Origin of the sequence: Streptomyces sp. NPDC017940, from assembly GCF_044328435.1 — a bacterium.
In the GTDB taxonomy this organism is placed as follows: Bacteria; Actinomycetota; Actinomycetes; order Streptomycetales; family Streptomycetaceae; genus Streptomyces.
The window spans coordinates 171,919-229,589 of record NZ_JBIRHJ010000002.1; the positions used below are offsets into that span (position 1 = coordinate 171,919).

Annotated in this window: 48 protein-coding genes and 2 pseudogenes (2 of these 50 only partly in view); 26 read left to right on the plus strand and 24 right to left on the minus strand. The window is 72.8% G+C overall.

Features of this window, described 5'->3' with window-relative positions; translation table 11 throughout:
* The 16 genes from ACH4DX_RS06875 to ACH4DX_RS06950 form a co-directional block, all read right to left on the minus strand.
* Positions 1-362, minus strand: partial view of a PucR family transcriptional regulator gene (locus tag ACH4DX_RS06875; RefSeq protein ID WP_398114115.1) — the start only. Its footprint begins 886 nt before the window's first position; the window shows 362 of its 1,248 coding nt (coding positions 1-362); its start codon is at positions 360-362; its stop codon lies beyond the left edge, outside the window.
* A 136-nt stretch (positions 363-498) separates the two neighbouring features.
* A complete protein-coding gene (locus ACH4DX_RS06880; RefSeq protein ID WP_398154297.1) occupies positions 499-3,684 on the minus strand; it encodes an AAA family ATPase in 3,186 nt (1,061 codons plus the stop codon).
* A gap of 96 nt (positions 3,685-3,780) precedes the next feature.
* Positions 3,781-4,395, minus strand: coding sequence for an FMN reductase (locus tag ACH4DX_RS06885; protein WP_398114119.1), 615 nt, complete (start codon positions 4,393-4,395; stop codon positions 3,781-3,783).
* Positions 4,392-5,477 (minus strand): LLM class flavin-dependent oxidoreductase, encoded by a 1,086-nt coding sequence (locus ACH4DX_RS06890; RefSeq protein WP_398154298.1) that lies wholly within the window; start codon positions 5,475-5,477, stop codon positions 4,392-4,394. The genes ACH4DX_RS06885 and ACH4DX_RS06890 overlap by 4 nt, the downstream gene beginning before the upstream one ends.
* 119 nt (positions 5,478-5,596) lie before the next feature.
* Positions 5,597-6,433, minus strand: coding sequence for an alpha/beta fold hydrolase (locus ACH4DX_RS06895; protein ID WP_398154299.1), 837 nt, complete (start codon positions 6,431-6,433; stop codon positions 5,597-5,599).
* A 132-nt stretch (positions 6,434-6,565) separates the two neighbouring features.
* Positions 6,566-9,334, minus strand: a complete 2,769-nt coding sequence (locus tag ACH4DX_RS06900; protein WP_398154300.1) for a helix-turn-helix transcriptional regulator — start codon at positions 9,332-9,334, stop codon at positions 6,566-6,568.
* Positions 9,331-10,218 (minus strand): carbohydrate ABC transporter permease, encoded by an 888-nt coding sequence (locus tag ACH4DX_RS06905; RefSeq protein ID WP_398154301.1) that lies wholly within the window; start codon positions 10,216-10,218, stop codon positions 9,331-9,333. Before ACH4DX_RS06905 ends, ACH4DX_RS06900 begins: the two co-directional genes overlap by 4 nt.
* A complete protein-coding gene (locus ACH4DX_RS06910; protein ID WP_398154302.1) occupies positions 10,215-11,180 on the minus strand; it encodes a carbohydrate ABC transporter permease in 966 nt (321 codons plus the stop codon). Before ACH4DX_RS06910 ends, ACH4DX_RS06905 begins: the two co-directional genes overlap by 4 nt.
* Positions 11,180-12,511, minus strand: coding sequence for an extracellular solute-binding protein (locus ACH4DX_RS06915; protein ID WP_398154303.1), 1,332 nt, complete (start codon positions 12,509-12,511; stop codon positions 11,180-11,182). The genes ACH4DX_RS06910 and ACH4DX_RS06915 overlap by 1 nt, the downstream gene beginning before the upstream one ends.
* A 110-nt stretch (positions 12,512-12,621) precedes the next feature.
* Positions 12,622-13,368 carry a GPR1/FUN34/YaaH family transporter gene (locus tag ACH4DX_RS06920; protein WP_398154304.1) on the minus strand — a complete coding sequence of 249 codons (747 nt, stop codon included), beginning with the start codon at positions 13,366-13,368 and terminating at the stop codon, positions 12,622-12,624.
* Positions 13,369-13,482: 114 nt separating this feature from the next.
* Entirely contained in the window at positions 13,483-15,405 is a 1,923-nt protein-coding gene (locus ACH4DX_RS06925; RefSeq protein ID WP_398154305.1) for an amidohydrolase, read from the minus strand.
* Positions 15,402-16,355 (minus strand): alpha/beta hydrolase, encoded by a 954-nt coding sequence (locus tag ACH4DX_RS06930; RefSeq protein WP_398154306.1) that lies wholly within the window; start codon positions 16,353-16,355, stop codon positions 15,402-15,404. Before ACH4DX_RS06930 ends, ACH4DX_RS06925 begins: the two co-directional genes overlap by 4 nt.
* Positions 16,356-16,393: 38 nt before the next feature.
* Positions 16,394-16,972, minus strand: a complete 579-nt coding sequence (locus tag ACH4DX_RS06935) for a Dps family protein (RefSeq protein ID WP_398114139.1) — start codon at positions 16,970-16,972, stop codon at positions 16,394-16,396.
* Between the two features lie 277 nt (positions 16,973-17,249).
* A complete protein-coding gene (locus ACH4DX_RS06940; protein WP_398114140.1) occupies positions 17,250-17,756 on the minus strand; it encodes a DoxX family protein in 507 nt (168 codons plus the stop codon).
* Positions 17,757-17,762: 6 nt separating this feature from the next.
* Positions 17,763-18,425: a hydrolase gene (locus ACH4DX_RS06945; RefSeq protein WP_398154742.1), complete on the minus strand. Its 663-nt coding sequence runs from the start codon at positions 18,423-18,425 to the stop codon at positions 17,763-17,765.
* A 132-nt stretch (positions 18,426-18,557) separates the two neighbouring features.
* Positions 18,558-19,448, minus strand: a complete 891-nt coding sequence (locus tag ACH4DX_RS06950; RefSeq protein WP_398154307.1) for a sigma-70 family RNA polymerase sigma factor — start codon at positions 19,446-19,448, stop codon at positions 18,558-18,560.
* Between the two features lie 83 nt (positions 19,449-19,531).
* Here ACH4DX_RS06950 and ACH4DX_RS06955 point away from each other — a divergent pair, with 83 nt between their 5' ends.
* The 10 genes from ACH4DX_RS06955 to ACH4DX_RS07000 all read left to right on the plus strand — a co-directional run bounded on the left by ACH4DX_RS06955 (position 19,532) and on the right by ACH4DX_RS07000 (position 28,119).
* Positions 19,532-19,681: a hypothetical protein gene (locus ACH4DX_RS06955; protein WP_398154308.1), complete on the plus strand. Its 150-nt coding sequence runs from the start codon at positions 19,532-19,534 to the stop codon at positions 19,679-19,681.
* Positions 19,678-20,031: a DoxX family protein gene (locus ACH4DX_RS06960; RefSeq protein WP_398154309.1), complete on the plus strand. Its 354-nt coding sequence runs from the start codon at positions 19,678-19,680 to the stop codon at positions 20,029-20,031. The genes ACH4DX_RS06955 and ACH4DX_RS06960 overlap by 4 nt, the downstream gene beginning before the upstream one ends.
* Before the next feature lie 131 nt (positions 20,032-20,162).
* Positions 20,163-20,501 carry a hypothetical protein gene (locus ACH4DX_RS06965; protein WP_398154310.1) on the plus strand — a complete coding sequence of 113 codons (339 nt, stop codon included), beginning with the start codon at positions 20,163-20,165 and terminating at the stop codon, positions 20,499-20,501.
* A gap of 614 nt (positions 20,502-21,115) precedes the next feature.
* Positions 21,116-21,904: a DUF2637 domain-containing protein gene (locus ACH4DX_RS06970; RefSeq protein ID WP_398154311.1), complete on the plus strand. Its 789-nt coding sequence runs from the start codon at positions 21,116-21,118 to the stop codon at positions 21,902-21,904.
* A gap of 942 nt (positions 21,905-22,846) precedes the next feature.
* Positions 22,847-24,295 (plus strand): ATP-binding protein, encoded by a 1,449-nt coding sequence (locus ACH4DX_RS06975; protein ID WP_398154312.1) that lies wholly within the window; start codon positions 22,847-22,849, stop codon positions 24,293-24,295.
* Positions 24,292-24,708, plus strand: a complete 417-nt coding sequence (locus ACH4DX_RS06980) for a roadblock/LC7 domain-containing protein (protein WP_398114152.1) — start codon at positions 24,292-24,294, stop codon at positions 24,706-24,708. The genes ACH4DX_RS06975 and ACH4DX_RS06980 overlap by 4 nt, the downstream gene beginning before the upstream one ends.
* The gene (locus tag ACH4DX_RS06985; protein WP_398114154.1) at positions 24,705-25,061 is read left to right on the plus strand and encodes a DUF742 domain-containing protein; all 357 of its coding nucleotides are present in this window, start codon (positions 24,705-24,707) and stop codon (positions 25,059-25,061) included. The genes ACH4DX_RS06980 and ACH4DX_RS06985 overlap by 4 nt, the downstream gene beginning before the upstream one ends.
* Positions 25,039-25,650, plus strand: a complete 612-nt coding sequence (locus ACH4DX_RS06990) for a GTP-binding protein (protein WP_398114156.1) — start codon at positions 25,039-25,041, stop codon at positions 25,648-25,650. The genes ACH4DX_RS06985 and ACH4DX_RS06990 overlap by 23 nt, the downstream gene beginning before the upstream one ends.
* On the plus strand, positions 25,647-26,876 hold the full coding sequence (locus tag ACH4DX_RS06995; RefSeq protein WP_398114158.1) for a cytochrome P450: 1,230 nt from the start codon (positions 25,647-25,649) through the stop codon (positions 26,874-26,876). The genes ACH4DX_RS06990 and ACH4DX_RS06995 overlap by 4 nt, the downstream gene beginning before the upstream one ends.
* 13 nt (positions 26,877-26,889) lie before the next feature.
* On the plus strand, positions 26,890-28,119 hold the full coding sequence (locus ACH4DX_RS07000; protein ID WP_398154313.1) for a cytochrome P450: 1,230 nt from the start codon (positions 26,890-26,892) through the stop codon (positions 28,117-28,119).
* 22 nt (positions 28,120-28,141) lie between these two features.
* Here ACH4DX_RS07000 and ACH4DX_RS07005 read toward each other — a convergent pair whose 3' ends face one another.
* Complete coding sequence (locus tag ACH4DX_RS07005) at positions 28,142-28,687, minus strand: LuxR C-terminal-related transcriptional regulator (protein WP_398154743.1); 546 nt, start codon at positions 28,685-28,687, stop codon at positions 28,142-28,144.
* A 317-nt stretch (positions 28,688-29,004) separates the two neighbouring features.
* Here ACH4DX_RS07005 and ACH4DX_RS07010 point away from each other — a divergent pair.
* Positions 29,005-29,589: pseudogene (locus tag ACH4DX_RS07010) on the plus strand (PEP/pyruvate-binding domain-containing protein); the annotation flags it as partial.
* On the plus strand, positions 29,586-30,956 hold the full coding sequence (locus ACH4DX_RS07015; RefSeq protein ID WP_398154314.1) for an MFS transporter: 1,371 nt from the start codon (positions 29,586-29,588) through the stop codon (positions 30,954-30,956). The pseudogene ACH4DX_RS07010 and the gene ACH4DX_RS07015, both read left to right, overlap by 4 nt.
* Here the strand turns inward: ACH4DX_RS07015 and ACH4DX_RS07020 are convergent.
* A complete protein-coding gene (locus ACH4DX_RS07020) occupies positions 30,844-31,476 on the minus strand; it encodes a hypothetical protein (RefSeq protein ID WP_398154315.1) in 633 nt (210 codons plus the stop codon). The two genes, ACH4DX_RS07015 and ACH4DX_RS07020, sit on opposite strands and share 113 nt — an antisense overlap.
* Positions 31,477-31,579: 103 nt before the next feature.
* The gene (locus ACH4DX_RS07025) at positions 31,580-32,332 is read right to left on the minus strand and encodes a dienelactone hydrolase family protein (RefSeq protein ID WP_398154316.1); all 753 of its coding nucleotides are present in this window, start codon (positions 32,330-32,332) and stop codon (positions 31,580-31,582) included.
* Positions 32,333-32,705: 373 nt separating this feature from the next.
* Here ACH4DX_RS07025 and ACH4DX_RS07030 point away from each other — a divergent pair, with 373 nt between their 5' ends.
* The 3 genes from ACH4DX_RS07030 to ACH4DX_RS07040 all read left to right on the plus strand — a co-directional run bounded on the left by ACH4DX_RS07030 (position 32,706) and on the right by ACH4DX_RS07040 (position 35,610).
* Positions 32,706-33,797 carry a serine hydrolase domain-containing protein gene (locus ACH4DX_RS07030; protein WP_398154744.1) on the plus strand — a complete coding sequence of 364 codons (1,092 nt, stop codon included), beginning with the start codon at positions 32,706-32,708 and terminating at the stop codon, positions 33,795-33,797.
* A gap of 173 nt (positions 33,798-33,970) precedes the next feature.
* Complete coding sequence (locus ACH4DX_RS07035; RefSeq protein ID WP_398154317.1) at positions 33,971-34,588, plus strand: TOPRIM nucleotidyl transferase/hydrolase domain-containing protein; 618 nt, start codon at positions 33,971-33,973, stop codon at positions 34,586-34,588.
* Positions 34,589-34,677: 89 nt separating this feature from the next.
* Entirely contained in the window at positions 34,678-35,610 is a 933-nt protein-coding gene (locus tag ACH4DX_RS07040) for a GNAT family N-acetyltransferase (protein ID WP_398154318.1), read from the plus strand.
* 125 nt (positions 35,611-35,735) lie between these two features.
* Here the strand turns inward: ACH4DX_RS07040 and ACH4DX_RS07045 are convergent, their stop codons facing one another.
* Positions 35,736-36,887 carry a hypothetical protein gene (locus ACH4DX_RS07045; protein ID WP_398154319.1) on the minus strand — a complete coding sequence of 384 codons (1,152 nt, stop codon included), beginning with the start codon at positions 36,885-36,887 and terminating at the stop codon, positions 35,736-35,738.
* 195 nt (positions 36,888-37,082) lie between these two features.
* Positions 37,083-38,372, minus strand: a complete 1,290-nt coding sequence (locus tag ACH4DX_RS07050) for a PP2C family protein-serine/threonine phosphatase (RefSeq protein ID WP_398154320.1) — start codon at positions 38,370-38,372, stop codon at positions 37,083-37,085.
* A gap of 250 nt (positions 38,373-38,622) precedes the next feature.
* Here ACH4DX_RS07050 and ACH4DX_RS07055 point away from each other — a divergent pair, with 250 nt between their 5' ends.
* Positions 38,623-39,063, plus strand: coding sequence for an ATP-binding protein (locus tag ACH4DX_RS07055; RefSeq protein WP_398114173.1), 441 nt, complete (start codon positions 38,623-38,625; stop codon positions 39,061-39,063).
* A 186-nt stretch (positions 39,064-39,249) separates the two neighbouring features.
* Here the strand turns inward: ACH4DX_RS07055 and ACH4DX_RS07060 are convergent, their stop codons facing one another.
* The 3 genes and pseudogenes from ACH4DX_RS07060 to ACH4DX_RS07070 form a co-directional block, all read right to left on the minus strand.
* Entirely contained in the window at positions 39,250-39,597 is a 348-nt protein-coding gene (locus ACH4DX_RS07060) for an ANTAR domain-containing protein (RefSeq protein ID WP_398114175.1), read from the minus strand.
* 170 nt (positions 39,598-39,767) lie between these two features.
* Positions 39,768-40,904 (minus strand): FAD-dependent monooxygenase, encoded by a 1,137-nt coding sequence (locus ACH4DX_RS07065; protein WP_398154321.1) that lies wholly within the window; start codon positions 40,902-40,904, stop codon positions 39,768-39,770.
* A gap of 146 nt (positions 40,905-41,050) precedes the next feature.
* A pseudogene (locus ACH4DX_RS07070) lies at positions 41,051-41,143 on the minus strand (cupin domain-containing protein); the annotation flags it as partial.
* 707 nt (positions 41,144-41,850) lie between these two features.
* On the opposite strand from ACH4DX_RS07070, the gene ACH4DX_RS07075 reads away from it, so the two are divergent.
* The 10 genes from ACH4DX_RS07075 to ACH4DX_RS07120 all read left to right on the plus strand — a co-directional run.
* Positions 41,851-43,329, plus strand: coding sequence for a sugar transferase (locus tag ACH4DX_RS07075; protein ID WP_398154322.1), 1,479 nt, complete (start codon positions 41,851-41,853; stop codon positions 43,327-43,329).
* A gap of 73 nt (positions 43,330-43,402) precedes the next feature.
* Entirely contained in the window at positions 43,403-44,719 is a 1,317-nt protein-coding gene (locus ACH4DX_RS07080; protein ID WP_398154323.1) for a nucleotide sugar dehydrogenase, read from the plus strand.
* Positions 44,709-45,974, plus strand: a complete 1,266-nt coding sequence (locus ACH4DX_RS07085) for a glycosyltransferase family 4 protein (protein WP_398154324.1) — start codon at positions 44,709-44,711, stop codon at positions 45,972-45,974. Before ACH4DX_RS07080 ends, ACH4DX_RS07085 begins: the two co-directional genes overlap by 11 nt.
* The gene (locus ACH4DX_RS07090; RefSeq protein ID WP_398154325.1) at positions 45,971-47,392 is read left to right on the plus strand and encodes a Wzz/FepE/Etk N-terminal domain-containing protein; all 1,422 of its coding nucleotides are present in this window, start codon (positions 45,971-45,973) and stop codon (positions 47,390-47,392) included. Before ACH4DX_RS07085 ends, ACH4DX_RS07090 begins: the two co-directional genes overlap by 4 nt.
* Complete coding sequence (locus ACH4DX_RS07095; RefSeq protein WP_398154326.1) at positions 47,389-48,918, plus strand: Wzz/FepE/Etk N-terminal domain-containing protein; 1,530 nt, start codon at positions 47,389-47,391, stop codon at positions 48,916-48,918. Before ACH4DX_RS07090 ends, ACH4DX_RS07095 begins: the two co-directional genes overlap by 4 nt.
* 3 nt (positions 48,919-48,921) lie before the next feature.
* On the plus strand, positions 48,922-50,856 hold the full coding sequence (gene asnB / locus ACH4DX_RS07100; protein ID WP_398154327.1) for an asparagine synthase (glutamine-hydrolyzing): 1,935 nt from the start codon (positions 48,922-48,924) through the stop codon (positions 50,854-50,856).
* Positions 50,857-50,872: 16 nt separating this feature from the next.
* On the plus strand, positions 50,873-53,080 hold the full coding sequence (locus ACH4DX_RS07105; RefSeq protein WP_398154328.1) for a bi-domain-containing oxidoreductase: 2,208 nt from the start codon (positions 50,873-50,875) through the stop codon (positions 53,078-53,080).
* A 47-nt stretch (positions 53,081-53,127) separates the two neighbouring features.
* Positions 53,128-55,053 carry an alginate lyase family protein gene (locus tag ACH4DX_RS07110; protein ID WP_398154745.1) on the plus strand — a complete coding sequence of 642 codons (1,926 nt, stop codon included), beginning with the start codon at positions 53,128-53,130 and terminating at the stop codon, positions 55,051-55,053.
* A 19-nt stretch (positions 55,054-55,072) separates the two neighbouring features.
* Complete coding sequence (locus ACH4DX_RS07115; RefSeq protein WP_398154746.1) at positions 55,073-56,608, plus strand: right-handed parallel beta-helix repeat-containing protein; 1,536 nt, start codon at positions 55,073-55,075, stop codon at positions 56,606-56,608.
* Between the two features lies 1 nt (position 56,609).
* Positions 56,610-57,671: the 5' portion of an O-antigen ligase domain-containing protein gene (locus ACH4DX_RS07120; protein ID WP_398154329.1), read on the plus strand. Its footprint extends 249 nt past the window's final position; the window shows 1,062 of its 1,311 coding nt (coding positions 1-1,062); its start codon is at positions 56,610-56,612; the stop codon falls past the right edge of the window.

Below are 57,671 nucleotides of genomic sequence, written 5' to 3' on the forward strand. Positions count from 1 at the left end.
TCCGCGAGCGCCTTCTCGGGCACGACCACCATGAGCAGGCCGAGGAGGTGCCCGCGCTCGCGCAGCGGCACGACGTAGCGTGGCAGCAGTCCGAGATCGTCGCGGCCGTCGATGAATCCGGCCGCCGACCACCGGGTCACTCCCTGGGCGAGGACGTGACGGATGGCCGCGTTGTCGGCGCGGCCCTGCAACAGGGTGCCGATGCGCACCGGGTCCTCGTCGCCGAAGTGGCGGCTCGTGCAGACCATGCGGACCAGCGGGTCGTCGACGGCGACGGACCGGCCGAGGCGCTCCGCGAGCTCGTCGACGAGTGCCTGGAGCTCGTAACTGCCGGGGCGGGCTCGCTGCGGCCTTGCGGTCATGCGCTGTTCCTCTCTCGACCAACTGTCCCCGCGGACTTCTCCACCCCACGGTTCTTGATCATTCTGAGGAAGCGACGGCGTCCGCACATCGCACGAATCGTCCATTTCGGCGATGCGCGCAGGGGATACGAATCGACTACTCTCCGCTGTCGCGCTGCTTGACAAGCCGGGTCAGCTCCGCGCGTGCGGTGAGGTCCAGCTTGGTGAAGGCCCGGCGCAGGTGCGAACTCACCGTGTGCGGCGATACGGAGAGGTGCTCGGCCACCTGTTGGTTGGTCAGCCCCTGTGCCACGAGCCGCGCCACGCGTATCTCCGCGGCCGTCAGCTCGGGCCACGCACGCGCGAGTCCGGCCTGGGCAGGACGGCGGCGGACACCCGCGGCTCGAAGCCGCCGCCGGACGCGTGCGGCGTCCCGCTCGGCGCCCGCTCCCGCCCACAGCGCGAGGGCCGTCTCGAAGTACGGCACCGCGTCGGACCTGCGGGTGGCCGCCAGTTTGCGTCCGGCGTCCTCGAGCGTCGACGCCCGGGCGAGCACCCTGGGGCAGTCCTCGTACAGGTGGACGGCGCGTACGAGAGGGGCGAGGTCGTTGTCGAGGAGCCCTCTGGCGTGCGCGGCGGTCGCGGCGAGGAACGTGAGGTCGGGGTTGAGCACGGCTCGTCGCTCGGCCACGGCGACCGCTTGTGCGGCCCGTTCGTGCGCGCCGGCGCGCAGCGCGAGGCGGACGAGGACCGGGACGTCGGCGGGGTCGAGCGCGACCGCGAGGTCGGGCCGGTCCACGCCGGGCGGGGCCTTCGCCTCGTCGAGTTCGGCCATGGCGCGCTCGGGGCGGCCTTCGAAGTCGGCCATCAGGGCCAGCATCCAGGAGCCGGTGCGGCGGACGGCGGGCGCGCCGTCATCCCGCATGCGCCTGGCCTGGGCCGCGTGGGCCCGTGCGGCACGCCGGTCGTTGGTGTGGAGGGCGACGCGCATCATCGCGTACCGCAGCGTGATGTCGGCGAAGTTGCCGGGACCGGGATCGTCGGCGGCCGCGGACGCGGCTTCGGCGTCGGCCGCGGCGTCCGTCAGCCGTCCGGCGTCGAGCAGCATCCGGGAACGCAGCATGAGCCACAGGCGGGTGGCCGCTGTCCGGCCCTGGCCCCCGGTGGTCCGGATGCCGTCCGCCGCCGCGGCGAGCGCTTCCGCGGAGCGCCCGGCGGCGTTCGCCAGGGACGCGTGCCACAGGGCCTCCGGGTACCACGGCGAGGAGCCGACGCCCAGGGCTGCGGACAGCGCGGCCGCCCGCTCGGCGTGCCGGAACGCCGCGGCCCAGTCCATGCGCTGCAAGCTCGCGGCCGAGCGGACCGTCCGCAACGTGGCCTCCGCGGTACGGTCCCCCGCCGCCGCGGCGGTCTCCCGCGCCTCCTTGGCGACCTCCTGGGCCGCCCGGTGCTCGCCCGCCAGCGACAGGCCGAGGCAGAGCAGCGTGAGCAGTCGCCCCCGCAGGGAGACGGGGACGCCGGGCAGGGCCGCCCCGGCGCGCGCCTGCCGGACCGCCTCGGAGAAGTCGTACGGCAGGGCGAGGCGTGCCAGGGCGAGACGTACGCGCGCCTCGTCCTCGGGTCCGAGGCCGCCGCTCGCCAGGGTGGCGGTCCCCAGCTCGCGCGCCCGGGCGGCCCGGCCCGTCTGCCCGAGCAGCGGGATCGTCTCGGCGACGACCAGCGGCCGCTCCGGAGCGGCCGCGGGGGTGAGGTCCAGGGCCTCGATGCTGCGTTCCGCGGCGGGTCCGGGGGCGGTGGCCGCGAGTTCCGCCGCGGCGGTGCGCAGCCGGTCCGCCTCCGCCACGTGACCTGCCCCGACGCCCCCGACTTCCGCCGGGCCACCGCGCCCGACTGCCCTGGCGTCCGGCGGGCTGCCCCACCCCACTCCCCCGGCATCCGCCGGGCCGCCCCGGCCCAGACCCCCGGCATGCGCCGTGTCACGCGTCCCGGCGCTACCGGCCACCGCCGCGCCAAACCGCCGCACACCCTCGGCCTCCGCCACGTCACCCGCCCCAGCGCCCTCGGCATCCGCCGCGTCACCCACCACGGCGCTACCGCCTTCCGCCAGGCCACCGCGCCCCACAACCCCGGCGCCCGCCGGGCCGCCGCACCCCACACCCCCGGCGTCCGGCCCCCCGGCCAACCCCCCACAACGCCCAGCGGACCACGCCGCGCTCCCCAACTGCGGCTCAGCGGCCCGGCTGTGCGGCGCTTCACTGAAGGCCTGACGCACAGCCTCGCGCAGGGACAGCGGGAGGTCGGCTGCCACCGAGTCGCGGATCAGGTCGTGGCGGAAGGTGAGACGATCGCCCTGTTCGGCGAGCAGATCGGCGTCGAGGGCTTCCTGTACCGCCGTGAGGAGCGCCGCCGAGGACCTGCCGAGCAGTTCGGCGAGCAGCGCGACGGTGACCGGGGCGCCCGCGGCAGCCGCCGTCCGCACCAGTTCGCGGGCCTCGTCCGACAGGTGGTCGACGCGGCGCACGACAGCGGGGAGCACCCGTGGGGCCGGGGGCCCGCCCGGCAGTCGGGCCGTGCCGTTCTCCACCGTCACCGCCTCCTCCCGCCGCAGCGCGCCGAGCAGTTCGACCAGGAGCTGCGGCACCCCCTCGGCGCGGCGGGCGACGGCGAGGACGTCCGGGTCGGGAGGTGCGCCGAGCACGTCCTCGGTGATGCTTGCGGTCGCCCGGTCCCCCAGGGCTCGCAGCACCAGCTCGTGGGCGCCCGCCTGCCGGATCCTGTCCAGGGTCGTGCGCACTCCGGACGGCACGCTGCCGCAGCGCACGGCGACGAGCCACAGGATGGCGTGCGAGGAGAGCCCGGCCGCGAGGGTATGGAAGGTGAGGAGGGTCAGGTCGTCGCACCACTGGAGGTCGTCGAGGACGACGAGCAGCGGGCCGTTCCGAGCCGTCTCCCGCAAGCGGTCCCCCAGTTCCTGGAGCAGCCAGAACCGCTGGCCGGGTGTGGTGGCGAGGTCACGGAGACGGTCGGCGTCCGACAGCGGTTCCGCGCTGGAGAGCACGGCGTCGAGGAGCGGGCCGAGCGGCACGAACTGCTCGTCGGGGTCCGCCGCCCCCGCGAACACCCTGATCCCGCGCCGCCCCGCGACCGCCGCGGCTTCCTGGAGGATCCGGGACCTGCCGATGCCTGCGGGGCCCTCGACCCGGACGATCCCGCCCTCACCCCGGTCGAGCGCGTCGAGCCGCGCCTCGATGAACGCCAGCTCGTCCCCCCTGCCGCGCAGGGGCGTCCGCGCACGGTCGGACTCCTCGGGTACGGTCCGCCTCGTCACTCGGTGCACGCTCATTCCGCCGGCCTCGGCCGCACGGGACGGGCTCGGTCCGCGTGCGGTACGGCGGAACAGTATGAACCATCCCGCCCCCACCCGTGCCGGGGCCCCGCCTCAGTCGAAGCGCAGGTCGGCGACTTGCCGTTCGAGGACGGCGACGTCGTCGTCGGGCTCCGCGCCGGCCGGGCGCGCGGCCATGAGCGTGGCGAGCTGGGCGCCCGCCCTGCGGACGCGGCCGGGCAGTCCGTCGGTGTACGCGTCGCCACCCGAACCCCAGTCCTCGGATGCCGCGTACACGGCGGTGGGGACGACGACGGCGCGGAGATGGGCGAAGAGCGGGCGCAGGGCGTGGTCGAGGACCAGGGAGTGGCGGGCGGTGCCGCCCGTCGCGGCGATCAGGACCGGCTTCCCGGTGAGGGCGTCCGGGTCGATCACGTCGAAGAAGGACTTGAAGAGGCCGCTGTAGGAGGCCGCGAACACGGGAGTGACGACGATCAGGCCGTCGGCCGCCGTCACCGCGTCGATCGCGGCGCCGAGGCGCGGCGGCGGGAAGCCGGTCACGAGATGGCCGGCGATGTCGACGGCCAGTTCGCGCAGCTCCACGACCTCGGTCGACGCCGGGTGCCCGAGGGCGGTGAGTTCGTCGCGGGCCGAGTCGGCGAGCCGGTCCGCGAGCAGACGGGTGGAGGAGGGGGTGCTCAGCCCCGCGGAAACCACGGTCAGCCTCACGCGGCGGACACCTCCCGGGCACTCCGCAGCGACGCGTGCGTCGGGGCGTCCGGCACGCCCGCCGGGCGCCCCTTCGCGAACTCCCTGCGCAGCACGGGAACGACCTCTTCGCCGAGGATGTCGAGCTGTTCGAGGACGGTCTTCAGGGGCAGGCCCGCGTGGTCCATCAGGAAGAGCTGGCGCTGGTAGTCGCCGACGGTCTCGCGGAACGACAGGGTCCGGTCGATGACCTGCTGGGGCGAGCCCACCGTCAGCGGGGTCTGCTCGGTGAAGTCCTCCAGCGAGGGTCCGTGGCCGTACACGGGCGCGTTGTCGAAGTAGGGCCGGAACTCCCGCACGGCGTCCTGGGAGTTCTTGCGCATGAAGACCTGCCCGCCCAGGCCGACGACGGCGTCCTCCGGACGTCCGTGGCCGTGGTGCGCGAACCGGCGCCGGTAGAGCCGCACCATGCGCCGGGTGTGGTCGGCGGGCCAGAAGATGTTGTTGTGGAAGAAGCCGTCGCCGTAGAAGGCGGCCTGCTCGGCGATCTCGGGGGACCTGATGGACCCGTGCCAGACGAAGGGCGGTACGCCGTCCAGGGGCCGCGGGGTGGAGGTGAAGGCCTGGAGCGGCGTACGGAACGTTCCCTCCCAGTCCACGACGTCCTCGCGCCACAGCCGGCGCAGCAGCGTGTAGTTCTCCTTGGCGAGGTCGATGCCCTGGCGGATGTCCTTGCCGAACCACGGATACACCGGGCCGGTGTTGCCGCGCCCCAGCATGAGATCGACCCGGCCGTCGGCCAGGTGCTGGAGCATCGCGTAGTCCTCGGCGATCTTCACCGGGTCGTTGGTGGTGATCAACGTGGTGGCGGTGGAGAGGATCAGCTTCTCCGTGCGGGCGGCGATGTGGCCGAGCATGGTCGTCGGTGACGACGGTACGAACGGCGGGTTGTGGTGCTCCCCGGTCGCGAAGACGTCCAGGCCCACCTCCTCCGCCTTGAGCGCGATGGCGACCATCGCCTTGATGCGCTCGCCCTCGGTGGGAGTGCGGCCGTCGGTGGGGTCGCGGGTCACGTCCCCGACGGTGAAGATGCCGAACTGCATGGGGTGTCTGCTCTCTCGATGTCGTCCGGGTCGTACGGGTCGTCCGGTTCCCGCACCGGGGAACCGGGGGCCGGGGTGACGCCGGGCCTCCGGCGTCACCCGGCGTCAGCGGTGCGGCGTCACTTCGCCAGGAAGGCGAGGAGGGCGGTGTTGACCTCCTCGGCGTGCGTCCACAGCAGACCGTGCGGGGCGCCCTCGATCTCGACGTAGTCGGCCGACGGGAGCGCCTTGCGGAAGGGGCGCGCGGTGCCCTCGACCGGCAGGACGCGGTCGGCGGTGCCGTGCAGGATCAGGGCCGGCACGTCGACGGCGGGGATGTCGGCGCGGAAGTCGGTGTACCAGGTCGCGGGCGCGGCGGACGCGGCGAAGGAGCCGCCACGGGCCGCGGTGTTCCAGGAGTTGCGGACGGCTTCCTCGCTGATGCGGGTGCCGAGGTTCTCGTCGAGGTTGTAGAAGTCCTTGAAGAAGGCCGTGTAGTAGGCGTAGCGGTCGGCCTCGACGGCGGCGACGACGCCGTCGAAGAACTCCTTCGGGGCGACGCCGTCCGGGTTGTCGTCGCTCTTGAGCAGGCAGGGCTCGAGCGAGGCGAGGAAGGCGACCTTGGCGACCCGGCCGGAGCCGTACGTGGACACGTACCGGGCGACCTCGCCGGTGCCCATGGAGAAGCCGACCAGGACGGCGTCGTTCAGGTCGAGGGTCTCCAGCACGGTGTTCAGGTCGGCCGCGAAGGTGTCGTAGTCGTAGCCGGTCGTCGGCTGCGAGGACCGCCCGAAGCCGCGGCGGTCGTACGTGATGACGCGGTGGCCCGCGGCGAGCAGCGCGGCGCTCTGGCGCTCCCAGGAGTGGCCGTCGAGCGGGAAGCCGTGGATGAGGACGACCGGCTGCCCGGCGCCCTGGTCCTCGTAGTACAGCTCGACGGGGCTGGTGTTCTCCTGGCCCACGGTGATGTAGGGCATGGGGGGGTTCCTCGATTCGGGTCGGCGAATCCGCGCGTCGCAGTGGCGCGGTGTGCCCTCACGCTAGGGCCGGTGCGGCGATCACTGTTGCCGTCCGGCGCACCGTGTCTTGCACGGGGGCGCAGGAGTCGTTCAGGCGTCGGCGGCGGTCGCGGTGTCGCCCTGCGCCAGCACGATCCTCGCCAGGTGGACCCTGGAGTGCACGGAGAGCTTGCGGAAGATCGACGAGAGATGGGTGTTGACGGTGTGCGGGGACACGAGGAGGGCGGCCGCGGCCGACCGGTTGGTGTGACCCGCGGCGACCAGGCCCGCCACCTTGCGCTCCGAGGCCGTCAGCGCGTCCCAGCCACGGCCGGGGCGTGGCCGGGGGCCGCCGCCGCGCCGTGCGGAGCGGGACGTGGCCCGTTCGAGATCGGCCCGGACCCGGTCGGCCTCGAAGTCCGCCCCCGCCGATGCGTAGAGGTCGTACGCCTCGGTCAGGGCGAACACCGCGGCCGTGCTGCCCGCGGTCAGCAGCGCGCGCCCGAGGTCGGCGCAGGCCTCGGCGAGGGGCAGCGGCCGGGGGCCGGCGCGCAGGACGCGGACCGCTCGTTCCAGGAGTCCGTGGTCGGCGTGCACGAGGGCGGCCGCGTGGACGGCCGTGCCCTGTGCGGTCGGCACGGCGGGGTTGCGGGCGGCGTGCTCCGTCGCCTGGGCCGCGAGGTCCTCGGCCAGGGCCCGGTCCCCGGCGCGCAGCGCGATCCGCACGGCCTGGACGGCCTGGGGGCGCAGCAGCCGCCAGCGGAAGAAGGAGTGGTCCCGCTGGGCGGACCGGATCCGTTCGGCCGCCGCCGGGTGGTCGCCGCCCGCGTCGGCGACGGCGGCCTCGAAGTACTGGTGCGTGGCGTGGTTGCCCGTGTTCGGCCGGTCGGCCACGGTCGCCCGCACGATGTCAAGGTGTTCCCGCGCGGCTTCGCGGTCGCCGCGCAGCAGCGCGAGCAGGCCGCGGTTGACCCGTATGTTGACGAGGTTCCCTGGCACGCGCAGGTCGGCTTCGAGGCGTTCGGCGGTGACGAAGTCGGCGTCCGCGTCGTCGAGCCGTGCGAGCCCCATGTTCAGGGTTCCCTGCGCCCAGATCAGCATGGCGGGGCGCAGGGGGCCTTCGCCCGCCCTGCGGAGCATCGACCGTACGGTGTCGAAGTCGTCGCTGTGGATCCGTGCGACGGCCTCCTCGGCGAGGAAGGCCGTGTCGAACACGCTGAGCGCCGTGTGGTGCTCGACGGCGGCGGCGCAGTCGCCCGCGTTGAGGGCGATCTCGCCGAGACCCCAGAGGGCGAGGACGCGTGCTTGCCGGTCACCGGACCGCTCCGCCTCGGCGAGGGCCCGTTCGCCCATCTCGCGAGCGGCCCCGAGGTCGCGTCCGCGGGACCGGGCGAGGGCGAGGCGTGCGGTCAGCCGGGCGCGGATCGCCGGGTCGGTGACGGCCGCGAGCGCCGCCGTCGCCCGGTGGGTCAGCTCATGGACGTCGTCGAGGTGCCACAGCGTGTCTCCGAGTACGGACTGGAGTCGGGCGAAGACCTCCAGGGGCGGTTGCCTGGCCAGCAGCGCGTCGCCGGTCCGTCGCGCCTCGGTGTACCGGCCCGCGCGGGTCAGCGCCACGACGGCCCGCTCGCCCACGTCGAACACCGCGGGCGTGTGCGGCGGTACGAGTTCCAGGGCGCGTACCGCCAGGTCGGCGGCGAGGTCGGGCAGCGAGGCCAGCACGTCGGTGGCGGCCGCGCCGAGCAGCCTGATCGCCTCCTGGTCGCCGGGTTCGGCGCTCTTCATGAGGTGCGGGACCGCCTCGGTGGAGCTGCGGCCCGCCGCGACGAGCCGGCTCGCGGCCTCCCGGTGCAGCGCCCGGCGTACGGAAGGGGCGAGGTCGGCGTACACCGCCTGGCGGAGCAGGTCGTGGCGGAACAGCAGGCGTTCGCCCTCGTCGTGGAGGAGCGCGGCACCGACCGCCTCGTCCAGCTCGGCGCCGAGACCGGAGGCCGGCCTGCCGCACAGGGCCGCGGCGTCGGCGAGCGTGAACGCGCGGCCGAGGACCGAGCCGATCCGCAGGAGGTGCAGGGTGTCCGGCCGCAGGGCGGCAAGCCGCTCCCGTACGCCGAGTACCAGCCGCTGCGGCGGTTCGGTCCCGGCCGTGCCCGACGCCGCGATGCCCGTGAGCAGCTCGGACGCGAGGAAGGGGTTGCCGCCCGCGCCGTCGAGGTGCTGCGCGACCTGCTCCGGTACGTCCCCGCCGAGGACGTCCCGTGCCAGTTCGGCCAGGGCCGTGCCGGACAGCGGCCGCAGGGTAAGGGTCGTCGTCGCGGGTCCCCGCCCGTGCAGTTGCGGGTCGTTCCTGCTCGTGAGCAGCCAGAGGACCGGGGAGCTGAGCAGCCGGGCCGGCATGACGCTCAGGGCGAAGCGGCTCAGCGGGTCGGCCCATTGGACGTCGTCGACCGCGATCAGTACGGGCGCGCGGGTCGACCGTTCCTCGATCAGCTGGGCCAGCCGTTCGACTAGCCAGACGCGCTGGTCGTGGTGGCCGGCGAGGTCGGCGAAGTCCGTCCGTGACAGCAGCGGCGGGTCGCCGTGCAGGAGGCCCGAGGCCAGTGAGGCGAGCGGTGCCAGTTCGTGCAGTTCGTCGGCGTGTCCGTGGCTGACGGCGTAGCCGTGGGCGCGTGCGATCGCGACGGTCTCCCGCAGCAGTGCGGTCTTCCCGATCCCCGGCTCGCCGAGGAGCAGCGCGACCGCTCCGCCCGCACCGTCGCGCACCGACCCGACCAGGGCGCGCAGCCGCTCCAGCTCGGCTTCACGGCCCCGCAGCCCGGGCCGGGTGAGGGCCGCGCTCCCGGGCGTCGCCACGCCCTGGCCCCCGGGCCTGCCGGGGGTCATCCCTTGACCGATCCGGCGAGGAGCCCTCGCGCGAAGTGCCGCCGGAGCAGGAAGAAGACGAGCAGCGGGACGAACGCCGCCACGAAGGCCGCCGCGGTGAGCCGCTGCCACTCGTTGCCGTACGTGCCGGCCAGGTTCGCCAGTGCGACCGGCATCGGCGCGGTCCCGGGTGTTCCGCCCGACAGCGTCAGGGCCACGAGGAGGTCGTTCCACACCCAGATGAACTGGATGACGGCGAAGGTGACGAGGGCCGGGCGGGACAGGGGCAGCACGATCCGCAGCAGCAGCGTCCCGTGCGACGCCCCGTCGACGCGGGCGGCCTCGATCAGTTCCCTGGGCAGCCCGGCCAGGGAGTTGTGCAGGAGGAACACCGCGAACGGCAGCGCGAAGGCCGTGTGGGCGAACCAGAGGTGGCCGAACCGGGCGGGACCTTCGAGGTTCCAGGCGGGCAGGAACAGCCAGCCCTGGGAGAGGAGCTTCAGGAGCGGGACGAGCGCCATCTGGAGCGGTACGGCCTGGAGCGCGAAGATGCCGACGACGAGCGCGTCGCGCCCCCTGAAGTCGATGAACGCCAGGGCGTACGCGGCGAGGAGCGCCAGCACGAGCGGGAACAGCACCGAGGGCAGGGTGATGACGACGGAGTTGACGAAGTGCTCGGCGAGTCGGCCCGGCCCGTTCCCGCCGCCGGACAGCACCTCGCGGTAGTTGTCGAGCGTGAAGCGCGGCGAACCGGTCACGGTCCACCAGCCGGTCGTCTTGATCTCGTGCTCGGGACGGAACGAGGAGAGCAGGAGGCCGAGGGTCGGTGTCGTCCACAGGACCGCGATCACCACGGCGACCGCCGAGAAGGCGCGGGATGCCAGCCGCTCCCGCACTCCGTTCACCGTGCCCTCCGCCGCGCCCGGACCTGGTGGGCGACGAAGGGGGTGACGAGGACGAAGAGCAGTACGGCGAGGGCGGCGCCGCGGCCCGTGTCACCGTAGCGGAAGCCCTGGTCGTACATCTCGTGGGCGATGACGCCGGTCTGGAACTGCCCGCCGGTCATGGTCTTGACGATGTCGAAGGCCTTCAAGGTGCCGATCGCCTGGGCGAGGACCACGACGAGCAGGGTGGGTCTGATCGACGGCATGGTGATCCACCAGAAGACCTGCCGGGGGGACGCGCCGTCGAGCCGGGCCGCCTCGGTCGCCTCGACGGGAACGGCCTTGATCGCGCCGGTCAGCAGGACGGCCGCGAAGCCCGCCTGGGTCCACACCATCACCACGATGAGGAACAGGACGTTCCAGGGAGAGTCCACGAGCCATTGCCGCGGTTCGCCGCCGAACGCGACGACGAGCTGGTTCAGGAGCCCGGTCTGCGGGACCCGCGCGGGCCGGTAGGCGTACACGAATTTCCACACGACACCCGCGCCGACGAAGGAGACCGCCATCGGCGTCAGGACGAGGACCAGCGCGAACGCCCGGAACCGCGACCGTACGACAGCCGCCGCGTAGAGCAGACCGACCGTGGTCGCGAGCAGCGGCACGAGCACCACCCACGCCAGGGTGTTGCGCAGCGCGACCGTCGCCCGGGGGTCGGTGAACATCCACACGTAGTTGTCGAGCCCGGCCCACGCCCCTCCCCCGCTGTCGGTGAACGAGAGCGCCAGGGTGCGCAGAGCGGGGAGGAGGAGACCGACCGTGAGCAGCAGCAGCGCGGGGGCCAGCAGGAGCGTGGCCGCGACCCCGCGCCGCTGCGGCCCGCGGTGCAGCGCCAGCAGGATCAGACAGACCACCGCCGTGAAGGCGGCGACGCCCTGGAGCAGGAACAGCAGCTTGGGCTGCTGGGTGAGGAGGTCGAACGGCATCAGCGGCTCGGCCAGGACCGTTCGACGGAGTCGGCGACCTGCCGGGTGGACGCGCCGCCGACCCAGTCGACGACTCCCTGCCAGAACGTCCCGGCGCCGACCGACGCGGGCATCAGGTCCGAACCGTCGAACCTGAACCGTGTCCTTCGGTCCTGGAGGAGCTGGATGGCGAGGCGGTCCACCGGGGTCGCGGCGTTCGCCGGGTCCACACCCCGGTTCGCCGAGACGAAGGGGCCCTTTCGCATCCGCGCGTTCGCGAAGTCGGCAGAGGCCAGATACTCCTGGAAGGCCCGCACCTCGGGCCGGTCGGCGAACGCCGCGGTGAACACCCCGCCGCCCAGGACGGGAGGCCTGGCGGAGTCGGCTCCGGGCAGCAGGAAGGCGTGGACGTCCTTGTCCGGTCCGATGGCGGTGCCCTCCGGCCACAGACCGGCGTAGAAGGAGGCCTGGCGGTGCATCGCGCAGTCTCCGGAGAGGACCGGTGTGCCGGCTTCCTGGAAGGAGATCGACGCGATCGAGCGGGCGGGGCCGAAACCGCCGTTGGCGTAGCGGTCGTCCTTGAGGACGGACCCGACGGTGTCCATGGCTCTGATCACACGCGGGTCATTGAACGGGATCTTGTGGGCGACCCACTGGTCGTAGACGTCCGTGCCCTGCTGGCGCAGCAGGACGTCCTCGATCCAGTCCGTCACGGGCCAGCCGGTCGCCTCGGCGGACTCGACGCCGGCGCACCACGGTGTGACGCCCGATGCCGCGACCTTCTCCGTCACGGCCATCAGCTCGGACCAGGTGCGGGGGACGCGCAGCCCCCGATCGCGGAAGAACTTCGGGGAGTACCAGACGAACGACTTCACGTTCGCGACCAGCGGGGTGCCGTAGAGGGTGCCGTCCACGGTCGCGTAGCTGTTCCAGTCCGCCGACCAGCCCTGCTTCGCGAGGTTCACGACCCCGGCGCTCGCGGGCTTGAGCTTCCCCGCCCGCGCGAAGCGCTCCAGGAGCCCTGGCTGCGGGAAGAACGCCACGTCGGGCGCGTTCCCGCCGTCGACCCGGAGCTGGATGCGGGCCTCGAACTCCCCGTCCCCCTCGTACTGGACGTCGGTTCCCGTGCAGTGCGCGAAGTCGGCCCAGGTCTGTTCGAACAGGTCGGCTTCCTGGTCGCGGTTCTCCGCGTAGACGGTGACCTCGGTGCCGGGATGGCTGCCGTACCTGGCGTACGGCTCGCAGTCCACGGCGGTCTGCGACTGCGAACCACCGCTCCGCGGAACACCGCAGGCGGCGGCGAAGGCGGCGAGGGTGATGACGGCGAGCGCGAGCCTCGCGCCGGACCTCATGGGTGGATCTCCTCCGATCGCCCGCCGAAGGGTTCTCGGGGGCGATCAGAAGCTACCAGCGCTCGAACAATATCGACTAATCGTTCGATCCTAAACGATCGGGTCGACGCTCAGAGCGTGCGGCGCACGCCCGCCTGGCGCTCCAGGTCGCGGAGCTGGACGGCCAGGTCGCCTGCCACGGCGTGGTGGGCGGGACCGCTGCGGCCGATGGGCAGGACCTGCTTGCCGCGCATGTCCTCCAGCATCAGGGCGAACGCCGCGTACATCGCGACGAGCGCCACCACGAGGCCGAGCGCGCCGGAGGTGCGCGTCAGCCATGCGGTGTCGGTGACGCCCGCGAGGCCGGTGGCGGCCCAGCGGGGCAGGGAGACCGCGAGGACGAGCCAGAGCGCGCGCTTGGGCCGGGTCACGGCGGTCATCAGGGCCCCGAAGCAGAGGAGCACCAGGTTGAACACGCCGAGGACCTGGAGGCCGTCGGCAGCGCCGCTCAGCATGATGAGCGAGTAGGGCAGCCAGCTGCCGGCGAACACCGCCATCAGCGTCGCCGCGATCACGTCACGGGCACCGAAGGAGAGGACGCTCACCAGGAGTTGGAGGACGAAGGCGGGCAGCACGGTGAAGGCGACGGCGGCGCGGGCCGACTCGTCGAGGAGCCCGAGCTGGAGGCAGCCCGTCATCACGGAGGCGATGGCTATCGTGAAGAACCCGAGGGGCATGGGTGAGGCGATGGGGTGCAGGTTGATCCGCGTCATCGACCGGAGGTCCGGTTCGTAGCGGCGGCCCTGGGGGGCTTCCGGTGTGGTGGCCCGGGCGTCGCCGCCGTCGTCGGCGGCGGCGGCGGGAGAGGCTTCGGTCATCGGGGGGGATCTCTCTTTCAGTGCTCGAAGCGCGGCCGGCTTCAGTGCTTGAAGCGCGGCCGCGCTTCAGTGGCCGGAGCGCGGCCGGCTTCAGTGCGTGGAGCGCGGCCGGCTTCAGTGCTCGAAGCAGGGGTCGACGAAGGACGGCGTCGTGTCGGGAGCGGAGCCGCGCGCGACGCGCCACCGGCGGTGCCGCTCGGACTCGGCGACGGCCTCGGCCACGAGCGACGCCTGGTGGGCGCCTCCCTGCCCCGCCGGGTGGTCGCCGCCGTACCGGCCCGCCCGGTAGCCGCCGAAGTGGGCCACGGGGCTCCACTCGGGGCTCACCGGCGGGAGCGTCTCGTCGAGTCCCTCGTACTCCGCGGCCGCGTGGACGATGCGGCCGCCGACGACGGTGAGTACGGACTCGATGTCGGGGATGACGTCCTCGGGCACGGTGAGGAAGTCGTCGGAGAGGATCGCGAGGTCGCCGTAGCAGCCCTCCCGCAGGATTCCCTTGACGTCCTGCTCGCCGGTGAGCCGGGCTCCCCCGCGGGTGTAGAGGTCGAGGGCGGTCTCGCGGTCGATCAGGTTCCCCGCCGGGCGCAGCGCCGTGCCGCCGACGGTCCTGCCGGTCACCAGCCAGTGCAGCGCGACCCACGGGTTGTACGAGGAGACGCGGGTGGCGTCGGTTCCTGCCGCGACGGTCAGGCCCCGGTCGAGCATGGCGCGGACGGGCGGGCTGTGCGCCGCGGCCGCGGCGCCGTAGCGGTCGCGGAACGCGGTGCCCTGGAAGGACATGCGGTTCTGGACGGACAGGGCGCCGCCGAGGGCCGCGATCCGGTCCAGGCTGTCGCCGGAGACGGTCTCGGCATGGTCGAAGAGCCAGCGGTTGCCGCCGGGGAAGAGCCCTTCCGCCGCGAGCTTCTCGAAGACGGCCAGGTCGCGGCGGATCGTCTCGTCGTACGTGGCGTGCAGCCGAAAGCCCCAGCCGTTCTCCAGCAGGAGGCGGACCGCCTTCTCGAACTCGGCTTCGTACCCCTTGGCCAGTTCGGGACGGGGTTCGGAGAAGTTCTCGAAGTCGGCGGCCGCCCAGGTGAGGTTCTCGCCCGCGCCGTTCAGCCGGAGCCACTCGTCCCCGTCCCCCGGCGCGACCGTCTCGGTCCAGCGCTTGAGGTCGGCGAGCTCCTGGCCCGCCGTCTGCGGGAACAGGTGGTAGGCGATCCGCAGCGACAGCTCCCCCGCCCGCGCGAGGTCGACGACCGTGGCGTAGTTGTCGGGGAAGTTCTGGAACCCGCCGGCCGCGTCGACCGCGGACGTCAGCCCGAAGCGGTTCAGCTCGCGCAGGAAGTGGCGCGTCGACGTCCGCTTGTCGGCCTCGTCGAGGGCAGGTGCCTTGGCCAGGGTCGAGTACAGGACGAGGGCGCTCGGCGCCGCGAGGAGCACGCCGTTGGGTTCGCCGTCGCGGCCCCGTACGATCTGGCCGCCGCGAGGGTCGGGGGTCTCCCGGGTGAATCCGGCGGCGCGCACCGCGGCCTGGTTCATCATCGCCGACTGGTACAGGTGCAGGACGAACACCGGGGTGTCGGGGGCGGCGGCGTTCAGCTCCGCGACGGTCGGCATCCTGCGCTCGGCGAACTGTTCGGCGGTCCAGCCGCCCACGACGCGGATCCACTGCCCCTTGGGGGTGCGCCCGGCCTGCTCGCGCAGCATGGCGAGGGCGTGGCGGAGGCTGCGTACGCCGTCCCAGCGCAGTTCGAGGACGTAGTTCAGGCCGCCCCTGATGACGTGCAGGTGAGAGTCGTTGAGTCCGGGGATCACCCGGCGGCCGAGGGCGTCGACGACCTTCGTTCCCGGCCCGACGAGGTGGGCGAGGTCGTGGTCGTCACCGAGGGCCGCGACCCGGCCGCCGCGCACCGCGACGGCGCGGGCCCCGGGACGTTCGGGGTCGCCCGTGAACACCTTGGCGTTGCGGACGAGGAGGTCGGCCTGCGCGGCGTCCCGGCGCGGTGCGGGGACGAGGCCCGCGACCGGCATGCTGGTCGAGGGCCCGGTCATGCGAGGGCCTCGCGCAGGGTGTCGGTGGCGAGACCGATGGCCAGTTCGGCGGCCCGCGTCCCGCGCAACGGGTTCAGCATGACGAAGTCGTGGATGGTTCCCTGGACCCGGAGGGCGGTGACGGGCACCCCGGCGGCGCGGAGCTTGGCCGCGTACGCCTCGCCCTCGTCGCGCAGGACGTCGGCCTCGGCGGTGATGATCAGGGCGGGCGGCAGGCCGGTGAGCTGCTCGGTGGTGGCACGCAGCGGCGACGCGGTGATCTGCGCGCGCTCGGACTCCTCGGTCGTGTACTGGTCCCAGAACCACCGCATGGCGTCGCGGCGCAGGAAGTAGCCCTCGGCGAAGCGGTGGTAGGACTCGGTGTCGAAGCTCGCGTCGGTGACCGGGTAGAACAGGACCTGATGGGCGAGGCGGACGTCGCCGCGCTCCTTGGCCATGAGGGTGAGGGCGGCACTCATGTTGCCGCCGACCGAGTCACCCGCGACGGCGATCCGTGTGCCGTCGAGGTCCTTGTGGTGCCCCTCGCGGGCGACCCACTGGGCGACGCTGTAGTTCTGCTCGATCGCGACGGGGTAGCGGGCCTCGGGCGAGAGGTCGTACTCGGGGAAGACGACGGCCGCCCGGGTGCCGACGGCCAGGTCGCGGACGAGCCGGTCGTGGGTGTGGGCGTTGCCGAAGACCCAGCCCGCGCCGTGGAGGTAGAGGACGACGGGGAGCGGTCCCGTGGCACCGCGGGGACGGACTATCCGGGCACGGACGTCGCCGGTCCGACCGCCGCGGACGGTGATCCATTCCTCGTCGACGTCGGGGAGCGGTACGCCTTCGCCGCTCTGGACGGCGTCCACGGCCCCGCGGCCCTCGGCCACGGGGATCTGGTAGAGGAACGGCGGCTGCGCGGTCGCTTCCGCGAAGGCCTGCGCGGCGGGTTCGAGGGTCGGCGGGTTCTGCACGGGGGGCTCTCCATGGGGGAAGGTGTCGTACGTGTCCATCAGCCGCGCACCAGCGGGGTGTCCACGAGATGCTCGGCCAGGAACCACACCTGTGCCTCACCGGTGCGGACGACATCGGAGACGAGCAGGTCGGCGCTGCCCTCGTCGCCCTCGCCGGAGAGCCGGGACGCGGCGCCCCTGGCGTCGATCAGGATCCGCTCGTGCGCGTCGAGGAGCCGCGACAGCATGACGGGCACCGGCTCGACGCCGTCCGGCGCCCGGGGTATCGCCGTCAGCTCCGCGACGTGGCGCGGGTCCCCGACGGCGACGCCACCGAGGCTCTGGACGCGCTCGGCCAGCGCGTCCACGATGGCCAGTTGGGCCTCCGCGTGCTTGTCCAGCATCAGGTGCAGCGAGTAGAAGGTCGCGCCCCGCATGAGCCAGTGGTGCTTCTTGTAGAGGGAGTACAGGATCTGCGTGTCGGCCAGTACGCGGTTCAGGCGCTGGCAGGCGTACATGCGGGTGTCGTGGCCGAGGCCGATCGGCAGTTGCTTGAGGGTGCCGAACGCCTGGGTCTCGGCACCCTTCTGATGCAGCAGCGGCTGACCGCCGCCGTGCGGGGTCGTGAGGGTGTCCATGGGGTGCTCCGGTTCGGGGAGGTCACGGGAGTCGGGAGTCGGGCTTGGGAGCCGGGGCTCGGGAGCAGGGGCTCGGGGCTCGGGAGAGGGGGCGGGGAGGGTCCGGCCGCCCGGTCGGGGGTACGCGGGCGGCCGGACCCGGTCTGCGCGGCTGGTGCTGGACGCCCGCCGGTCAGTGCTCGGTGCTGGGCGCTCGGCGCCCGCCGGTCAGTGCGCGGTGCTCGGTGCCCGGCGGTGAGTGCTCAGCGCCCGGCGGTCAGTGCTCGGCACCCGGCGGTCAGCGCCCGGCACTCACCGGTGCTGTAGGCCGGTGCAGGAGGAGCCGGGTGAGCAGCCCGCTGCCGAGACCGGCCGCGAGGGCGAGGGGCGCCCACCACAGCGGGTACGGCGTGAGACCGAGGACCTCGTCCAGGGAGCGGGCGCCGGGCCCGGTGGCGACAAGCGCCGCGGCGGTGCCGATGAGGACGAGCGGGTACTCGTAGCCGTCGTTCTGCACCCAGAGCCCGTTGCGCCACTTCACGGTCAGGGCGACCGTCATGACCCCGATGACTCCTGTCGCCGCGAGCGGGGTCAGGAGGCCCGCGGCGAGCAGGAGGCCGGAGCCGATCTGGCCACCGCCCGCCGCCAGCGCGGTGAGGGATCCGCCGCGGAAACCGTCGGCACGGAACTCCTCCGTGCCGCCCGCAAGGCCCCTGCCGCCCAGGTGGAAGCTGATTTTCTGCACCCCGTGGCCGGCGACGAGCAGACCCACGAGCAGACGCAGGACCAGAAGGCCGGTGTCCACGAAGGGTCAGCCTGCCGCGTGCGCGCCGATGACGCTCTGCGCGTACACGACGCCCAGACCGTAGGCGCCCGCGTGGGCCTTGACGATCTCCATGACGGCGCCGTACGTCTCCTGGCGCGCCCAGTCGCGCTGGAGTTCGAGGAGTACCTGCACCCAGGTCACCGGGACCGCGCCGACGGCGATCATCCGTTGCAGCGCGTGCTCGTGGGCGGCGGGGCTGACGCCGCCGGAGGCGTCGCTCACGACGTACACCTCGTACCCCTGCTCCAGCGCGGACAGCGCGGGCAGCACGAGGCAGACCTCGGTCCACAGGCCCGACAGGATGATCTTCTTGCGTCCGGTGGCCTTGACCGCCGCGACGAGCGCCTCGTCCTCCCAGGCGTTCATGCTGGTGCGGTCGATGGGCTCCTGCTCGGGGAACACCTCGGCGAGCTGCGGCAGCAGGGGGCCGGAGAAGGACTCGGCGGCGACGGTGGTCAGGACGGCCGGTACGCCGAACGCCCGGGCCGCCTTCGCGAGACCCACGGTGCTGTTGATGATCGCGCTGCGGTCGTCGCTGCCGGTGCCGAAGAACATCTGCGGCTGGTGGTCGACGAAGAGCATGACCGCGTTGTCGGGCGTGAGCAGGTCCGCGCTCGGGGCGGCCTGCACCTTGCTGATGTCGAACATGAGGGTCCTTTCGAAGCGCTCGGCGGTGCGCCCGCCGCCTCCGCGGCTCGGCACCCCGTCAAGCTATGAGCGACCCGCCCGACCGCGTTGACCCACCGCGCCCAGGAGTTGGCACCACAGCGCACAGCCCGGTCACGCCGAACAAGCACCCACCGGGTCCACCGGTCGGGGTGGGGCGGCCGCGAAGCGATCGTCGGCCCGGACCGCTCGCAGCGTGATGCGCGTGACCTTCTGGTCGGCCGTGCTGAACTCGATCGTGGCCAGAGGGTGTCCTCCCGGGGCGATGAGGTACACCGGTGTGTCGTTGACAGTGAGCCTGCAAACGGCCTGGATGCGATCACGGAAGTGCACGGTCTCGTTGGCGATGTCGACAGCGCCCACGACGGTGGTGCGGCCTCCGCGAGGCAGGAGGGCCGCGTCGGCGTCGCGGACGCTGTCGGGTGCGAGCAGCTGGATCATCGTGCGCGTGTCCCCGGTCCGGGCTGCTGCCAGGAAGGCTTCGACGATCCGCTGGTCCGGTCCGCCGCTCTGCTCCGAGGCGTGCTGAGCGGCGTCGTCGAGGCGCCGTCGGGCCCTGCTGGCGTGCTTCTTGGCACTGGCCACCGTCCCACCCAGCACCTGGGCGATCTGGTCGAACGGCACGGAGAACAAGTCATGCAGGACATGCGCGACGCGTTGCGGCGGGGTCAGCCGGCTCAACAGGACCATGAGCGCCCGGGAGACGTCCTCGGTACGCAGGACCGCTTCGTCCGCGGCCAGTTCCGCGGCCGGGACGGCGTCCGCGAGCAGCGGCGTTTCGTTGCGCCGCCGCCGGGCACGCAGCTCGTCCAAGCAGACTCTGGCGGTGACCGTGGTGAGCCAGGCCGACGGGTTCTCGATCGGCGTCGAGGATCCGGCACCCATAACCCGCAACCAAGCCGTCTGTACGGCGTCCTGGGCGTCATGAGCCGAGCCGAGCATGCGGTGGGCAGCCGACAGCAGATGTGGTCGTGCGGTCTCGAATTCTTCGACTGTGATGGGCACGGGTGTCACCTTTTCGGGCCGGCGGACGTCAGGACGGACGGTTCGACCCCTTCCTGTTCGCATCCCGAGGAGATGACGACGTCATGAGCCTACAGATGGTGCGGTTCCGCACCGACAACAACCCACTTGTGGGACTGCCGGACGCCGCTCAGCTGCGTGCGCTGATCCGCCGAGCCGCGGGGGCGCCGGTGCCGCCGGAGCCGTTCGCCGTTGTGGGGTGGTACAGCTCATGAGTTCCGTACTGATCATCGCCACTGTCGGGTGCGTCGTCGCGAACGGGTTCATGGCGATCGCGGACTACGCGCGAGCGCCGTTCGTGCTGGCGAACTCCGCGGAGGTGCGGCTTGCGCCGGCTGCGTTGCCGTACCTGGCGACCCTCAAATTCGCGGGGGCCGCCGGCCTTCTCGCCGGTCTTCTCGGGGTCCACCGGCTGGGCCTGGCGGCCGGAGTCGGCCTGACCGCGTTCTTCATCGGCGCGGTCCTGTGCCACGTCCGCGCACGTGTCTTCCACAACCTCGCCTTCCCAGGCGCCTACCTGCTCCTCGCAGTCGCCAGCACCGGCTTCTTCGTGGGCAAACTGTGACTCATGGCAACGCGCCCCTCTTGTGTGCCGACCCGGACGCTCTGGTCCGTGGAAGACGGTCGGTGTGCTGACGGGCATCGAAACGGTCAAGAAGAACTGCAAGTTCTGATCTTGAGGGAGCACTGATCACCATGCTCGCCAACATCATCGCAACGGCTGTCCTGCTGGCAGAACTGGGCGTCGTGGTCCGCTATCGGTTCGTCCGACGCGGTCAGGAGCGACCTGGGCACTGGCCCCAACTGACCGACGCCCGTTCCGGCCACCTGGCTGTGGCTCTGGCCGCAGCCCTCACCGGCTGGGCTGTCACCGGAGCGGACACGGACGGGGTAACCGTCGTCATCGTGCTCTTCCTCGGGGTGGTCATCCCTGTCGAAGCCGCCGTCGCTGCCACCGTCCTGTGGCGACCCCTCGCCGGCTGGCTCGTCTGCGCGGCAGGAGGGCTCACCGCAGGCGCCGGCAGTAGTTTGTAGAGGGTCTTCTCCCCTCACCGGCCGCCCGTCGGAAACCCTTCTCAGGGGTCCGGCGGGCGGCTGCCTTCTTGTCGGCTTCCCTGCTGCATGGAGTGCGGTACGGAACGCACCGCCGGGACCGGACCTCACCGACCAGCGCGGAGCACCCTGGAAACCTTCCAGCTTACCCGAGCCGGACGGCATCGCAGGGGGAAACGAAAGTCCGGCAGCCTCCCCACGACGCTCCCTTGACTCGCATAACTGATGAATTATCACGCCTTTAAACTCGAAATATGACGCATCCCGCCACCCGTTTGCCGCACATCCTCGGCCCGCCAGACACGTTGGACGAAATATGTCGAGAGCAGGTACTGGAGTCAGTCAGGAAGTTTCCCGTTCCGAGTCAATTACCGGCGTCACACGGGCCGTTCGCATGGGTCTCTGGACCTACACACCGGCCGCGCAGGATGCCGACGCGACACTGAACGACACAGCACGGCGCGTTGATCTGCGTCATTGCGCAGCGCTCCTCGAAGATCTGCTGGCAGAACTGCGGCGCATCGAGAGCTGTTGGGCAAGCCCCACGAGCACCCCCGAGGGACGCGGAAGCCACGAGGACCGCAGGCAGCCTCATCATGCGTGAGGCCCGTGGCCGCCACAGCCGTCCCCGGCCGGGCACCGACGCCGGCCCTTTCATCGGCGGACAGACGGCGACGGACCGCTCCCTGCCACCGCTCGACCAGCTGGAGGTCCACTGGGATCCCACGGAGGAACTCGCCCACCTACTGCACGCGGGCGGCACGCACAATATCGCCGCCCGCGGCCCGATGGCCGCGGAGGACACCGAGCAGCCGGTCACCGCCACGAGCGACGGCTCATTGGCCGGCCTGGTCGAGATCACCGCCGAACTGCCGCCTCTGCGGACCCCTCCGCAGCGCCGGCGCAGGCACCGCGCCCGTGCACGTTCCCGCGGGCACATGGCCGCTCCGGCACGCACGGTGAGCTTCTTCCTCGCCGCGCTCGCCACCGTGGTCGTGTCCATGGTGTGCGTGTTCTGCGGCATCGTCAGCTACAACTCCCTGAAGCACCTGGCCAGATACCACACCGCCGGCAAGGCCGTCGGATGGTGGCCGCTGCTGGTGTACGGGCCCTGGACGGCTGCCTCCCTGTCCATCCTGCGCGCCGCCCTGCACCAGCGCCGGGCGGCACACTCCTGGACAGTCGTCCTGCTGTTCTCCACCTTGGCCCTCATGTTGTCCGTGGCGCAGGCACCCCACACGGCAGCCAACGCGGTCGCCGCGGCCCTCCCCTCCCTGGCCGCGCTCGCCTGCTTCCAGCAACTCGTCCGGCAGATCACCCTCACCCGCCCACCGCGCCAGTCGACACCACGCCACCGCAACCGTCCCCCGAAAGGCCGGACATAGGCCGACACCCCGCGACGCTCCGCCGGTCCGGCTGCCCTCCGCCCCCGGCGCCACACAGGTCGACGCGGACTTCGCTCGGCTCTGTCGTCCGCGCCGGTGCGAACCGCGTCGATCCGGCGGCCGGGCCATTTCCGGCCAACTCCCGCTCCCGGCGAAGCGGGCCCCCGCGAGGGCTCCCTGTGAGGTGGAGCCCTTGTGAGGCGGGCTCCCGGCAAGGCGAATAGCGACTGATAACAGCCATGCTCAATCAATACCCGGCTGATTCGCAAGCGCTTGTTCGCCTTCGCCGCGCATTACCGTGCCCGCGCGGGTTACGAGGGCCTGTGCGGGTTACGAGGAACCGCGTGGGTTACGAGGACCTGTGCGGGGTAACGGGGAAAGCCCGCCGACCAGCCAAGACCGGGGTAAGCCGCATACCGCCGCAGGGCGGTAAAGCGCTGTTCGCGGAGTTCACCGACCACCTGGCCAAACAGTTGGCAGGTAGGACAGGATATCGTTCGCGGGCGGCCGCCAACCGGATCGTTCTTGCTGCGTGTTGGCTGAGAGCGGGTGCCGTCGGATGTGCACGGCGATCGAGAGGAAGCCAGGAAGTGCTGATGAGCGCGGTGAGACAGATCGGGCCCCCGATCGGGCCCCGATGCGCCCACTGGCTCGGCTCGTCCGCGGCTTCCTCCCTCCGGCCGATCCCCGGGACCGCACGCCACCCCGTGCCGTGGTCCTCGTAGTCGGCGTAGTCGGCGCCCCTCCGCACTCGACGGTTCTCCCCCACCGGGCGGCGCATCCGTTCCGGCCGCCGCCCGGGACCGCCCGGGTGCCCTCGTGGCCGCCGTCGGGCCCATCGGACCCGTCGGGTCGATCGGTCCCACCGGACCCACCGGACCCACCGGACCCACGCTCCGCCGCCCGCAGTCGGCTCCCCATAGACACCCGTAAGAGGACGTGATGACAGACCTGATACAGGCCACCTCGGTGGTCCCCTCAGTTCTGGCCCTGGCCGCCGGCGGCACGGCCTGGCGGTTCTGGGGCCAGTACCGTCGCGAGCGCCGTACCGGGGACCGCCTCCGTGCGCAGGCCGCCGAGCTGACCGGGCGCCAGCACGCCACCGAGGACGTGCTGGGGCAACTCGCCACGGGGGTCATACCCGGGCTCGGGATCGAGGCGGAGCGCCTCGGCACCGGCCGTGGCGTCGACATCGAACTGCCCGAGCCGCTGGTGAACACGGCCCTCGCGCAGCGGCTCGCGGAGCTGGCCAACTCCGCCGCGCACACGGTGCGCAAGGTGCAGTACGACGCGCAGAGCAGCACCAGTGCCCAGATCGCCGAGGCGCGGCAGTCCGCGCAGGAGTCGAGCCGGGCCGCGGTGCGTGCCGTCTCCTCCGCCATGGTGGGCATGGCGTCGAAGCTGAGCCAGCGGGTCAGTCAGGGTGTGCGGCAGCACGAGGGCGACGAGGCGTACGAGACGCTCGTCGGCATCGACCACCCCACGCAGCAGATGCTGCTCGTCGCCCAGAACTACGTGGTCCTGTCGGGGGGCAAGCTGTCGCGCCGGTGGCCGGCCACCCCGATGACCGATGTGGTGCGGGCCGCGATGGGCAGCATCGAGGAGTTCGAGCGGGTCGAGCACCAGGAGCTCGACGTCGCGGTGACGAGCCGGGCGGTCGGGCCCGTCGTCCACGCGCTCGCGGTGCTCATGGACAACGCGGTCCGCTACTCGCCCTCCACGGCCCGGGTGCACGTGGCCTTCCAGGAAGGGCACCACGGAGTCTCGGTCATCGTCGACGACGCCGGTCTGCGCATGAACGACGAGCAGCTGACCTGGGCCAGGGCGATCCTGACGGGGGCCAGGCGCGACGACGTCAACCAGCTCGGCGCGCACCCGCAGACGGGTCTGCGGGCGGCCGCGGCCCTCGCCAACGACTACGGGTTCCGGATAGACGTGGAGGCACCCAACCCCTTCGGCGGCACCCGCGTCTACATGTTCATCCCCCGGAGCCTGCTGACCGTCGCGACCGCGCCCAAACCGAGGCCCGCGCACGCCGCCGCCCCGTCCGCTCCCGCCCCATCGGCTCCCGTCCCGTCGCCCGCCGCAGCACAGGCCAGGCCACTCGCCGAGCCCGCCGCAGCACCGGCCAGGCCACTCGCCGAGCCCGCCACCGCGCCGGCGACCGAGCCCCCCGCCACACCCCGCACCACCGCCAGCGGACTGACCGTGCGGACGCGGACGCGGGCCAAGGCCCCCGCTACCGAGCACCCGGCCCCCTCCCGGGCCGCAGCGGACCAGCCGGCCCCGGCCCCGGGCCGTCCCGCCATCGCCGCCGCCTGGGCGCAGGGCACGCGGAGCGCGCGTACCCAGGACCCGTACACCACCACGCACGAAGGAGCCCAACCGTGACCACCGGCAATGAACTCGGCTGGCTGCTGGACCGTTCGCTTGGGTCCCTGGAAGGTGTCAGGCACGCGGTCCTGATGAGCTCCGACGGCCTGCTGCACTCCCGTACGTCCGACATCGGGCAGGACGAGGCGGAGAAGTTCGCCGCGATCACCGCCGCGGTGCGGGCGGCCGCGCTCGCGTACGACGAGGAGACCGGCGGCGGTGGCACCCGGCAGGCGCTGATCGAGCTGACCAACCACGTGGGCCTCATCACCCAGGCCGGCGGCAACACCATGCTGTCGGTGCAGACCACGGGACCGGACGCCGACATCGGCCTGATCACCCATCACATGCTGGAGCTCGCCCAGCGCGTCGGACACGAGATGAAGGTCGCGCCGCGGGGGCCTTCCGTCGAAGGCCTCCCGACGACGTGAGCGGGCCGCGGCGGGACCCGGACCTGGTCAGGCCCTACGTCCGTACCGACGGGCGGGTTCGTGCCCATCCGGATGTGCGCCTGGAGACCGTGGTGCTCGCCGCGAGCGGCCCGAGTACGGGCCTGAGTGCGGACGCGCGCCGGGTCATGGGCCTGTTCGACCGGGCCGGGGGCGGCGGTCTCGCGGTCGCGGACATCGCGGCCGCCCTGGAGTTCCCTCCCTCCGCCGTCCGCATCATCGTCTCCTCCCTCATCGACGAGGGCCTGTTGACCCGACCGGTCGCCGCCGGTGCCGACCGACCCGAAACCGATCTGCTCCAGGAGGTACTGCGTGGTCTCCGCGCCCTCGTCTGACGGCCTCATCTACGTGCCCCCCGGCGTGACCCGCTCCGCGAAGATCGTGATCTCGGGAAGTTTCGGCGTCGGCAAGACGACCTTCGTCGGCAGCGTGTCCCAGATCCCGCCGCTGCGCATGGAGGAGCAGATCACGCAGGCCAGCGCCGGAGTGGACGACCTGGCGCGGACACCGCGGAAGACCACCACGACGGTCGGTCTCGACTTCGGGCGGCTGCACCTGAGCGACGCCCTCGTCCTGTACCTGTTCGGCACCCCCGGCCAGGACCGCTTCCGCCCGCTGTGGGCCGGGCTCACCGAGGGGGCACTCGGGGCGCTCGTCCTCGTCGACACCCGCAATCTGGATGCCTCCTTCGAGATCCTCGCCCTGCACGAGGCGCAGGGCACGCCCTACGCCGTGGCGGTCAATCTGTTCGACGGCGCCCCGTACTACCCGTTGGACGAGATCCGTCAGGCCCTGGACCTGGATCCGCACACCCCGCTGACGACGTGCGACGCGCGCGAGGGCAACTCCGGTGTCATGGCCCTGATAACCCTTTGCGAGTACCTGTCCCACCTGCACGCACCCGCCCTGGAGCCGCGCCCGTGACAAGTCCGACCACGACCCATGACGCCCCGGTGCACCGGGTCGCCCTGTACGACGCCGCGTTCGCGGCCGATCCGCACACGGCGTACGAGCGGATGCGGGCCGCGTTCGGACCGTTCGTACCGGTGGACCTCGTCCCCGGGGTCCCCGCGACCCTCGTCGTCGGCTACACCCAGGCCCGGCGGATCCTCAACGACCCGCTGCGCTTCCCGGCCGACCCGCGGGTGTGGGAGCAGTCCGTTCCGCAGAGCTGCCCGGTCCGCCCCATGATGGAGAGCCGCCCCAACGCGCTGCGGTCCACCGGCGTGGCGCACACCCGCTACCGGTCGGCGAACACCGCCGCGATCGACGCCGTCGACCAGCACCGGCTGCGCTCCTTGGTCGAGCAGGTCGCCGATGCCACCATCGACGAGTTCCGTGCGGCCGAGGGCGCGGACCTGCTGGTCCAGTACGCCTGGCCCATCGCCTTCCGGGTCCTGAGCACCCTGCTCGGCTGCCCCGACGAGATCGGCCGCCGGATCGCCGACGGCATGGCCAAGATCTTCGAAGGCGTGGACGCTGCCAGCGGCAACGAGATCCTTTCGGGGGCCGTCGCCGATCTGGTGGCGCTGCGCCGCAGGCGGCCCGGCGACGACATCACCTCCCGGCTCCTCGCGCACGCCGCGCAGCTCGACGACGTGGAGATGGCCCATCAGCTCGTCACGCTCTACGGCGCCGGCATCGAGCCGCTGACCAACCTGATCTCCAACACCGTCCTCAAGATCCTCACCGACGACCAGTTCTCCGGAGACCTGCACGCCGGTGGCTCCTCGGTCCGCGAGGCCCTCGACACGGTCCTCTACACCGACCCGCCCCTCGCGAACTACTGCATCAGCTATCCGCCCCACCCCGTCGACGTCGACGGGTTCCTGCTGCCCGCGCACCAGCCCGTGGTCATCTCGATGGCCGCGTGCAACAACGATCCCGTCCTCGGGGAGCAGCGCGTCGCCAGCAATCGCGCGCACCTCTCCTGGAGCACGGGCCCGCACGCCTGCCCGGCACGCCCGCACGCCTATCTCATCGCCGAGACGGCCATCACCCACCTCCTGGACGCGCTGCCCGAGATGGATCTCGCCGCCGCACCGGACGCGTTGATCTGGCGCCCCGGCCCCTTCCACCGGGCCCTCGCCGCGCTGCCCGTCGTGTTCCCCGTCGCTCCCGCCGCCTCCCCCGCCGTCACCACAGCCTGAAGGGATTTCCGCCATGGTCTCGCCCACGGACCCGATCACGCTCGACCCCACCGGGGCCCGCGCCCACGACGAGCACCGGGAGCTGCGGAAGCACGGCAGCGCGGTCCCTGTCGACGTCCTCGGCGTGACCGCCTGGTCCGTGTCCGATCCCGCGCTCCTCAAGGAGTTGCTGACCAGCGCGAACGTCTCCAAGGACGCGCGCGCCCACTGGCCGCGGTTCGAGGAGACGGTGCGGCGCTGGCCGCTCGCCCTGTGGATCGCGGTGGAGAACATGTTCACCGCCTACGGGGGCGACCACCGGCGGCTGCGCCGCATGGTCGCCCCCGCCTTCAGCCACCGCCGCGTCACCGCGCTCCAGCGGAACATCGACGCCGTCGTCACCGGCATCCTCGACGAACTCGCCGCCCTGCCCCCCGGTGAGACGGTGGACCTGCGCGAACGCCTCGCCTACCCGCTGCCGATCGCGGTCATCGGCGACCTCATGGGCGTACCCGCCGACCAGCGCGACGCCTTCCGCCAGGTCGTGGACGGCGTGTTCGACACCACCCTCACCGCCGAGCAGTCCGAGGCCAACACCGCGGCGCTGTACGGGGCGTTGCAGAGGCTCATCGACTCCAAGCGCGCCGAGCCGGGCGACGACATGACGTCCCTCCTGATCGCGTCGCGCGACACGGACGAGGAGGGCGGCCTGTCGCAGGACGAGCTGCGCGACACCCTGCTCCTCATGGTCAGTGCCGGGTACGAGACCACGGTGAACGTCATCGACCAGGCGATCACCCAACTGCTCACCCACCCCGACCAGCTCGCCCTGCTGCGGACGGGCAGGGCCGACTGGAACGACGCCGTCGAGGAGACCCTCCGCCTCGAGCCCGCCATCCGTCACCTGCCCCTGCGGTACGCCGTGACCGACGTGCCCCTGCCCGACGGCCGGACCATCGCCGAGGGCGAGGCGATCCTCGCCTCCTACGCGGCGGCCAACCGGCACCCCGCCCTGCACGGCGACAGCGCGGACACCTTCGACATCGGCCGCCCGGTCAAGGAGCACCTGGCCTTCGGTCACGGAGTCCACTTCTGCCTCGGCGCCCCGCTGGCGCGCATGGAGGTCGCCACGGCTCTGCGGCTGCTCTTCGAGCGCTTCCCCGATCTGGAACTCGCCGTGCCGGTGACGGAGTTGCAGCCGCTCGGCTCGCTGATCAGCAACGGCCACCAGACGCTTCCTGTCCGGCTGCGCCGCCCCGCCTGACCCGTCCCGCGCCCCCTCCCGGTCAGACGGTGCTGGACGGGTGGGCCGCCGTGGCGGAGCGGGGCGGCCACGCGCGGGGGGGGGCCAGGATGCCGAGGACGTAGGCGCGGGCGACGAGGGCCGGGCGGGTCGCCGCGCCCAGGAGGTGCCGCGGGCGGCTGAGGTGGTAGTCGACCGTCTGCCGTGACAGCTTCAGCGAGGTGGCGATGTCGCCGTTGCTGCTGCCCTCCGCGAGGAGGGAGAGGATGCGGATCTGAGCGGCGGTGAGCGACGGATGGGCCTCGTGGGCGAGGCTCTGGTGGGTGACGACGGCCCAGACGTGCCGGGCCCGGGCGGCGGAGTGGCCGATCGTCGTCGGGTGGAGCTGCGCGCGGCGCTGTAGTCCGCGGGCGTCCACGAGCACCGCGGATGTTTCGAGACGTCTGGTGCGGCGGGCTATCAGGCCGTTCCAGCGGCGGTGCAGCAGCCCGAGGCCGGGTTCGGGGGCGAGCAGGGTGTGCGCGCGGCGGCCGACCAGGTCGTGCACGCCGACCCGGAACAGGGTGGCCGCCGCCGCGCTCGCCTCCATCACGCGGCCGTTCGCCGAGAGCAGCGCGCAGGGCAGGCCGCTGTGGTCGGCGCAGGGCCTGTAGGTTCTCCTCGGCCTCCTGCCGCCGCACCGTGGCGCGCAGTTGGTCCGTGACGTCGACGTAGATCCCGGCGACGCAGGTCCGTCCGTTCTCCCGCACGGGGAAGCGGTGGCCCACCGCCCGGCCCGCGCCGCCGTCACGGCTGCGGTAGCGGAGGGTGTGCCGCACCGGCGTACCCCGCCTGATGACCTCCTGGTCAAGGACGCGGAACCGGTCGGCTTCGGTTGGCGCGGCCTTCTCCGCGCCCGCAGGGCCGCACGGCCGCCTGGTGGTGCGCTCCTCGTCCAACGCCGAGGACCTCCCGGGGTTCTCCGCGGCGGGCGTCCACGACTCCGTCACCACCGTCCACGGCACCGGCGAACTCCTGGAGGCCGTAGGCCAGGTGTGGGCGTCGCTGCTCTCGCCCCGCAGCGTGCGCCTGCGCCACGAGGCCGGCATCTCCCTGGACGACACCTACATGGGCGTCATCGTCCAGGAGTACGTGCCCGCCGACCTCGGCGGTGTCCTCGTGACCTGCGACCCGACCCGCCGCGGCGACTTCCGCAACGTCTACCTCAACTGTTCCCCCGGCTCCCCGGAGCAGGTGGTCGACGGCTCGGTCCTGCCGCAGCAGTACCTGTACAACACCGTCGAGGGCGGCGGCCGCACCGTCGCCCTCGGCTCCTGGGGCGCCGGGCTCACCGCCGCCACCCGCGCCCGGCTCGCCGACCTGTCCCTGACGGGACGTCTCCTGCAAGCGCACTTCAGCGCGCCCGACGTGGACAGGCCGCTGGACATCGAGTGGCTGATGACCGACCGGGGCGACTTCCGGCTCGTACAGATCCGCCCGTACGCGCTGTGAGGGCGCCCTCCGGCAAGGCGGCACCCGCCGGCCTGACGGACACGGCCCGCCGCGTCATCCACCTCAACTACGGCTTCCAGCTGCTGTTCAACCTGCTGTGGTGGATGCCGGTGTTCTACGCCTACCAGAAGGCGGCCGGGTTCTCGGACGGACAGATCTTCGGCATCCAGAGCGTCTACTACGTGGCGTTCTGCCTGTTCGAGATCCCGACCGGTCTGATCGCCGACCGGATCGGCACCCGCAACTGCCTGCGCGCGGGAGCGGTGGTCATGACGGCGGCGAACCTGGTCCCGGTGGTCAGCGCCTCCTACACCGGCTTCCTCGTCCACTTCCTCGCCATCGCCGCGGGCCGGCCCCTCACCTCGGGAGCGGCAAGCGCCTATCTGTACGACGGTCTGCGCGCCGAGGGGTGCGACGAGCACTATCTGAGGGCGGAGGGCACCGCCCGGGCCCTCGGGCTCGTCGCGAAGGTCGTGTGCCGGCCGCTGGTCGGGCCCCTGATGGCGGTGGCGCACCCGACTCCGTACCTGCTCAGCGCCGCCGGCGCGGCGGGCTCCCTCGTCTGCGCCGTGGCGCTGCCCCGCCTCGCGGGGGTCGACGGCGGTACGGGGGGCGGTGGTGCGGCGGGCGGCCGTGCGGGGAAGGCGGACGGCGGGCGCGGCGGGCGCGGTGCCTTCCTGCGGGACGCGGGCGCCGCGCTGCGCTGTGTCGCCTCCTCGCGGTGGCTGGCCCTGGTGATGGTGCAGGGCGTGGCGGTCTTCACGCTCTCCCGGATCTGTCAGGTCGACCTCTTCCAGCCGATCCTCATCGACCACGGCATCGCGGAGGCCTCGCACGGCGGTGTGATGGCGGCGATGACGGTGGCGGAGGCGGTGGCGTCGGCCCGCCCGCGGTGGCTGAGCCGCCGCCTGCCGCCGGTCGCCTGGGTCTCGGTCCTCAGCCTCGCGCTCGCGGGCAGCCTCGCGGCCATGGCGCTCGGCGGGCCGTGGGCCGTCGTCGCGCTGCTCTGCCTGTTCGCCGCCGCGACCGGCTTCGCGTACCCCGTGCAGCGCAAGCTGGTGAACGACGCCGTGCCCGCGCACGCCCCGCGTGCCACGCTGCTGTCGGTCGAGAGCATCGTGGACCGCGCGGTGTGCGCGCTGGCCGCGGGCGCCCATCTCGCCGCGGGGCGCCTGGACGCCCTGCTGTGGCACAGCGCGCTCGCCACGGCGGTGCTGCTCGGGGTCTTCCAACTGCTGCTGCGCAGCGGGGTGGTCAAGCGGGAGACCGCCGGTCGAGGAGTTCGACGAGGCGGACCGGCAGGAACGCGGGCCGGTGCGGTCGGCCGACCTGGTACGGCACGAAGCCGACCTCGGAAGCCGCTCTGACCTCCTCAGCCGTCTCCGCCTGATGGACGACCAGGCAGCGGCCCGAACCGGCCTTCGCCCGCTGCCACAGGGTAGGGGCCGGTTTGCGCTCCGCCTCGGTGCGCGGGGTGAGGACGCGGCCGCCGAAGTCCTCCCAGGGGAAGGGCGTGGAGCCCCGCCAGGTCGCGTCGACCTCCTGCCGCAGCCTTGCGGCGCGCTCGGCGTCGGTCGCGCCCCAGGAGGACGGCACGTTGGTGATCAGGCCGACCGGTACGCGGCGTTCACGCAGGGCCCGCAGGTAGGCGGCCGCGCCGGGCTGGTAGCCGGTGGTGCCGTCGGCCGCGGTGTGCACCAGGGTCTCGCCCAGGTCGAAGTACACGATGGGGCAGGCACGCGCGGGCGCGACGGCCGCCGTTCCCGTGCCCCCGCCCGCGACTTCGGGCGCCGCGGCGCTCGCCGTGGCGCAGAGCGCGGCCGAGAGCAGGGCCGCGCCGAGGGCGAGACCCGCCCGCGCGGAGCCCTTGGAGACGGAGCTGTCCATACGTCGTCGCCCTTCCCTCGCACACATCGGTCCCTCGCGCTCTACCCCCGCGCACCGGGCGTCACTCGGGTCCCCCGGCCTTCCTCGGGTGACGCGCGCGTGCTCAGCCGTCGTCGGACAGGGCACGGTGCAGGAGAGGGAGCAAGCGGTCCCAGTGGCGCTGGAGTCCGGTCGGGCTGAAGGCGTCGGTGTCGGGCATGGTGAAGCCGTGGACGGTGTCGGGGTAGACCTCCGTCGTGGAGTCGACGCCCGCGGCATCCAGCGCCTTGTCGAACGCGACGACGGCCTCCTGCGTCATGTCGCCCACGGCGAGGCCGAGATGGACCTCGGCGGTCAGCTCGGGGACGAGGAGGTGCGGGCTGTCGGGCGCTTCGGAGACCAGTTGCCCGGGGTGGAACCCGGCGACGGCGGCCACCCGGTCGGGGTGGGCCGTCGCGGTGCGCACCGCCAGGACGGCACCGACGCAGTAGCCGACCGTGCCCACCGCTCCGGCGCCGACCTCGGGCTGGGCGCAGAGGAACCGGAGGTAGGCGTCGGCGTCGCTCAGGACGCGCTCGGTGGTGTGCTCCTCGATCAGCGGTACCAGCCGGGCGAAGAGCCCGGGGCGGGACTCCGCGTCGATGTGCGCGGGAAGTTCGACGACCGGCGCCGGGCCGTGCCGGTACAGGACGTTCGGTACGAGGACGTAGTACCCGTGCCCGGCCAGTTCGCGGGCCCTGTCCTCGACGACGGGCCGCACGCCGAAGGCGTCCGGGTAGAGCAGCACCCCGGGGTGCCGGCCGCCGCCTTCGGGGAACGCGGCGAACGCGTCGGCCTGTCCGTCCGGGGTGGGGATCCGCACTGTCTTGGTGGGCATGGTGGACCTCCAATGATCAACTCGAAAGTCCCGAGGCTACTCGACCGCCGGGCAGAGGCGTCCGGTTACTCCCTGGGGCTCCCGGCACCCCTTCAGGAACAGCGGGTGGGGCGCGCACGCGGCCCGCTGCGGGGGCTGGCCCCACCACGGATCGGGCGGTCAGCAGGATCGTCCCGGATGATCACTTCCGGAAACGTGGAGCTCGACAGCACCCAGCGTCGGTTCTTCGTTCCGTAGGAGTCAGCACGTGCGTGAGCAGGCAAGGCAGAAGTGTGGTTCTTCCGTTCGACGGCTTCGGCAGCTTCGGCGGCTTCGGCAGCGAGGTGGCCGGCGCGGCGTCGTCGCGGCCGTGGCCGCGGTGGCTGCGGGCGTCATGGCGGCGGGCGTCATGGGGGTGCCCGCCGCCGCGGCCGCCAGCCGGGCGGGGTCCACCCCGACCGGGGCGGACCCCGTCCAGCGGGGACTGGACGCGCTGGTGCGCTCCGACGGGGTGCCGGCCGCGCTGGCGAGCGTCAAGGAGCGCGGGCACCGCACGCGTACGTACACGGCGGGCGTCGGCGATCTGGCCACCGGGTCGAAGGTGCCATGGGACGGTCAGGTACGGATCGGCAGCAACACCAAGGCGTTCACGGCGGTGGTCGTCCTGCAACTGGTCGGGGAGGGGAAGATCGGCCTCGACACCTCGATCGAGACCTATCTGCCGGACCTCGTACGCGGGAACGGCATCGACGGGAACCGCATCACCGTCCGCCATCTCCTCCAGCACACCAGCGGACTCCCCAACTACGTCCCGTACCTCAGCGACGACGTGCGCCCCTACACGCCCCGCGAACTCCTCGACATCGCCCTCCAGCACGACGCCGTCTTCGCACCGGGCAAGGACTGGCAGTACAGCAACACCAACTACGTGCTGGCCGGCATGCTCGTCGAGAAGGTCACACGCCGCCCCCTCGCCGAGGGACTGGACCGGCGCGTCATCGAACGCATCGGCCTTCGCCACACCTACTTCCCCGCGCACGGCGACGTGCGGATCCGGGAACCCCACCCCAAGGGCTACTACCAGGAGTCCCCGGGCTCCCCCCTGCGCGACGGCACGGAGCTCGACCCCTCCTGGGCCTGGGCCGCAGGTCAGATGATCTCCACCAACTCCGACCTCAACCGGTTCTACACGGCACTGCTGTCCGGCGATCTCCTCCCCGCGGAGCAGCTCCGCCAGATGCGCACCACCGTCCCCGCCGAGTACTTCGGGCCCGGCGCGCGTTACGGCCTCGGCATCGTGAGCAGGCCGCTGTCGTGCGGCGGCCGCTACTGGGGCCACGGCGGCAGCACCACGGGCTACGAGACCCGGGGCGGAGTCAGGGGCGATCTGCGCGCCGCCGCCGACATCGCGGTGACCACGCAGCCGAGCGACAAGGGCGTCATGGAGCGCGTGGACGGCCTCGTGGACATGGCGCTGTGCCGCTGAGCCCGGGGGCGATCGACGCCGAGCCGCGCCTGCCGGGGTGACAGACGCCCGGCCGTGCCCGCCGGGGTGACCGACGCCGAGCCCCGCCGGGGTGACCGACGGTCAGCGGCGGTGATCCGCGCACCGGCGGAAATTCCCTACCGCGGTGACCGCGAAGGGCGCAGACTCCTCCCATGGCTGACATGGGATCGTTCCGCGACGCGGTCACCGCGTGGGCGGCCGGAGGCCCCGGTGACCCGGCACGCGAGTGGGCCGTGCGGCTGAACGTGCGGACGGTCGTCCTGGTCGAGGGGCCGAGCGACGTCGCTGCGGTCGGCGCGCTCGCCGCCCGCCGCGGCCGGGACCTGGCGGACGAAGGAGTCTGCGTCCTGTCGATGGGCGGCGCCATGAGCGCCGCCCGCTTCGCCAGGATCCTCGGGCCCCCGGGCCTCGGCCTGCGCCTCACGGGCCTGTGCGACGAGGCGGAGCGCCGCTACTACGCCCGCGGCCTCGAGCGGGCAGGCGCGGCGGAGCAGGAGTTCTTCGTCTGCGCGGCGGACCTGGAGGACGAACTCATCCGCGCGCTCGGCGTCGCACGCGTGGAGGAGCTGGTCGGGGCGGAGGGCGATCTGCGCGCCCTGCGGACCTTCCAGCGCCAGCCCGCCCAGCAGGACCGCACCCCGCACCAGCAGCTGCGGCGCTTCCTCGGCACCAAGAAGGGGCGCAAGATCAGCTACGGCCGCGTCCTCGTCGAAGCCCTCGACCCGGACCGCGTACCCGCCCCGCTCGACGATCTCCTCGCCGCCGTCTGACACGCTCCGGCGCCCGGCACCCCGTGACACGCCCCGGCACCGACACGCCCCGGCACCGGTGACCTACCCCTACCCCGCGAAGGCCTGCCATGACGCTGATACGACCCGCCCACCCCCACGAGATCCCCGCCCTCGTCGAACATCCCGACGACACCGAGCGCAACGCGGCGACCAGCGCGTACCTCGTCCAGTTGTTCGACACGCGGTGCAGCAGGCCCGAGTGGTGCCTGGTCGCCGATGACGGCGAGGGGCGCCTGCTGGGCAGCGTGGTGCTGTGGGCCATGCCGGGGCAGGACGTCCCGGACTCGTTCGTCCTGTTCGAGCCGCCCGCCGACCCCGCCGACGCGGGCCCCGCCCTCCTGGAGGCGGCCATGGCCAGGGCGCGTGCTCTCGGGGCGGAGGAACTGGGGCACGTCGTCGACTCGCCCGCGCAGCCTCCCCAGTTCCAGCGCGACCCGGAGCGGCGGAGCGAGTTGCTGCGGGAAGCGGGCTTCCGGGTCCTGCGGGACGGGCGGAGATTCAGCCTGCGGGTGCCCGCCGAACTGCCGGACGACGACCCCAGGCTGACCTTCCGCAGCCTGGCCGACCTCGGCCCGCGCCCGTTCATCGACCTCCTGGCGAACCTGCTCACGCGGACCGCGGACGCCCGGCTGAGCGCCGACGTCGAGCAGTACGGGGCACGGGGGGCCGCCGAGCAGCTCTTCGCGCACATGGGCCAGTTCCGGTACGAGCCGGGGTGGTGGGAGATCGGCTACACCGCCGACGGCTCACCGGCGGTGATCAGCCTGCCCGCGGAGAACGCGGTCACGCCCGTGCTCGGCTTCGTCGGCGTCGCACCGGCCCACCGCGGCCAGGGCTACGCGACCTCGGTCGCGGTCCGCGGCACACGCGTCCTCGCGGCGAACGGCGCCACCGAGATCCGTGGGGACTGCGACGCCGCGAACACCGCCATGGTGAAGGCGTTCGCCAGGGCCGGCTACGACAACTTCGCGCACCGCCTCGAATTCGGCCGCGCCCTGTGACGACGGACGTGCCGCCCTCCGGGTGAAGGGTTCCGAGCCTCGGACCGGCAGGCCCCGGGAGGCCTACCGCGGGCCCCGGAGGTCGGCCGCGAGCCCCGGGAGCAGGGCGGCGCGCCCTGGCCGCCCTACTTGTTGCCGGGGTCCCGGAACCGTCCGAACGCCTTCGTGAGGGCCTTCAGCGGGGAGCCCTCCGTCCTTGCGGCTCCCGGGGCCGCCGCCCCGGGCGTGCCGCCGCCGGTCACCTCGGCGAGCGCGGCCTGGGCCGCCTCGGCCGCCTCCCGGTACAGGTCGCGGGATGTCGTCATGGCGTCGAGCGCCTCGGCGTACTTGGCGACCATGCCCTGGGCGTGGGCGAGTTCCTCGTCCGGGGTGAGCAGGTGCCACCCCTGGCGCAACCGGGTCAGGGCTCGCTCGGCCTCCTCGGGCAGCGGCCACGGCCGGGCCGCGAACTCCTTGACGCGCGCCAGGAGTTCGGCCGGTTCCGAGCCGTCGAGGAACACACTGCGTACGGTGAAGCGCTCCGCGTCGTAGTCGGGGTCCTGGGGCGCCCTCGGCAGGACGACGGCGCCGCCGCGCGGCATCCGCACGCCCAGCTCGCGCTTCATCGCGAAGTCGGCGATCTGGGCCTGCTCCGGCGTGCCCCGGTGCTCGATCACCAGGTGGCGCAGGCTCGGCGGCAGGAACGTCGAGACCGGCCGCTGCCCCGCCGCGTCCGGCGTCATCGCCTCGTGCACCACGACGTGCACGAACCAGCTCTGCCGGGTGCAGTCCCGCAGGAGGTGGCGCAGCTCGTCGTCGTCCTTCGGCAGGTGATTCGCCGCCCGCAGGCGCACGCCGGGCACCGTGTCGTTGTCCCAGGGGACCCGGTCGCTGTCGGGCCAGAACATGGTGGCGGGCGAGGGCCAGTCCGGCTCCCAGGCCCGGTCCGCCTCCGCGGCCAGGACCCAGGTGACGCCCTCGCCCTCCTTGCGGCGCGATTCCGGGTCGTACGTGGTCAGCTGGGCACGCACCGTGACGTCGTCGGCGGTGCGCCAGCGGGCCTCGAAGAGGCGGCGGGCCGACGGTCCTGGGTCGGCGGACTCGTCCCGCGGGTGCAGGACGGAGGGGCGGGCCGCCTCGACGGGGTCGAGGTCCAGGAAGTCGTCGAGCACCCCGGCCGCCTGGAGGGCGATCAGGTTGCGCCGGACGTCCTGCTCGGGCTCGGGCCCGAGATGGCGCCCGCGCCCCAGCCACGCGGTGTCGGGGGCGGCGTTCGGTGAGGTGCTGTTCTTGGCCATGGAGTCGTTCTGTGGGTGATCGGGACGCGACCAGTATGGTCCGTGGACCTGTCAATGGAAGCAGTACCACGGCCGTGGCCGCACCACGTCCGGTCGGGCGGTGCCGCCTGTCTCACCGGATACCGGTTGAAATCGGCCATCTGCACAGGGCGTGAACAGCACCCGTCGCTCGTTGACCGACCGGGCCACGCCCGGTCACCGACCGCCCTTCGCCGCGGCGCGGCGGTGCACGTTCAGGGCCAGGACGGCGGCGTCGTCGTCCACACCGGCCCCGAAGGTGTCGAGCAGCTCCCGGATCGCCGCCACCGCGTCGGTCGCGGTGGTGGGGGCGAGCGCGTCGGCGAACTCCAGGAGCGCCTCGTCGCCGTAGCGGCCGTGGCCCGCCGCGTGGGCCTCGGTGAGGCCGTCGGTGTAGAGGAGCAGGGTGTCGCCCCCGTCGAGGCGGACGCTGGTGGTGGCGATGTGGGCGTCGGGCAGGACGCCGACGAGCTGGCCGCCGGGGGTGGGGAGGTAGTCCGCACGGCCGTCTGCGCGCAGCAGCAGCGCGGGCGGATGGCCGCCGCCTGCCAGCGTGACGCGGAACCCGCCGTCGTCGCTGTCGGGGGTGAGCAAGCCGAAGACGACGGTGCAGAACCGCGGGTCGTCGCCGTTGTACTCGTGGTTCAGGACGGTGTTGAGGTTGGCGAGGACGGCGGCCGGATCCGGGTCGTAGACGGCGGCGGCGCGCAGGGTGTAGCGGGCCAGCGAGGTGACGGCCGCTGCCGCCGCGCCCTTGCCGCACACGTCCCCGAGGAAGATCCCCCAGGTGCCCGCGCTCAGCGGGAACAGGTCGTAGAAGTCGCCGCCGACCTCGTCGGTGGAGGCGATGTGGTAGTGCGCGGCGACGTCCAGGCCGGGCACGTTCGCCAGGGTGGGCGGCAGCAGGGTGTTCTGGAGCGTGGTGTTCAGGCGCTTGAGGCGCTCGCGTTCCCGTTCCGACTCCTGCCGGGCGCGCAGCAGCTCGTCCTCGTAGGCGCGGCGGTCGCGGGCGTCGAAGACGGTCGTGCGGATCAGGAGCGGCTGCCCGTCGTCACCCGTTCGGACGGCGGAGGTCACGAGGACCGGCAGTCGGCTGCCGTCGGCGGTCCGCATTTCCAGAGCGATGCTGCTGACCTCGCCCTGCATGCGCAGCAGGGGGCCGAAGTGCGTCTCGTGGTAGAGCCGCCCGCCGACGGTGAGCAGCTCGGAGAACGTCCTGCGGCCCACCAGGTCGCCGCGCTCGTAGCCGAGCCAGTCGAGCAGGGTGGTGTTGATCTTCGCGATGGTGCCGTCCGGGAAGGTGGAGAGGTGCCCGCAGGGGGCGTGCTCGTACAGATCCTCCGGGCTGTCCTCGAGCAGGGCGGCGCGCTGCCGCCGCTCGTCGCGCGGCCGCTCGTCCCGGGGCGTACCGTCGCCACCGACGGCACCGTCACCGTTGCTGCCGGAGTCACCGCCGTCGTCGCGCATCTTCCGTCCACCTTGACGTAACGGGCACCTGGTCCCCACCCCGGACATCCATGCAGCCCATCCTCGCAGAACGTGGGTCTGTCACCATGTGCCCTGCCGAGCCCGCCGCGCAAAGCCGTGGGAAGCCGCGGAGAGCGTGGGAATTCGGAGAGCGTGGGAAGCGGCCGCGGAAAGCCGTGGGAGAGAGAACAGCATGATACGGGCCGAGCGGGGTAGCCGGGCCGACAACGGGAGCGAGGGTGATCAACGCGTGGAGTCAGCCGGCAGGGACGACGCAGGGGTGCCGGGCGCCGCTGTCGCAGCCACGGCGGTGGCGCTGAGCGGCGATGACGCCTGTATCGCCACCGCGCGTCACCTCGCGGTCGACTTCCTCAGCTGCGCCCGCGCCGACCAGGACGTGGTGGTCTCCGCGCGCGCCATGGATCTGACCCAGCTGGTGGTCAGCGAGCTGGTCACCAACGCCTGCAAGTACGCGCCGGGGCCCCTGCGCATGGAGCTGCGCATCGCAGGGGGCACCGTCGAGGTGACCGTGCAGGACAGTGCCCGTGCCGGTCCGGCCGCCCGCACCGTCGACCCGCACCGGATCGGCCAGCACGGCCTGGAGATCGTCATGGCCGTCGCCCGGCACTTCCAGGTCCACTGCCTGCCCGACGGCAAGCGCGTCACCGCCCACATCGCCCTCACCGACTAGGCCGCGGACGGCGTTCACCGCGGCGGCCCCCCGGCCGACCTGCGCTGACCCGCCCCGCCCCGCGGCCACCCTGCGCCGCGGCCGTCCCGCCTCGCCGCCGTCCCGTCCTGCCCCGCGGCCCCGGCCGCGAGGACGTGCCCGGTACGACGAAGCTCCCACCCACCCCGAGGCCGGCGGGAGCCCGCGTCAGGAAGCCGTGCCGTCCGCGGCGGCGGGACCGGAACGCCGGCCGATGCTCGACTCCAGCTGGGACCGCACCTCCGAGGGCAGCTCACCGGTGCGCCCCCACGCCACGACCAGCTCCGCGATGTGACGGAGCTTGATGTTGGTGTGCTGGGAGACCTCCCGCAGCACGTCCCACCCGTGCTCGGGCGTCAGCCGCCCCACGGCGACGACCACTCCGATCGCCTGGTCGACCGTGGCGTGCGAGGTCACGGCCTGTCTGAGGTGGTCCACCTCCTCCTCGAGACGGACAAGCTGCTCCCGCGGTACCTGCGCGGGCTCCTCGGCTCGTTTGTCCTGCGCGTCACACACTGTCCTCTCCGGTTCAGGGTCCGGGATCCGGAAACAACGATCTCTGGGAGCAATGTACGAGGTGGCGGATCGAGCAGCACATTCCCCCCGGACGCGACGTCACACAACTGTCTGCGCGCAGCGAGCGGATGGCGACCGGAACCGGTCCGCTCTCCCGGCGCCGGGCCGCGCTACGGAAGGGCGTGCAGAGGCGCGTGGTTGGACTTGAAGAGGCGTTCGCCCGCCCTGCGGAAGGTGAGGTTGCGCAGCGGCGTGGGCAGGTTGCGGGCCTTGTCCCTGCGGTGGTTCTGCGCGACCACCCAGGCGACCCGGCCCGCGCGCCTGGCCTGGTAGGCGGCCAGGGCCGAGGGCACGTCGGGCTCGGCGCGGAGCGTGTCGGCGAGCACCAGGGCGTCCTCGAGGGCCATCGCCCCGCCCTGGGCCATGCTGGGTGAGAACGCGTGGGCGGCGTCACCGACGAGGACCGTACGCGCACGGGTCCACGCGGTGCTCCGGCTCTCGTGCAGGGCGGCGAAGTACGCCTGCGCCCCCTGTTCGAGGAGTCGCGGTACCGGGCCGCCGAAGTCCGCGAAGAGGGTGCGCCAGTCGCCGGCCGGAGGAGTGGGGACCGGGCTGTTGATGTCGGCGTAGCAGTAGACGCGACCGCCGCCGAGCTGCACGGTCAGGAACGTCCGGCCCCTGTCCCCCACCCGCGCGGTCCAGTCGGTGATGCCGGGCACGGCGGTGTCGTCGGCGATGAACCGCCAGCACAGCTGGCCGAGGAAGCGCGGTTCCGGGCCGCCGAACACGGTGCGCCGGACCGTCGAGTTGATGCCGTCGGCGCCCACCACCAGGTCGTACGCGCCGGTGGTGCCGTCGGCGAAGGTCACGGTCCCCTCGTCGGTCACCGCGGTCACTTCGGTGGCGGCCCGGACGGCGGCGCCCCGGCCTTCGTCGACGCCGGAGGCCCCGCCCGCGCGGACCGCCGTACGCAGCACTTCGTGCAACTCGCCCCGGGTGATCGCCCGGCAGGGGCCGACCTCGCCCCATACCCGGTCCACCTCGAACTCGGTGAGCGGGCGCCCGCGGTGGTCGTGGATCCGCTGCCGCGTCACGGGCTGCGCCCGCTCAGCCACCTCGTCGCCCACGCCGAGGCTCCGGAGCGCCCTGACGGCGTTGGCCGGGAGGTAGAGGCCGGCGCCGATGGCTCCGCCGCCGTCGGCTCGGCGCTCGACGACGTCCACCTCGAGGCCGCGGTCCCGCAGGGCCTTGGCCAGAGCGAGACCGGAGATTCCGGCACCGACGATCAGCGTACGGGGTCTGTTCACGGGGAGTTCCTTACCGGGAGCGGGCAACCGGCAACCATTGTGCGGCGTCCCCCCGGCACAGCCCCCCGCCCCAGGACCGGCACCGGCACGCATGTCCGGCCCCGGCGCCGGAACCGCTCAGGGAGCCATGTCCCGGTCCGCCGCCACTCCTGCGAGCCGAAGGTGAACCGCACCGTGCCGCTGATGACGTAGCAGCCCTCGTCGTGCCCCGCGTGGCGGTGCTGCGGGGGCCCGGGCGAGACCTGTTCGGTGGGGTCGATGCCCTACGGGTAGCGCCCGGGACGGACACCTCGGGGTGTCGAACGGACGACCCGAGAGGAGCAACAACCCCTGGGCGCAGGCAAGTTGCCAGCTCGTGACCACCCGGGGAACGCCGCTGTCCGCACCCCGGAGATCCCCCGTCGTCGCAGGTCAACCAACACATCACCGCCGTCGGGGCACCCGGGGGCGGGCACCGTTCGATGTACCCGGCCTCAAAGGTTGAGCACAAATTACACACACCCCCTCTACACACTGGCCTCGATGGTCTAAATTGACCGTGCTTCGAGCTATGCGGACACGAAGCGACAAATGATGATCTATGGGTTCGGTGCCTGGGAAAGTCAGGATTCACGTCCTCGGCGCCGGACGTGGGGTGATTGATTCTCGGGGCCTCGAGGGGGTCCGGGTGCGGGGAGCACCCGGGGTTCCGACGGGTTCCCGCGCAGCTCGCGAGTCCGGTGGGGACTGTCAAGTCCCCTTGCGTCAGGGCGAGTTGCACTCACGGCGCTGCATTCGGCCGGTACGTCCTGCGCGGAGGGCGCGGGCCTGCCGGGGGGAGGAGCGGCGCGGCACGGGGGGCGGGTGCCTCCCGAGGGGGAGGAACAGGGCGATACGGGAGGCGGGGGCCTCCCGATGAACAGGGTTGGGCGAAAACGCCGAACCACTGGCGACCTGGGGGGGTTCTGTGCAGCAGGGGGAGTTAGCCAGCCCGTTTCCGTCGGCGCGCGGGCGTCTGGCGAGCGGAGCGATCAGCCGACCCGCGGGCGACTGGGAGCAGCGCTACCGCCGGACCGTGATCACCAGCGACACGCTGGCCACCGCCTTCGTGGTGGCGTCGATCGGTTCCTTCTTCGGCGCCAGGGACGCGGCCAACTGGCACGAGAAGTGGGGCATCCTCGCCTTCGGCACCGAGCTGCTCGTGCTGGGCGCGCTCGCGGTGAGCCGGTCGTGGGCTCCGGCCGTGCTCGGCCAGGGCGCCGAGGAGTTCCGCCGGCTCGGCCGCTCACTGTTCATGGCGGCCGTCGTCCTGGCGCTCGGTGGGATCGCCCTCACCTCGCGCAACATCAAGCTCTGGATCTTCGTCGCGATCCCCGCGATCGCGATCGTCACCATGACGGCGCGGTATCTGCTCCGGCTGCGGCTGCACAAGCACCGCAAGGAGGGGCGGTGCCTGCGCCCGGTGCTCGCCGCCGGGAGCCCGGCCACCGTGAGCGACCTCATCACCCGGGCCCGCAAGTTCCCGCACCTCGGCTGGCGGGTGGACGCGGTGTGCACGACGGACGGCTCCGGGCTCGACGGTGACCGGCTGGACGGAGTGCCGGTCGTCGGCCGCCTGACGGACGTCGCCGTCCACGTCCGGCGCGACGGCTACCGCGTCGTCGCGGTCACACCGGACCCGCACTGGTCACCGGACCGGCTGCAACGCCTCGCCTGGAACCTGGAGGGCTGCGACACCGAGATGGTCGTCGCCCCCGTCCTGATGGAGGTGGCGGGGCCGCGGCTGCATGTCGACGCGGTGCTCGGGATCCCGCTCCTGCGGGTCAGCATGCCGACGTTCACCGGGGGCCGCAGGGCGGTCAAGGGGATCGTCGACCGGGCGGGCGCCGCGCTCCTGCTGGTCCTGTTCGCGCCGCTGATGGTGCTCGTCGGGCTGCTCGTCCTCGTGGACAGCAGGGGCGGGGCGTTCTACCGCCAGCGCAGGGTCGGCAAGGACGGCCACGAGTTCACCATCTACAAGTTCCGCACCATGGTCACCGGAGCGCACGCGGTACGTGCCGAGCTCGCCGACCGGGACGAGGGTGCGGGGCTGCTGTTCAAGGTCCGCAGGGACCCCCGGGTGACCCGGGTGGGCGCGGTCCTTCGCCGGTACTCGCTCGACGAGCTTCCGCAGCTCTTCAACGTACTCACCGGATCGATGTCGCTCGTCGGCCCGCGGCCCCCGCTGCCGGAGGAGTCCGCGGCGTACGGCCCCGACATCCGGCGGCGGCTCCTGGTCAAGCCCGGGCTCACCGGCCTGTGGCAGATCAGCGGGCGCAGCGACCTGCCGTGGGAGGAGGCGGTCCGCCTCGACCTGCGGTACGTGGAGGACTGGTCGCTCGCCCTGGACACAGTGATCCTGTGGAAGACGCTGCGTGCGGTGATCCATGGTCAGGGGGCCTACTGATGTACGCGATACGTCGTCCGGCCGACACGCGGACCGCAGGCCGCAAGGGCCTGCCTGGGGGGAGGGACGGGTCATGAGGATCAGCGTTTTCGGGCTCGGCTACGTGGGCTGTGTGTCGGCCGCGTGCCTGGCGAGCATGGGGCACGAGGTCATCGGGGTGGACGTCAACCAGGTGAAGGTCGACCTGGTCAACGACGGCAGGGCCCCGGTGGTCGAGGAGCGGATCGGCCGGCTCACCGCCGAGGTCGTGCGGAGCGGAGCGTTACGGGCCACCCGTGACGTCCGCGAGGCGATCAGGGAGAGCGAGGTGTCGCTGGTCTGCGTGGGCACTCCGTCGGAGCCCAACGGCAGCCTGTGCACCGCGTACTTGGAGCGGGTCACCGAGCAGATCGGCGCGGCGCTCGCCGAGCGCGGCGGGCGGCAGACCGTCGTGTTCCGCAGCACCATGCTCCCGGGCACCTGCCTGAACCTCCTCGTGCCGATCCTGGAGAAGAACGTCGGCGGCACGGCGGGGGTGGACTTCGGGGTCGCGGTCAACCCGGAGTTCCTGCGCGAGGGCACGAGCGTGCGGGACTTCTTCGACCCGCCCAAGACCGTCGTCGGCGAGCTCGACCCGGCGAGCGGCGACGCGGTCCTCGCGCTGTACGAGGGCCTGCCCGGCGAGGTGTTCCGGGTACCGGTCCCCACGGCCGAGGCGATCAAGTACGCGGACAACGCGTTCCACGGCCTCAAGATCGGCTTCGCCAACGAGCTGGGCGCGGTGTGCCAGGCGCTGGGCGTCGACTCGCACCAGGTGATGGACGTCTTCCTGGCCGACCGCAAGCTGAACATCAGCTCCGCCTACCTGCGGCCCGGCTTCGCCTTCGGCGGCTCCTGCCTGCCCAAGGACCTGCGCAGCCTGGTCCACGCGGCGCGGCGCGCCGACATCTCGGTGCCCATCCTCTCCCACGTGCTGCCCTCCAACTCCGCCCATCTGCAACGCGCGGTGGAGCTGGTCGAGCGCACCGGAAGGCGCCGGGTGGGCCTCTTCGGTCTCTCCTTCAAACCCGGCACCGACGACCTGCGGGAGAGCCCGCTGGTCGAGCTGGCGGAGCGGCTCTTCGGCAAGGGCTACGACCTGAAGATCCACGACGCCAACGTCAGTCTCTCCCGGCTGATGGGTGCCAACCGCGAGTACATCGAGACCCGCCTCCCGCACCTCGCGCAGCTGCTCGCGGACTCCGTCGAGGAGGTACTCGAACACGCCGAGGTGTGCCTGGTCGGAACCAGGGACCCGGCCGTCGTCGCGGCGCTGCCGCACGGCGACAAGCCGGTGATCGTCGATCTCGTCCGCTTGCCCGACGCCGAGACGCGCCGGAACGAACCGGGGTACATGGGCCTTGCTTGGTGATGTGAGAAGCAACGACGAGCCGGAGCGGCGCGCGCTGATCCTGGTGGAGAACCTGTCGGTGCCGTTCGACCGGCGGGTGTGGCAGGAGTGCACGACGCTGCGCGACGCGGGCTGGACGGTGCACGTCATCTGCCCCCGGGGGAACAAGCGGGACACCGAGCCGGAGGCGGAGATCGACGGGGTGCGGATCCACCGCTACCCGTTGCGCGCGGCCACCGGCGGCCCGGCGGGTTACCTGCGGGAGTACGGAGCGGCGCTGTGGCACACGTACCGCCTCGCCCGCGAGGTCGGCCCGGTCCACGTGGTCCACGCCTGCAATCCGCCGGACCTGCTGTTCCTGCCGGCCCGGTGGCTGACGCGGCGCGGCGCGCGGTTCGTCTTCGACCAGCACGACCTGGTGCCCGAGCTGTACCTGTCCCGGTTCGGCCGTGGCAAGGACCTGCTCTACCGGGGGGTGTGCGCCCTCGAACGGCTCACCTACCGGGCTGCGGACATCGTGATCGCCACGAACGAGAGCTACCGGGACGTCGCGGTGAGCCGTGGCGGCAAGAGACCCGAGGACGTCTTCGTGGTGCGCAGCGCTCCCGCCACCGACCGGTTCCAACCGGTGCCGCCCGAGCCGGAGTTGAAGCGCGGCAAGCCTCATCTGCTGTGCTACCTCGGCGTCATGGGCCCGCAGGACGGCGTCGACTACGCGCTGCGGGCCCTCGCGAAGCTGCGCGACGAGCTCGGGCGCACCGACTGGCACGCGGTGTTCGTCGGCTCCGGCGACGCCTTCGACGCGATGGTGGATCTCTCCCGGCAGCTCGGGCTCGATGATCAGGTGCAGTTCACCGGGCGCGTCCCTGACGCCGACCTGGTGCGCTATCTGTCCACCGCGGACGTGTGCCTCTCCCCCGACCCGTGCAATCCGCTCAACGACGTGTCGACCATGAACAAGGTCCTCGAGTACATGGCGATGGGCCGGCCGATCGTCTCCTTCGACCTGAAGGAGGCACGGGTCTCCGCCGGTGAAGCCGCCGTGTACGCGTCCGCCGACGACGAGGCCGCGTTCGCCCGGCTCGTCGCGCAACTTCTGGACGACCCGGAGCAGCGGGCCCGGATGGGCAAGATCGGCCAGGAGCGGATCAGCGGGCCGCTCTCCTGGCGGAACTCGCAGAAGTCGCTGCTCGCCGCCTACGCCGCCGCCTGCCGCGGCCGCACTCCGGTGCCGCGGGGCGCCAAGGTCCGCACAGGGTGGAGGCCGCGCGGTTGAGCGAGGACACGATTCGCCTGGTCACGATCGGGCGGATTCTCCGCCGGCGCCGGCGGCTGCTCGCCGTCGTCGCCGTCCTTGGCGCGCTCCTCGGGTACGGCGCCTCGGTGCTGTTCCCGCCGCGCTACACGGCGTCGGCGTCGGTCCTGCTGCCGGGGCAGTGGGAGGAGCGCGAGCTGCTGACCCAGGCGGAGATCGCGACCAGTTCGTCGGTGGTCGACCGCGCGGCCGCCGCCCTGCGCTGGCAGGGCGTCAGCGGCGGTGAACTGCGGGACCGCGTGAGCGCCGGGGCCACCGAAGGAAACATCCTCAAGCTCTCCGGTACGGCCGGGACCCCGGAGCGCGCGCAGCAGCTCGCCGACGGCCTCGCCAAGGAGTTCGTCACCTTCTCCGCGCGGATCACGGGCCGAGCCACCGACCCCGAGGCGGCCACCGGCCCCGAGGCCCTGCGGCGGAAGGTCGAGGAGACCAACCGCCGCATCACCGACCTCGCGGAGGCGGCCGATCCGGGACGGACCGTGGAGAGCGTGCAGGCCCGCACCACGCTCGAGAAGCTGCGCACCGAGCTGGCGGAGGCCATGAAGAAGCTGGACGAGGCCGACCCGGCGTCCGACAGGGCCGGGATGGTCGTCATGGGGCCCGCACCCCGGCCCACCGGTGAGGCGCCGCCGACGCGGACGCAGCTCGTGGTCGGCGGGGCCCTGCTGTCCTTCCTGCTCGCCGTCGTCGGCCATCTCGCCGCCGCCCGGGTGCAGCGCAGGCCGCGCACCGAACCGGAGATCGCCGCGGCCCTCGGCTCGGAGGTCGTCGGCACCGTCGACGTACCCGGTGACCACGGCGCGCACCGGCCGAAGGGCGGTGGCGCGAGGGCCTGGACCCGCTGGTTCCTCGGCATCGACACGCGGTGGGACCTGCCGGCCCCCCGGGCGTCCGGCGACGAGGCCGGCCGACGGATCCGCTACCGGCGGGTGTGCGCCCGCCTCCGTGACCGGCTTCCGGCCCCCCGGCCTCTCCTGGTCGTCGTACCGGAGGGCGACGAGATCGCCCGCAGAGCCGCCGGGCAGCTCGTCGCCGAGTCCAGGAGCGAGCCGTCCCCGGCGTCCACTCCCGCTCCGCCCGCGTCCTGCGCGCACCGGGGATATCCCGTGCTGCGGGTGGTGGACGTGTCGGTGTCGCAGCCGATGGTGCCCGACCGCGGCACCGAGTCCGGTGCCGTGGTCGTGATCAGCGCGGGCAGCTGGACCGCGGGGGAGCTCGCCGCCGTCGCCGGGGCGTGTGCGGACGGCGGGCACGAGGTCGTCGGCGTCGTCGTCGCCGGCCCGGTCAGGGCCCGTCCCGCGCGCTCCGCCGACCGTCCGCCGGAGAACGCCTCGCTGGCGCTCGCGGCCCGCGGTCCCGCGACGGGGGGTTCCGCGTGACGACCAGCACGGCTTCGGAGTCGTCGGCAGCCGCTCCGCTCGTGGATCTGCGGGCGCTTGTGGTGGCGGTGCGCAGACGCCGCCGCCTGTGGTGCTCCCTGGCGCTGCTCGGGCTGCTCGCCGGCGCGGCGCTCGCGGTCCTGCGGCCGCCGCCCCCGACCGCGGTGACCAAGGTCCTCGTCGCGCACAAGGAGGACCAGCCGAACGACACCGGAACGCTGATCCGCACCGACGTCGAGCTGCTCGGGACCACGCGGATCGCGAGCAGGGCCCTCGATTCCCTCGGGTCCACCGAGAGACCGGAGGACTTCCTGCGGGACTACCGGGGCACCGGCCTGACCAACAACCTGCTGCTGATCCAGGTGACAGCCGACACCGACGAACAGGCGAAGGCCCGGGCCGGGGCGCTGGCCGGCGCGTTCGTCGCGGACCACGTACGGCGGATGCGGGACTCCGCGAAGGCCGAGGCCGAGGCCCTGCTCGACCAGCGCGACCGCATGCGGGACGAACTCGTCCGGGTCAACGCGTCGATCGGCAACCGGTCCCCCGGAAGCGACCCGAAGGGATCGGCGAGCATCGAGTCGCTCTTCTCGCGCCGGGCCGAGCTGACGTCGCGGATCGCGGACTTCGACCAGCGCGCCGAGGAGGCGCGCGTCGGTACGCCCCAGCTCGTCGCCGGTACGCAGATCGTGGACGCCCCGCGCGCGGTACAGCACTCCCTGCCGAGGGCCGCCGCCACCAACGCCGTGATCGGGCTCGTCCTCGGCCTGGTCCTCGGCCTCGCCCTCGCCGCGGTCGGCACGGTCGTGGCGGACCGGCCCGTGCTGCGCCGGGAGATCGCCGCGAACCTGGGCGCCTCGGTCATCGGAGAGGTGCGCCGCGTGTCCCGCCTGCCGGTCCCGCCCTGGCGGCGGCGGAGGACACGGGCGGCACGGACCAGGCTCACCGCGACCCTGGCACGCGCCGTGCGCGACTCCGCGGAACCGGTCTCGCTCCTCGAACTGGGCTGCGCGCACAGCACGAGCGTGATCGCCCTGGACGTCGCGAGGGCGCTGGCGGCGGAGGACCCGGTGGAGATCGTCGACGGCCTGCCGGGGCCGCAGCTCGCGCACCGCCGCCAGGAACCGGGAGACCCGCCCGTGGTCAGCGGTGAGCGTGCCGATGCCCTGCCGCGGCAGGGGCGCAGGCTCGGCGTCGGCTCGGTCGCGCCCGGCACGGCGTGGACCGACCTGCGGGTCCTCGGCACCCAGACCGTGCTCGTCGTGCGCGCCGGACACGGCAGCGCCGCATGGCTGCACACCGTGGCGCGGCAGCTCGCGGACCTGGGCATCCCGGTGATCGGCGTGGTGCTTGTCGACCCCGATCCCCGGGACGGGACCGACGGCACTCTGTGGGACGGGCTGCACACCGCGCTGCGCGGCCCCTTCAAGCGGCCTGCCCGGCAGAACGGGACGGGGCAGCCGCGTACGGAACGGCCGTCGGTACCGGCCGCACGGGTCCCGAACAGCGACCAGGAGGCGCGGTAGACCATGTGTGGCATCGCAGGCACATACCGGTGGCCGGAGGGGAAGGCGGTGACCGACCGGCTCACCGACGTCCTCGCCCACCGCGGCCCGGACGGGGCGGGCCGGTACAGCCACCCCGCCGGTGACGGCGAAGTGCACCTCGGGCACCGCCGCCTGGCCATCGTCGACCTGTCGGGGACCGGCGCCCAGCCGATGGTCTCCGGCGGCCTCGCCCTCACGTACAACGGCGAGCTGTACAACGCGCCGCAGCTGCGGGCGGAGCTGGCGGCGGCCGGGGCGCGCTTCCGCGGCACCTCCGACACCGAGGTGCTCCTGGAGGCCTGGCGGCGCTGGGGCACGGACTGCCTGCCCCGGCTGCGCGGCATGTTCGCGTTCGCGGTCTTCGACGAGCGCACCGGTGAGCTGGTGCTCGCCCGCGACCAGCTGGGCATCAAGCCGCTGTTCCTGCTCCGGCGCGGCGAGGGCCTGGTGTTCGCCTCCGAGCTGAAGGCGCTCGCCGCCGTGACCGGCGGGACGCTCCAGGTGGACCCCGCGGCGCTGGTGGCCTCGCTCCTTTACTACTGGGTGCCGGACTCGCGGTGCGCGTTCCGCGAGGCGGAGAAACTGCCGCCGGGGAGCTGGCTGCGCCTGCGGCCCGACGGCCGGGTGGAGCGCGGCCGGTACTGGGACCTGAAGGACGTCGCCGCCGAGGGCAGGGAGCGGGCCCGTAGCGGTGGACTGCCGGACCTCGCCGCCGTTGTCGAGGATTCGACCCGGCGGCACATGCTCTCCGACGTCCCCGTGGCGACGTTCCTCTCCGGCGGTCTCGACTCCAGCTATCTGACCGCCCTCGCGGCCCGCCACCAGCCGGGGATCTCCGCCTACACCATCGGGTTCCGCGCCGAGGACGCCAAGTTCGAGGCGATGCCCGACGACCTCCGCCACGCCCGGCACGTGGCCGAGCGGTTCGGCGTGGACCTGCACGAGATCGAGATCGCCCCGAACGTGCTCGACCTGCTGCCCGAGATGACGTACCACCTGGACGAGCCGATCGGCGACCCCGCCGCGATCAACACCTTCCTGATCTGCTCGGCCGCCCGGGACGCCGGGGTCAAGGTGATGCTCTCGGGGATGGGGGCCGACGAGCTGTTCGCCGGATACCGCAAGCACCTGGCGAATTTGCTCGCGCTGCGCTACCAGCGCGTCCCCCGGCCCCTGCGGCGCGGTCTCGCCGCGGCCGTGGACCGGCTGCCGGTCGCCACGGCCCGCCGCGGATACCGGTCGGTGCGCTTCGCGAAGCGGTTCCTGTCCTTCGCCGAGCTGCCGGAGGAGACCGCGTTCCGGCGCAGCTACACCATGTACGACCAGGAGGAACTGCTCGCCCTCGTCGATCCTGACCTGGCGGGGACGGTCGAGGACGTACTGACGGAGCACGCGGACGTCTACGAGGACAACGACCTCGACGACTTCGTGAACCGCATGTGCCTCGGCGACGCCCGGATGTTCCTGCCGGGTCTGAACCTCGCCTATACCGACCGGTCGAGCATGGCCGCGTCGACGGAGGTGCGGGTGCCGTACGTGGACGTCGACGTGGTCAGGGCGGCGTTCGCCGTGCCTGGCGACCGGAAGATCGTCGGCAGGCAGGGCAAGGCCGTCCTGAAGGAGGCGGCCGCGGGCGTTCTGCCCCGGGAGATCGTGTACCGGCCGAAGGGCCTGTTCAGCGCCCCGCTGCGGGCCTGGATGAGCCGGGATCTGGCGCCGCTGGTGCGCGAGGTGGTGCACGACGGCGTGCTCGTCCGCTCCGGGCTCCTGCGCCGCGACGCGCTCGCGCGGATGGTCGCCGAGGACGCCGCCGGGCAGCGGGACTTCTCCAAGCATCTGTGGCATGTGCTGACCCTCGAGTACTGGTATCGCGGCGCGACCTCCGGGTCCGGCGAGAACGCTCGCTTGACGGCGTAGAAACAAGGGGACTTCGGTGAAACAGGTTGTGCAGAACTACAAGAGCGGCGAACTCGCGGTGCTCGACGTGCCGGTGCCGGGATGCAAGCCGGGCGGTGTCCTCGTCAGGACCGCCTACTCGCTGATATCCACCGGGACCGAGCTGATGAAGGTGTCCGAGGCCGGCATGTCGATGCTCGGCAAGGCACGCTCCCGCCCGGACCAGGTGGCCAAGGTCGTGCAGAGCGTGGCCACCAACGGGATGCCCGCCACCTACCGCAAGGTGATGGGCAAACTGGACTCCTACACGCCGCTCGGCTACTCGCTGTGCGGGGTGGTCGAGCAGGTCGGCGCCGGGATCGACGAGGTGAAGGTCGGCGACCTCGTGGCGTGCGCGGGCAACGAGCACGCGCTGCACGCCGAGCTGAACTGGGTGCCGAAGAACCTGTTCGCCCCGGTGCCCGACGGCCTCGCGCCCCGGCACGCGGCCTTCGGCACCGTCGGGTCGATCGCGATGCAGGGCGTGCGCCGCGGCGAGCCGCAACTCGGCGACGTGGCCCTCGTCATCGGCCTCGGCCTCATCGGGCAGCTGGTGGTGCAGCTCCTGACCGCCTCGGGCGTCCGTGTCGTCGGGGTCGACCCCGATCCGGTGCGCTGCGGGCTCGCCGAGCGCCTGGGCGCCGCGGCCTGCGGCGATCCCTCGTCCGCGGCGGTGGACACCGCCGTCGCCGAACTCACCGACGGCCACGGCGTGGACCAGGTGTACTTGGCCGCGGGCGGCGGCAGCAACCAGCCCGTCGAGCTGGCCGCCCGGCTCTGCCGGGACCGGGGCCGGGTCGTCGACATCGGCAAGTGCCGCCTTGACCTGCCGTGGAACGCGTACTACGAGAAGGAGCTGGACGTCCGGTTCTCCCGCAGCTACGGCCCCGGGCGCTACGACCCCGAGTACGAGCTCCAGGGGCGCGACTACCCCATCGGCTATGTGCGCTGGACCGAGCGCCGCAACCTGGCGTGCTTCCTCGACCTCGTGGCCCGCGGCCGCGTCGACGTGGAGCCGCTGGTCTCCCACGTCGCCGACTTCGACGACGCCGTCGAGACGTACCGGAGCCTGAAGGACGGCGACCTGAAGGCCGTGGCCGTGCTGTTCCGCTATCCCGAACAGGCGCGGGAGAAGGGGGAGACGGCCGCCCCGGCGATCGCCGTACCCGCGGTGCGGCGACGCGGCGGCCAGGCGCCCACCCGCGCCGGCGCCGCCAGGTCGCCGGTGCGCCTCGCGTTCGTCGGCGCGGGCAACTACGCCACGTCGATGCTCCTTCCGCACCTGGCACAGCGCGAAGGCGTCGAGCTGTCGACCGTCGTCACCACGACGGCGCTGTCCGGGGCCAACGCGCGGCGGAAGTTCGGCTTCGCCGAGGCCACCACCGATCTCGACGCCGTGCTCGGCGACGCGTCCATCGACGCGGTGTTCGTGGTCACCCGGCACAGCTCGCACGCCGAACTGGCGAAGTCCGCGCTGCGGGCGGGCAAGGCGGTGTTCGTGGAGAAGCCCCTCGCCCTCGGCGAGGACGAGCTGGCGAGTGTGCTCGACACCGTGGAGGAGTCCGGCAACGACCGGCTCCAGGTGGGCTTCAACCGCCGGTTCGCGCCGATGCTGGTGGACGCCAAGAAGCGGTTCGGCCAAAGGACGGGACCGGCGCACCTGCGCTACCTCGTCAACGCGGGCAGGCTCCAGCACGGCAGCTGGTACCTCCAACAGGGCACCGAGGGCTCGCGGTTCGCCGGCGAGGGCGGGCACTTCGTCGACACGGCGGGCTGGCTGCTCCAGGCCGACCCGGTCTCGGTGTACGCCGTCGCCACCTCCGGCGACGAGGACCTGCACATCGTGCTGCGCTACCCCGACGGGTCCACGGCCACCATCAGCTATGTCACCACAGGGCCCGCGGGCTTCCCCAAGGAGACCCTCGACCTGGTCGCGGACGGCCGTGCGCTGCGGCTCGACGACTTCGTCCGTGCCTCGGTGTACGCGGACCGGGGCGCGGGCCGCAAGCGGTGGGTGAGTTCGAGGCTCCCCAAGGCCAGGGACAAGGGCCAGGAAGCCGAACTGGCCGCCTTCGTCAGGGCCGTGCGGAGCGGCGGGCCGATGCCGGTGCCCCTCGAGTCCCTCGTCGCCACCACGGCGGCCACCCTCGCCGTGCGGGCCAGCCTGGTCGCCGGCGCGCCCGTGACCCTGGCGGAGGCCCGGTGACCGCGAGCTCGGGCAGTCCTGGCTGGTACCTGCGCCGCCTCTCCCGGATGCGGCCGCGGGAGGTCGGCGGCCGCGTGGGCGACGCGGTGCGCAGGCGCCGGTGGCGCTCGGCGCGCCCCGCCGTGCCGCGTGTGACGGGCGCCCGGTTCACCGCGGTACTGCCCGCGGGGGCGATCGCCGCGGTGCCCCCGGACGCCGCGAAGCGTCTCGTCGCGGAAGCGGACCGGCTGCTCGCCGGGCACGTCGCGTACTTCGGCGTGGTCCGCGACGACCTCGCGGACCCGGACTGGGGCCACGACCCGAAGACCGGGCGCCGGGCGCCGTCGGGCTACGCCTTCGACGTGCCGTACCGGGACGAGGACGCGGTCGGGGACATCAAGCAGATCTGGGAGCTGTCCCGGCATCAGTACCTCACCGTGCTGGCCGCCGCCTACGCGCTCACCGGGAACGAGCGGTACGCCGAGCGCGTGGCCGAGCACCTGCGGTCCTGGTGGGCGGCCAACCCGCCGCTGCGCGGAGTGCACTGGGTCAGCGGCATCGAGCTGGGCATCCGGCTGCTCTCGTGGGTGTGGATCCGCCGGCTGCTCGACGGCTGGCCGGGTGCCGCCGCGCTCTTCGAGGACAACCCGGTGGCGCTGCGGCAGATCTGGCACCACCAGCGCTGGCTCGCCGCCTTCCCCAGCCGCGGGTCCTCGGCGAACAACCACGTCATCGCCGAGGCCGCCGGGCAGTCCGCCGCGGCCTGCGCGTTCGGGTGGTTCCCCGCCTCGGCGCGCTGGCGGGCCGACGGCTTGCGTACCCTCGCCCGGGAGCTGCGGAGCAACACCTTCGGCTCCGGCCTCAACCGCGAGCTGGCCACCGAGTACCACGGACTCGTCCTCGAGCTCGGCCTGGCCGCGGTCGCCGAGGCGGACGCCGCGGGGGTGCCCGTCCCCGCGTCCGTCCGCCGGGTGCTGCTGCGCATGACCGACGCGCTCGCGGCGGTGGTGGACAACCGGCTGCGGCCGCCGCGCCAGGGCGACGCGGACGACGGGCACGGCCTGGTCGTGGACGGCGCGGGCACCGACCGCTGGGCCTCGCTCCTCGCCACCGGGGACGCCGTGTTCGGGCGGCTGCCCTGGTGGCCGCAGGTGACGGCCACCGATGTGCGTACCCCGCTGCTCGCCGCGCTCATCCGGCCGTACGCGGAGCGGGGAACCGCGCCGGACGCCTCCCGCCCGGCACGTCGGCCGGCCCATTTCGCCGACGCGGGCCTGACCGTCCTGCGCGGCCCCGAGGAGATCTGGTGCCGCTGCGACGGCGGGCCGCACGGCTTTCTGTCCATCGCCGCGCACGCCCACGCGGACGCCCTCTCGGTGGAGGTCAGGCACGACGGGGTCGACGTGCTGGCCGACCCCGGGACGTTCTGCTACCACGGGCAGCCCCGGTGGCGGCAGTACTTCCGGTCGACCATCGGCCACAACACCCTGGAGCTGGACGGCGGTGACCAGTCCGTCTCCGGTGGCCCCTTCCTGTGGACCCGGCACGCCCGCAGCCGCGTCCTGGTCGCGGACACGTCCGGCGGAGCCGACGGGGGGCCGGCCTGCTGGCGCGCCGAGCACGACGGCTACCGGGGCTCCGTGCACCGCCGCCAGGTGGAGCTGACCGCCGCGAGCCGGGAACTGCGCGTCGTCGACGAGGTGCGCGGCCCGCGCAGGGCCGTGCGGCTCGCGTTCCACCTCGGCCCGACGATCACCGCGGACCTGGTGGGGAGCCGGGCGGCGCTCACCTGGAACCGGGAAGGGCACGACCGGTCCGCGGTCCTCGACCTGCCCGGGGAGCTGAGCTGGCGGGCGCACCGCGGCGAGAGCGACCCGCCGCTCGGCTGGTACTCCCCCGGCTTCGGGCGCAAGGAACCCGCCACGACGCTGATCGGCACGGGATACGCCGACGGCGGGCGGAAGTTCACCACCGTGCTCGGGTTCCGCGGCTAGTCGGCAGGGGGAGAGCGTGGTGATCAAGAGGTGGCGGCGGGCGTCGCGGGCGGCTGCGCCGGTGCTGGTCCTGCTGGCGGCGACCGGCTGTACGAGCACGCCGGACGCCCCGGCGGAGCCGACCGGTGCGCCGTCCGCGTCCGGGACGGCCGCCACCCCCGTGGCCCGGGTGTGCCAGAAGCCCGCCGCCGGTCCCGCGAAGGCACCGGCGGGCGCGGTGACGGTCGACCCCGCGGTGGTCGGCGACCTGGCCGCGAAGACCAGGAGCAGCCCCCCGGGCACCACGTTCTGGCTGCGGCCGGGCAAGCACACGCTCGACCCCGAGCCCTACGCCCAGGTCATGCCCAAGAAGGGCAACCGCTACCTCGGCGCGCCCGGCGCGGTGCTCGACGGCCGAAGGACCAACAAGTACGCGTTCAGCGGCAGCGCCCGCGACGTCGTCCTGCGCCATCTGACCGTGCAGCGGTTCGTCGCGCCGCACAACGAGGGCGTGGTCAACCACGACATGGCCGACGGGTGGGTGATCGAGCACGCGAAGATCCAGTACAACTCCGGTGCCGGGCTGATGGCCGGTGCCCGCCAGCGGGTCCGCGCCAGCTGTCTGCGCGGCAACGGACAGTACGGAATGAACGCGTACAAGACCGGGGACTCCATCAGGGGCCTGGTGGTCGAGCGCAACGAGATCGTGGGCAACAACACCGACGGCTGGGAGCGGCGCAGGCCCGGCTGCGGCTGCACCGGAGGCGTCAAGTTCTGGGCCGTCGACGGCGCCGAGGTCCGCGGCAACTGGGTGCACGACAACCGCGGGACCGGGTTGTGGGCGGACAACAACAACAACGATTTCCGCATCGAGAACAACGTCATCGAGGCCAACGACGGTGCCGCGCTGATGTACGAGACCAGTTACAACGCGGTCATCAGGAACAACACGATCCGCCGTAACAACTGGGTCGAGGGCCGCAGGAACGCCGACCGCGGCGACGACTTCCCGCACGCGACCGTCTATGTGTCCGAGGCCGGGGGCGAACCACGCGTACGGGCCCGCACGAACAAGATCGAGATCTACCGGAACGTCCTGGAGGACAACTGGAACGGGATCACCCTGTGGGAGAACGCCGACCGGTTCTGCAACAGCCCGGCCAACACCTCGACGGGTTACTGCACGCTCCTCGTGCAGGACACCGACCGTTGCAGGCGCCCCGCGATCGCCACCGCCCCGCTCTACGCCGACTGCCGGTGGAAGACCCAGCGGGTGGAGATCCACGACAACCGCTTCGTCCTGGACACGTCCGTCGTCAAGTGCACGGAAGGGTGCGGTCACATGGCGGTCCTCGCCAACTACGGCACCTATCCGGACTGGTCGCCGTACAAGGGCAGGCGGGTGGCGGACGCCGTCACCCACAAGCAGCACAACCGCTGGCACGACAACGTCTACCGCGGACCGTGGAACTTCGTCGCGGGCGACACGAGCCGCAGGCTCGACCCCGGGCAGTGGCAGAGCACGCCGTACCAGCAGGACGCGGGCAGCACCTTCGACCCGCAGGCCGGTGGTTGAGATGAGCGGGAACCCGCGGGGCGGCGGGGTGGCGGGCACGCCTGAGACGGCGGGCACACGCTCCGGTACGGGTGCCCCGTCCGGTGCCGAACACCGCGCCACCGGCACGCCGAAGGCCGTCGGGGTCGCCTGGGCCCTGCTCGGACTCAACACGCTCGGTTCCGCGGGGGCGAAGACCGTCGTCCCGCTGCCCCGCTCCCTCATCCAGATGGCCACGATGGGCGCGCTGCTCACCGCGTTCGCGCTGGCGCTCGCGCTCAATCTGGGGCTGCGCGTCCGGCCCAGCGCCTTCGTGTTCCTGCTCACCCTGCTGCTCGTACCGAGCGTGATCTCCAGCGCGAACCTGGAGGTCGGATACGGCGCCCTGTTCCGCTGCGCCCGCCTCACCCTGTTCGTCGGCACGCTGTGGCTCCTCAGCCGCTGGTGGGACGACAGCCTGACGTTCGTGCGCCACCACATCCGGATGTACTTCGCGGTGCTCGTCCTGGTGGCCGCCGGTCTGGTCGTCGCACCGGGCACGGCCCTGCCCGAGTACTACGGCGGGCGCCTCGTGGGCGCGTTGTGGCCACTCACCCCGCCGCAGATCGGACAGTACGCCGCGGTGGTCATCGGGCTCACCGTGCTGCTCCTGCTCGGCCGCAGGACCACCGGGCGCAGCGCCGCGGTGGTGATCGTGCCCGCCCTCGTCCTGCTCGCGTTGACACACACCCGTACGGCCACGGTCGGCCTGCTCGCCGGCCTGACGCTGGCCATCGGCTCGCTCATCCTGACCAGCGCCGCCGCCCGGCGGTTCTTCGCCTGGACGGTGCTGTGCGCCACGGTCGCCGCGGTGGTGTTCAGCTCCGCGGTCCAGGCGTGGTTCCTGCGCGGGCAGGACCAGGAGAGCCTGTCCAACCTCACCGGCAGGGCCAAGGTCTGGGACGCCCTCCTCGCCGCGCCCCGATCGGCCGGGGAGAAGGTGTTCGGGGTGGGCCTGAGCGACAAGTCGTTCGGCGGGCTGCCGATCGACAACAGCTGGCTGGCCGTCTACCACGAGCAGGGTCTGCTCGGCGTCACCGTGGTG

What these genes read in the sequence shown, in the direction of transcription:
- ACH4DX_RS06965 (WP_398154310.1), top strand. Translation starts at nt 20,163, where the DNA reads ATGCTCGCCAACATCATCGCAACGGCTGTCCTGCTGGCAGAACTGGGC.
- ACH4DX_RS06945 (WP_398154742.1), bottom strand. Translation starts at nt 18,425, where the DNA reads ATGTTCGACATCAGCAAGGTGCAGGCCGCCCCGAGCGCGGACCTGCTC.
- ACH4DX_RS07040 (WP_398154318.1), top strand. Translation starts at nt 34,678, where the DNA reads ATGACGCTGATACGACCCGCCCACCCCCACGAGATCCCCGCCCTCGTC.
- ACH4DX_RS07035 (WP_398154317.1), top strand. Translation starts at nt 33,971, where the DNA reads ATGGCTGACATGGGATCGTTCCGCGACGCGGTCACCGCGTGGGCGGCC.
- ACH4DX_RS06925 (WP_398154305.1), bottom strand. Translation starts at nt 15,405, where the DNA reads ATGACCGGGCCCTCGACCAGCATGCCGGTCGCGGGCCTCGTCCCCGCA.
- ACH4DX_RS07025 (WP_398154316.1), bottom strand. Translation starts at nt 32,332, where the DNA reads ATGCCCACCAAGACAGTGCGGATCCCCACCCCGGACGGACAGGCCGAC.
- ACH4DX_RS06955 (WP_398154308.1), top strand. Translation starts at nt 19,532, where the DNA reads ATGAGCCTACAGATGGTGCGGTTCCGCACCGACAACAACCCACTTGTG.
- ACH4DX_RS06960 (WP_398154309.1), top strand. Translation starts at nt 19,678, where the DNA reads ATGAGTTCCGTACTGATCATCGCCACTGTCGGGTGCGTCGTCGCGAAC.
- ACH4DX_RS07045 (WP_398154319.1), bottom strand. Translation starts at nt 36,887, where the DNA reads ATGGCCAAGAACAGCACCTCACCGAACGCCGCCCCCGACACCGCGTGG.
- ACH4DX_RS07030 (WP_398154744.1), top strand. Translation starts at nt 32,706, where the DNA reads ATGGCGGCGGGCGTCATGGGGGTGCCCGCCGCCGCGGCCGCCAGCCGG.
- ACH4DX_RS06915 (WP_398154303.1), bottom strand. Translation starts at nt 12,511, where the DNA reads ATGAGGTCCGGCGCGAGGCTCGCGCTCGCCGTCATCACCCTCGCCGCC.
- ACH4DX_RS06895 (WP_398154299.1), bottom strand. Translation starts at nt 6,433, where the DNA reads ATGCCCTACATCACCGTGGGCCAGGAGAACACCAGCCCCGTCGAGCTG.
- ACH4DX_RS07050 (WP_398154320.1), bottom strand. Translation starts at nt 38,372, where the DNA reads ATGCGCGACGACGGCGGTGACTCCGGCAGCAACGGTGACGGTGCCGTC.
- ACH4DX_RS07005 (WP_398154743.1), bottom strand. Translation starts at nt 28,687, where the DNA reads ATGGAGGCGAGCGCGGCGGCGGCCACCCTGTTCCGGGTCGGCGTGCAC.
- ACH4DX_RS07110 (WP_398154745.1), top strand. Translation starts at nt 53,128, where the DNA reads ATGCGGCCGCGGGAGGTCGGCGGCCGCGTGGGCGACGCGGTGCGCAGG.
- ACH4DX_RS06970 (WP_398154311.1), top strand. Translation starts at nt 21,116, where the DNA reads ATGCGTGAGGCCCGTGGCCGCCACAGCCGTCCCCGGCCGGGCACCGAC.
- ACH4DX_RS06880 (WP_398154297.1), bottom strand. Translation starts at nt 3,684, where the DNA reads ATGAGCGTGCACCGAGTGACGAGGCGGACCGTACCCGAGGAGTCCGAC.
- ACH4DX_RS07080 (WP_398154323.1), top strand. Translation starts at nt 43,403, where the DNA reads ATGAGGATCAGCGTTTTCGGGCTCGGCTACGTGGGCTGTGTGTCGGCC.
- ACH4DX_RS06935 (WP_398114139.1), bottom strand. Translation starts at nt 16,972, where the DNA reads ATGGACACCCTCACGACCCCGCACGGCGGCGGTCAGCCGCTGCTGCAT.
- ACH4DX_RS07020 (WP_398154315.1), bottom strand. Translation starts at nt 31,476, where the DNA reads ATGGACAGCTCCGTCTCCAAGGGCTCCGCGCGGGCGGGTCTCGCCCTC.
- ACH4DX_RS06890 (WP_398154298.1), bottom strand. Translation starts at nt 5,477, where the DNA reads ATGCAGTTCGGCATCTTCACCGTCGGGGACGTGACCCGCGACCCCACC.
- ACH4DX_RS06975 (WP_398154312.1), top strand. Translation starts at nt 22,847, where the DNA reads ATGACAGACCTGATACAGGCCACCTCGGTGGTCCCCTCAGTTCTGGCC.
- ACH4DX_RS06910 (WP_398154302.1), bottom strand. Translation starts at nt 11,180, where the DNA reads ATGCCGTTCGACCTCCTCACCCAGCAGCCCAAGCTGCTGTTCCTGCTC.
- asnB (WP_398154327.1), top strand. Translation starts at nt 48,922, where the DNA reads ATGTGTGGCATCGCAGGCACATACCGGTGGCCGGAGGGGAAGGCGGTG.
- ACH4DX_RS07000 (WP_398154313.1), top strand. Translation starts at nt 26,890, where the DNA reads ATGGTCTCGCCCACGGACCCGATCACGCTCGACCCCACCGGGGCCCGC.
- ACH4DX_RS06920 (WP_398154304.1), bottom strand. Translation starts at nt 13,368, where the DNA reads ATGACCGAAGCCTCTCCCGCCGCCGCCGCCGACGACGGCGGCGACGCC.
- ACH4DX_RS06900 (WP_398154300.1), bottom strand. Translation starts at nt 9,334, where the DNA reads ATGACCCCCGGCAGGCCCGGGGGCCAGGGCGTGGCGACGCCCGGGAGC.